Origin of the sequence: Streptomyces sp. NPDC006430, assembly GCF_040612395.1 — a bacterium.
GTDB lineage: Bacteria > Actinomycetota > Actinomycetes > Streptomycetales > Streptomycetaceae > Streptomyces.
Window position 1 is genome coordinate 1 of record NZ_JBEXQA010000026.1, and the last position, 56,346, is coordinate 56,346.

The 56,346-nt window shown below is 71.5% G+C and carries 49 protein-coding genes, 1 tRNA gene and 1 pseudogene (1 of these 51 only partly in view); 26 read left to right on the forward strand and 25 right to left on the reverse strand.

Annotation, left to right across the window (positions count from 1 at the left end; all coding sequences use genetic code 11):
• Positions 1–196: 196 nt before the first annotated feature.
• The 7 genes from ABZZ20_RS28170 to ABZZ20_RS28200 form a co-directional block, all read right to left on the reverse strand.
• The gene (locus ABZZ20_RS28170; RefSeq protein ID WP_356874266.1) at positions 197–1,012 is read right to left on the reverse strand and encodes a CoA ester lyase; all 816 of its coding nucleotides are present in this window, start codon (positions 1,010–1,012) and stop codon (positions 197–199) included.
• A complete protein-coding gene (locus ABZZ20_RS28175) occupies positions 1,009–2,229 on the reverse strand; it encodes a CoA transferase (protein WP_356874399.1) in 1,221 nt (406 codons plus the stop codon). The genes ABZZ20_RS28170 and ABZZ20_RS28175 overlap by 4 nt, the downstream gene beginning before the upstream one ends.
• Before the next feature lie 278 nt (positions 2,230–2,507).
• Entirely contained in the window at positions 2,508–3,506 is a 999-nt protein-coding gene (gene rbsK / locus ABZZ20_RS28180) for a ribokinase (protein WP_356874268.1), read from the reverse strand.
• Positions 3,503–5,113, reverse strand: a complete 1,611-nt coding sequence (locus ABZZ20_RS28185; protein ID WP_356874270.1) for an ADP-ribosylglycohydrolase family protein — start codon at positions 5,111–5,113, stop codon at positions 3,503–3,505. Before ABZZ20_RS28185 ends, rbsK begins: the two co-directional genes overlap by 4 nt.
• 152 nt (positions 5,114–5,265) lie before the next feature.
• Positions 5,266–6,411 (reverse strand): ADP-ribosylglycohydrolase family protein, encoded by a 1,146-nt coding sequence (locus ABZZ20_RS28190; RefSeq protein WP_356874272.1) that lies wholly within the window; start codon positions 6,409–6,411, stop codon positions 5,266–5,268.
• Between the two features lie 7 nt (positions 6,412–6,418).
• A complete protein-coding gene (locus ABZZ20_RS28195) occupies positions 6,419–7,792 on the reverse strand; it encodes an ADP-ribosylglycohydrolase family protein (RefSeq protein WP_356874274.1) in 1,374 nt (457 codons plus the stop codon).
• Positions 7,789–8,775, reverse strand: a complete 987-nt coding sequence (locus tag ABZZ20_RS28200; protein WP_356874276.1) for an ADP-ribosylglycohydrolase family protein — start codon at positions 8,773–8,775, stop codon at positions 7,789–7,791. Before ABZZ20_RS28200 ends, ABZZ20_RS28195 begins: the two co-directional genes overlap by 4 nt.
• A gap of 258 nt (positions 8,776–9,033) precedes the next feature.
• Here ABZZ20_RS28200 and ABZZ20_RS28205 point away from each other — a divergent pair, with 258 nt between their 5' ends.
• The 6 genes and pseudogenes from ABZZ20_RS28205 (at position 9,034) to ABZZ20_RS28230 (ending at position 18,246) form a co-directional block, all read left to right on the forward strand.
• Positions 9,034–9,765 carry a VIT1/CCC1 transporter family protein gene (locus ABZZ20_RS28205; protein ID WP_356874278.1) on the forward strand — a complete coding sequence of 244 codons (732 nt, stop codon included), beginning with the start codon at positions 9,034–9,036 and terminating at the stop codon, positions 9,763–9,765.
• 375 nt (positions 9,766–10,140) lie between these two features.
• Positions 10,141–14,679: a glutamate synthase large subunit gene (gene gltB, locus ABZZ20_RS28210; protein WP_356874401.1), complete on the forward strand. Its 4,539-nt coding sequence runs from the start codon at positions 10,141–10,143 to the stop codon at positions 14,677–14,679.
• Positions 14,672–16,132: a glutamate synthase subunit beta gene (locus tag ABZZ20_RS28215; protein WP_356874280.1), complete on the forward strand. Its 1,461-nt coding sequence runs from the start codon at positions 14,672–14,674 to the stop codon at positions 16,130–16,132. The genes gltB and ABZZ20_RS28215 overlap by 8 nt, the downstream gene beginning before the upstream one ends.
• 228 nt (positions 16,133–16,360) lie before the next feature.
• Positions 16,361–16,543 (forward strand): annotated as a pseudogene (locus ABZZ20_RS28220) (Scr1 family TA system antitoxin-like transcriptional regulator); the annotation flags it as partial.
• Positions 16,528–16,728, forward strand: coding sequence for a DUF397 domain-containing protein (locus ABZZ20_RS28225; RefSeq protein WP_356874282.1), 201 nt, complete (start codon positions 16,528–16,530; stop codon positions 16,726–16,728). The pseudogene ABZZ20_RS28220 and the gene ABZZ20_RS28225, both read left to right, overlap by 16 nt.
• A gap of 219 nt (positions 16,729–16,947) precedes the next feature.
• Positions 16,948–18,246, forward strand: coding sequence for a glycoside hydrolase domain-containing protein (locus ABZZ20_RS28230; RefSeq protein WP_356874284.1), 1,299 nt, complete (start codon positions 16,948–16,950; stop codon positions 18,244–18,246).
• 166 nt (positions 18,247–18,412) lie between these two features.
• On the opposite strand, the gene ABZZ20_RS28235 is transcribed toward ABZZ20_RS28230, so the two are convergent.
• Positions 18,413–18,982, reverse strand: a complete 570-nt coding sequence (locus ABZZ20_RS28235) for a pyridoxamine 5'-phosphate oxidase family protein (protein ID WP_356874286.1) — start codon at positions 18,980–18,982, stop codon at positions 18,413–18,415.
• 36 nt (positions 18,983–19,018) lie between these two features.
• The gene (locus ABZZ20_RS28240; protein ID WP_356874288.1) at positions 19,019–19,747 is read right to left on the reverse strand and encodes a VWA domain-containing protein; all 729 of its coding nucleotides are present in this window, start codon (positions 19,745–19,747) and stop codon (positions 19,019–19,021) included.
• 94 nt (positions 19,748–19,841) lie between these two features.
• On the opposite strand from ABZZ20_RS28240, the gene ABZZ20_RS28245 reads away from it, so the two are divergent.
• Positions 19,842–20,156, forward strand: a complete 315-nt coding sequence (locus ABZZ20_RS28245) for a hypothetical protein (protein WP_356874290.1) — start codon at positions 19,842–19,844, stop codon at positions 20,154–20,156.
• Between the two features lie 163 nt (positions 20,157–20,319).
• Here the strand turns inward: ABZZ20_RS28245 and tnpA are convergent, their stop codons facing one another.
• On the reverse strand, positions 20,320–20,736 hold the full coding sequence (tnpA, locus tag ABZZ20_RS28250) for an IS200/IS605 family transposase (protein ID WP_356874292.1): 417 nt from the start codon (positions 20,734–20,736) through the stop codon (positions 20,320–20,322).
• A 26-nt stretch (positions 20,737–20,762) separates the two neighbouring features.
• Between tnpA and ABZZ20_RS28255 the strand changes: the two genes are divergently transcribed.
• Both ABZZ20_RS28255 and ABZZ20_RS28260 read left to right on the forward strand, forming a co-directional pair.
• A complete protein-coding gene (locus ABZZ20_RS28255) occupies positions 20,763–21,938 on the forward strand; it encodes an RNA-guided endonuclease TnpB family protein (RefSeq protein ID WP_356874294.1) in 1,176 nt (391 codons plus the stop codon).
• 258 nt (positions 21,939–22,196) lie between these two features.
• The gene (locus tag ABZZ20_RS28260; protein ID WP_356874403.1) at positions 22,197–22,880 is read left to right on the forward strand and encodes a class I SAM-dependent methyltransferase; all 684 of its coding nucleotides are present in this window, start codon (positions 22,197–22,199) and stop codon (positions 22,878–22,880) included.
• A 19-nt stretch (positions 22,881–22,899) separates the two neighbouring features.
• Here the strand turns inward: ABZZ20_RS28260 and ABZZ20_RS28265 are convergent, their stop codons facing one another.
• Both ABZZ20_RS28265 and ABZZ20_RS28270 read right to left on the reverse strand, forming a co-directional pair.
• On the reverse strand, positions 22,900–23,925 hold the full coding sequence (locus ABZZ20_RS28265; RefSeq protein WP_356874296.1) for an acyl-CoA dehydrogenase: 1,026 nt from the start codon (positions 23,923–23,925) through the stop codon (positions 22,900–22,902).
• On the reverse strand, positions 23,925–25,070 hold the full coding sequence (locus ABZZ20_RS28270; RefSeq protein WP_356874298.1) for an acyl-CoA dehydrogenase family protein: 1,146 nt from the start codon (positions 25,068–25,070) through the stop codon (positions 23,925–23,927). Before ABZZ20_RS28270 ends, ABZZ20_RS28265 begins: the two co-directional genes overlap by 1 nt.
• Positions 25,071–25,149: 79 nt before the next feature.
• On the opposite strand from ABZZ20_RS28270, the gene ABZZ20_RS28275 reads away from it, so the two are divergent.
• From ABZZ20_RS28275 to ABZZ20_RS28295, 5 genes are all read left to right on the forward strand, one after another.
• Positions 25,150–25,959 (forward strand): SDR family oxidoreductase, encoded by an 810-nt coding sequence (locus ABZZ20_RS28275; protein ID WP_356874405.1) that lies wholly within the window; start codon positions 25,150–25,152, stop codon positions 25,957–25,959.
• A gap of 15 nt (positions 25,960–25,974) precedes the next feature.
• Positions 25,975–26,610 (forward strand): TetR/AcrR family transcriptional regulator, encoded by a 636-nt coding sequence (locus ABZZ20_RS28280; RefSeq protein WP_356874300.1) that lies wholly within the window; start codon positions 25,975–25,977, stop codon positions 26,608–26,610.
• Positions 26,611–26,633: 23 nt separating this feature from the next.
• A complete protein-coding gene (locus tag ABZZ20_RS28285) occupies positions 26,634–27,791 on the forward strand; it encodes an acetyl-CoA C-acetyltransferase (protein ID WP_356874301.1) in 1,158 nt (385 codons plus the stop codon).
• Between the two features lie 197 nt (positions 27,792–27,988).
• Positions 27,989–28,195 carry a cold-shock protein gene (locus ABZZ20_RS28290; RefSeq protein WP_030707191.1) on the forward strand — a complete coding sequence of 69 codons (207 nt, stop codon included), beginning with the start codon at positions 27,989–27,991 and terminating at the stop codon, positions 28,193–28,195.
• 101 nt (positions 28,196–28,296) lie between these two features.
• Positions 28,297–29,967 (forward strand): DEAD/DEAH box helicase, encoded by a 1,671-nt coding sequence (locus ABZZ20_RS28295; protein ID WP_356874303.1) that lies wholly within the window; start codon positions 28,297–28,299, stop codon positions 29,965–29,967.
• Between the two features lie 136 nt (positions 29,968–30,103).
• On the opposite strand, the gene ABZZ20_RS28300 is transcribed toward ABZZ20_RS28295, so the two are convergent.
• The 4 genes from ABZZ20_RS28300 to ABZZ20_RS28315 are packed head-to-tail and all read right to left on the reverse strand — an operon-like array spanning position 30,104 to position 33,597.
• Positions 30,104–31,174 carry a nitronate monooxygenase gene (locus ABZZ20_RS28300; protein ID WP_356874305.1) on the reverse strand — a complete coding sequence of 357 codons (1,071 nt, stop codon included), beginning with the start codon at positions 31,172–31,174 and terminating at the stop codon, positions 30,104–30,106.
• A 4-nt stretch (positions 31,175–31,178) separates the two neighbouring features.
• Positions 31,179–31,949 carry a CoA-transferase gene (locus ABZZ20_RS28305; protein WP_356874307.1) on the reverse strand — a complete coding sequence of 257 codons (771 nt, stop codon included), beginning with the start codon at positions 31,947–31,949 and terminating at the stop codon, positions 31,179–31,181.
• On the reverse strand, positions 31,946–32,797 hold the full coding sequence (locus ABZZ20_RS28310) for a CoA-transferase (RefSeq protein ID WP_356874309.1): 852 nt from the start codon (positions 32,795–32,797) through the stop codon (positions 31,946–31,948). Before ABZZ20_RS28310 ends, ABZZ20_RS28305 begins: the two co-directional genes overlap by 4 nt.
• Positions 32,794–33,597 carry an enoyl-CoA hydratase family protein gene (locus ABZZ20_RS28315; RefSeq protein ID WP_356874311.1) on the reverse strand — a complete coding sequence of 268 codons (804 nt, stop codon included), beginning with the start codon at positions 33,595–33,597 and terminating at the stop codon, positions 32,794–32,796. The genes ABZZ20_RS28310 and ABZZ20_RS28315 overlap by 4 nt, the downstream gene beginning before the upstream one ends.
• Positions 33,598–33,653: 56 nt before the next feature.
• On the opposite strand from ABZZ20_RS28315, the gene ABZZ20_RS28320 reads away from it, so the two are divergent.
• The 3 genes from ABZZ20_RS28320 (at position 33,654) to ABZZ20_RS28330 (ending at position 35,882) form a co-directional block, all read left to right on the forward strand.
• A complete protein-coding gene (locus ABZZ20_RS28320) occupies positions 33,654–34,418 on the forward strand; it encodes an SDR family oxidoreductase (protein ID WP_356874313.1) in 765 nt (254 codons plus the stop codon).
• A gap of 1 nt (position 34,419) precedes the next feature.
• On the forward strand, positions 34,420–35,328 hold the full coding sequence (locus tag ABZZ20_RS28325) for an SDR family oxidoreductase (protein ID WP_356874315.1): 909 nt from the start codon (positions 34,420–34,422) through the stop codon (positions 35,326–35,328).
• Positions 35,329–35,672: 344 nt separating this feature from the next.
• Positions 35,673–35,882: a hypothetical protein gene (locus ABZZ20_RS28330; RefSeq protein ID WP_356874316.1), complete on the forward strand. Its 210-nt coding sequence runs from the start codon at positions 35,673–35,675 to the stop codon at positions 35,880–35,882.
• Positions 35,883–35,898: 16 nt separating this feature from the next.
• Here the strand turns inward: ABZZ20_RS28330 and ABZZ20_RS28335 are convergent, their stop codons facing one another.
• On the reverse strand, positions 35,899–36,786 hold the full coding sequence (locus tag ABZZ20_RS28335) for a hypothetical protein (protein ID WP_356874318.1): 888 nt from the start codon (positions 36,784–36,786) through the stop codon (positions 35,899–35,901).
• 122 nt (positions 36,787–36,908) lie between these two features.
• Between ABZZ20_RS28335 and ABZZ20_RS28340 the strand changes: the two genes are divergently transcribed.
• From ABZZ20_RS28340 to ABZZ20_RS28360, 5 genes are all read left to right on the forward strand, one after another.
• Positions 36,909–37,691 carry a serine protease gene (locus tag ABZZ20_RS28340; protein WP_356874320.1) on the forward strand — a complete coding sequence of 261 codons (783 nt, stop codon included), beginning with the start codon at positions 36,909–36,911 and terminating at the stop codon, positions 37,689–37,691.
• A gap of 714 nt (positions 37,692–38,405) precedes the next feature.
• Positions 38,406–38,735, forward strand: a complete 330-nt coding sequence (locus ABZZ20_RS28345; RefSeq protein ID WP_356874322.1) for a chorismate mutase — start codon at positions 38,406–38,408, stop codon at positions 38,733–38,735.
• Between the two features lie 36 nt (positions 38,736–38,771).
• Positions 38,772–41,276 carry an aminopeptidase N gene (gene pepN / locus ABZZ20_RS28350; RefSeq protein ID WP_356874324.1) on the forward strand — a complete coding sequence of 835 codons (2,505 nt, stop codon included), beginning with the start codon at positions 38,772–38,774 and terminating at the stop codon, positions 41,274–41,276.
• 306 nt (positions 41,277–41,582) lie between these two features.
• Positions 41,583–42,971 (forward strand): aminotransferase class V-fold PLP-dependent enzyme, encoded by a 1,389-nt coding sequence (locus tag ABZZ20_RS28355; protein WP_356874325.1) that lies wholly within the window; start codon positions 41,583–41,585, stop codon positions 42,969–42,971.
• On the forward strand, positions 42,968–44,377 hold the full coding sequence (locus tag ABZZ20_RS28360; protein ID WP_356874327.1) for a SidA/IucD/PvdA family monooxygenase: 1,410 nt from the start codon (positions 42,968–42,970) through the stop codon (positions 44,375–44,377). The genes ABZZ20_RS28355 and ABZZ20_RS28360 overlap by 4 nt, the downstream gene beginning before the upstream one ends.
• A gap of 22 nt (positions 44,378–44,399) precedes the next feature.
• Here the strand turns inward: ABZZ20_RS28360 and ABZZ20_RS28365 are convergent, their stop codons facing one another.
• On the reverse strand, positions 44,400–46,211 hold the full coding sequence (locus ABZZ20_RS28365) for a 5'-nucleotidase C-terminal domain-containing protein (protein ID WP_356874328.1): 1,812 nt from the start codon (positions 46,209–46,211) through the stop codon (positions 44,400–44,402).
• Positions 46,212–46,357: 146 nt separating this feature from the next.
• On the opposite strand from ABZZ20_RS28365, the gene ABZZ20_RS28370 reads away from it, so the two are divergent.
• Together ABZZ20_RS28370 and pyk are read left to right on the forward strand one after the other, a co-directional pair.
• The gene (locus ABZZ20_RS28370) at positions 46,358–47,059 is read left to right on the forward strand and encodes an SIMPL domain-containing protein (RefSeq protein WP_356874330.1); all 702 of its coding nucleotides are present in this window, start codon (positions 46,358–46,360) and stop codon (positions 47,057–47,059) included.
• A gap of 134 nt (positions 47,060–47,193) precedes the next feature.
• Positions 47,194–48,621 carry a pyruvate kinase gene (pyk, locus tag ABZZ20_RS28375; protein ID WP_356874331.1) on the forward strand — a complete coding sequence of 476 codons (1,428 nt, stop codon included), beginning with the start codon at positions 47,194–47,196 and terminating at the stop codon, positions 48,619–48,621.
• Between the two features lie 133 nt (positions 48,622–48,754).
• On the opposite strand, the gene ABZZ20_RS28380 is transcribed toward pyk, so the two are convergent.
• The gene (locus ABZZ20_RS28380) at positions 48,755–50,212 is read right to left on the reverse strand and encodes an MFS transporter (protein WP_356874333.1); all 1,458 of its coding nucleotides are present in this window, start codon (positions 50,210–50,212) and stop codon (positions 48,755–48,757) included.
• 93 nt (positions 50,213–50,305) lie between these two features.
• On the opposite strand from ABZZ20_RS28380, the gene ABZZ20_RS28385 reads away from it, so the two are divergent.
• On the forward strand, positions 50,306–50,992 hold the full coding sequence (locus ABZZ20_RS28385; protein ID WP_356874335.1) for a TetR/AcrR family transcriptional regulator C-terminal domain-containing protein: 687 nt from the start codon (positions 50,306–50,308) through the stop codon (positions 50,990–50,992).
• Here the strand turns inward: ABZZ20_RS28385 and ABZZ20_RS28390 are convergent.
• Together ABZZ20_RS28390 and ABZZ20_RS28395 are read right to left on the reverse strand one after the other, a co-directional pair.
• The gene (locus ABZZ20_RS28390) at positions 50,989–51,753 is read right to left on the reverse strand and encodes a helix-turn-helix domain-containing protein (protein ID WP_356874337.1); all 765 of its coding nucleotides are present in this window, start codon (positions 51,751–51,753) and stop codon (positions 50,989–50,991) included. The genes ABZZ20_RS28385 and ABZZ20_RS28390 overlap by 4 nt on opposite strands.
• Before the next feature lie 110 nt (positions 51,754–51,863).
• Positions 51,864–51,936, reverse strand: a tRNA-Leu gene (locus ABZZ20_RS28395).
• A 99-nt stretch (positions 51,937–52,035) separates the two neighbouring features.
• Here ABZZ20_RS28395 and ABZZ20_RS28400 point away from each other — a divergent pair.
• Positions 52,036–52,686, forward strand: coding sequence for a response regulator (locus ABZZ20_RS28400; protein ID WP_356874339.1), 651 nt, complete (start codon positions 52,036–52,038; stop codon positions 52,684–52,686).
• A gap of 67 nt (positions 52,687–52,753) precedes the next feature.
• Here ABZZ20_RS28400 and ABZZ20_RS28405 read toward each other — a convergent pair whose 3' ends face one another.
• The 4 genes in view from ABZZ20_RS28405 to ABZZ20_RS28420 are tightly spaced (at most 5 nt apart) and all read right to left on the reverse strand, a layout consistent with a single transcriptional unit that may run on beyond the window.
• Positions 52,754–53,470 (reverse strand): ABC transporter ATP-binding protein, encoded by a 717-nt coding sequence (locus tag ABZZ20_RS28405; protein ID WP_356874341.1) that lies wholly within the window; start codon positions 53,468–53,470, stop codon positions 52,754–52,756.
• Entirely contained in the window at positions 53,467–54,543 is a 1,077-nt protein-coding gene (locus ABZZ20_RS28410; protein WP_356874343.1) for an ABC transporter ATP-binding protein, read from the reverse strand. Before ABZZ20_RS28410 ends, ABZZ20_RS28405 begins: the two co-directional genes overlap by 4 nt.
• 5 nt (positions 54,544–54,548) lie before the next feature.
• Positions 54,549–56,279 (reverse strand): branched-chain amino acid ABC transporter permease, encoded by a 1,731-nt coding sequence (locus ABZZ20_RS28415; protein WP_356874345.1) that lies wholly within the window; start codon positions 56,277–56,279, stop codon positions 54,549–54,551.
• Positions 56,280–56,284: 5 nt separating this feature from the next.
• Positions 56,285–56,346: the 3' end of a branched-chain amino acid ABC transporter permease gene (locus ABZZ20_RS28420; RefSeq protein WP_356874347.1), read on the reverse strand. It continues 871 nt past the right edge of the window; the window shows 62 of its 933 coding nt (coding positions 872–933); its start codon lies off the right edge, out of view; its stop codon occupies positions 56,285–56,287.

Genomic DNA, 56,346 nt, shown 5'->3' on the forward strand with positions numbered 1-56,346 from the left:
GCGTTCACCCCGCCGCCCGGGCCGCCCCGCCCCCCCACACCCCCGCCCCGGCCCCCCCCCCCCCCGGGGGGGGGGCCCCCCCCCCCGGCCGGCCCCCCCTCCCGTTTTCAGCATGACCGTTTTCGGCATGACCATCGGGCCGTTGGCGGCGCCGACACCCACCGGACCCACTTCCCGGCCGTCCGGAGTGCGGTGGTCATTCCCGGCGGGCCAGCGCGACCACCCGTTCCGCCCCCGCCACGACCGCCGGATCGACGAAGCGGCCGTCGGGCAGGGCCACTGCGCCCGGGGTGCGGCGGGCCGCCGCGACGATCTCCTCGGCGGCGGTGACCTCCTCCGGAGCGGGCAGGTAGGCCCGCTCGATCACGGGCAATTGCCGCGGGTGGATCGCAGCCCGCCCCAGGAAGCCCAGCCCTCGGCCGCGGGCACAGGAGACGGCCAGCCCCTCCAGGTCCCGGATGTCCGGGAAGACGGACTGGGCGGGTGGCGCCAGCCCGGCCGCCCGTGCCGCGAACACCACCCGGGAGCGGGGCCAGTCCAGGCCCCCCTCCGCGGTGACCGCGGTGATGCCCAGATCGGCCCGGAGGTCGGACTCTCCGAGGGAGAGCCCGCGCAGGGCGGGGTGTGCGCGGGCGATCTCGTACGCGCGCTCCACGCCCAGCGCCGACTCCAGGAGGGCGTACAGGGCCACCCCGCCGGTGCGTTCGGCGACCGCGGCGATCTGCTCGGGAGCCGAGATCTTCGGCAGTCGCAACCCCGCCAGGCCCCGCAGCCCGGTCAGGGCGGTCAGGTCGGCGCCGGCCCAGGGGGAGCCGAGGCCGTTGACGCGGACGTGGACCGGGACCGGGGGACGCTCGGCCAGCCGCTCCGCCGTGGCGGCGCGGGCGTACTCCTTGCGGGAGGCCGACACCGCGTCCTCCAGGTCGACGATGACGGCGTCCGCCCCGGAATGCAGGGCCTTGGCGACCACCTCCGGTCGGTCGCCGGGCACGTAGAGCCAGGTCAGGATCACAGGACCCCCTCCGTCCGGAGCGCGCTGATCTCGGCTTCGGACAGGCCGAGTTCGCAGAGCACGGCATCGGTGTCCGCGCCGTGCGGGCGGCCCGCCCAGCGGATCCCGCCGGGGGTCCGAGACAGCCGGAACAGGACGTTCTGCATCCGGAGCGGGCCGAGCTCCGGATCCTCGACCTCGGTGACGGTGTCCAGGGCCGCGAACTGCGGATCGGCCATGACGTCCCGTACGTCGTAGACCAGGGCCACTGCGGCCTGGGCCTCCTCGAAGGCGGCGACCACGTCCTCGGCCTTGTGGCGGGCGATCCAACCGCCGACCGCCTCGTCGAGGACGGGCGCGTGGGCGGCCCGGCCGGACCCGGTCGCGAACCACGGCTCGGCGATCAGTTCGGGCCGGCCCACCAGCCGCACCACCCGTTCCGCGATCGACTGGGCCGAAGTGGAGACCGCCAGCCAGCGGCCATCGGCACTGCGGTAGGTGTTGCGCGGGGCGTTGTTGGTGGAGCGGTTGCCGGTGCGCGGCTGGACGTAGCCGAGCTGGTCGTACCAGAGCGGGTGCGGGCCCAGCACGGTGAGGATCGGCTCGATGATGGCCAGGTCCACCACCTGCCCGTGGCCGGTGAGGTCACGGCCGGCGAGCGCGGTCATCACGGCGTAAGCGGTGGTCAGCGCGGCGATCGAGTCCGCGAGCCCGAAGGGCGGCAGGGTCGGCGCCCCGTCCGGTTCCCCGGTGATCGCGGCGAAGCCGCTCATCGCCTCCGCGAGGGTGCCGAAGCCGGGGCGGTGGGCGTACGGGCCCTGCTGGCCGAAGGCCGTGACGCGGGCCAGGATCAGCCGCGGGTTGGCGGCGGACAGCTCGGGCCAGCCCAGGCCCCACCTCTCCAGGGTGCCGGGGCGGAAGTTCTCGATCACCACGTCGGCGGTGGCTGCGAGGCGCAACAGGGTGTCGCGGCCACCGGGCGTGGACAGGTCGAGGGTCATCGTCCGCTTGTTCCGGCCGAGCAGTTTCCACCACAGGCCGATGCCGTCCTTGGCGGGGCCGTGACCGCGCGAGGGGTCGGGGCGGCCCGGATGCTCGACCTTGACGACCTCGGCCCCGAAGTCGCCGAGCAGGGTCGCGGCGAGCGGGCCGGCGAAGAGGGTGGCGAGGTCGAGGACGCGCAACCCCCGCAGGGGCCCCGCCGGCTGCTGCGCCGAAGCCCCGGCCTCCGGGCCCACCCCCGCGCCCGCCACGGACCGGCGACCGTCCCCGCCCCGGGCCCCGGCCCCGGGCGCCGCCGGGGCTCCGCCCGGGGCCACCGCCCCGGGTGTGGGGGTCGTGTGCGGCCGGGGGGTGGTGCTGGTGCGGGGTGCCGTCGGGCCTTCTGCTTTGGGTGTGGGGGTCCTGTCCGGCGGGGGCGTGCTGGTGTGGGGTGCCGTCGGGGCTCCGGCCGGGGAGTCCGTCCTGTTTGCGGAGTGGTCGTTCGGCCGGGGCTCCGGTGCGGGGGCGACGGGGGTCATGCGTCGGCCCCGTGCGCGGGCAGCGGCCGGGCCGCGGGCCCGGGCCCCGGCGGCTGCGCCGCCTGCCGCGCCGCCGGCCCCCGGTCCGGTCCGGTCCCGGTCCCGGCCAGGGCGAAGGCCTCGGTCTCGGCACGGGTCGGCATGGAGTCCTGCGCGCCGGGCCGTAGGACCGACAGGGCGGCGGCAGCGCAAGCCCACGCCAATGCCCCGCGCATCGGCCGGCCCTCGCCCAGGGCCACCGCGAGCGCGCCGACGAACGTGTCCCCGGCGGCCGTGGAGTCCACCGCCCGGACCCGCGGCGCCGGCACCGTGAACGGCTCCTTCCCGCGGGCCGCGTACAGCGCCCCGGCCGCGCCGAGCGTGACCACCACCTCCGGGACCCGCTCCAGCAGCGCCGCTGCGGCCTGACGGGGGTCCGTCAGGCCGGTCAGGGCCGCCGCCTCGTGCTCGTTGGGGACCAGCAGATCGACCGAGGCCAGCAGTTCCACCGGCAGCGGCTGCGCCGGCGCGGGCGTCAGGACCGTCCGTACGCCGTGTGCACGGGCCGCGCGGGCCGCCGCCGTGACCCCGGACAGCGGCACTTCCAACTGGAGCAGCAGTGTTTCGGCCGCGGCGATCCGCGCCGCGTCACCGGCCTCCAGGCCGGTGACCCGGGCGTTGGCACCGGGGACGACGATGATGCTGTTGGCACCCTCGTCGTCCACGGTGATGTGGGCGGTGCCGCTGGCCCCCTCGACCGTGCGCAGGCCCGCGGTCCCGACCCCGGCCGCGGCGAGCGCGGAGCGCAGCCGTGCGCCGAACTCGTCGGCCCCGACCGCGCCGATCATCAACACCTCCGCGCCGCAGCGGGCGGCGGCGACGGCCTGGTTGGCTCCCTTGCCGCCGGGGACCGTGCGGAACGCCCGGCCGGTGACGGTCTCCCCGAGGCGGGGGGCCTTGGGGACGTAGGCGACGAGGTCCATGTTCGTACTGCCGAGCACGGCGATGGCCGTCATGGGCGGGCTGCCTCCTGTGCGGTGAGCTGGGCGAGGGTGTCGAAGCCGATGCCGTCGAAACCCGGGACGGTGGTGGCGAGGCGGTTCTTGAGGGGGGCGGACCAACGGGCCGGGACGCCGTTCCCGTCGACGAGCGCGGCGAGGGAGCCGGCGGTCGCCCCGTTGGAATCGGTGTCCCAACCTCCGGACACGACACGGCAGACGGAACGGGTGAAGTCGCCGTCGCCATGGGTGAGTGCGGCAGCGATCAGGGCGGTGTTGGGGACGGCGTGCACCCAGTGGTAGTGACCGTAGCGGGCGTGCAGACGGTCCACGACGCGATCGAAGTCGGCGTGCCGCTCGGCGGTGTCGATGGCGTGGCGGACGGCCTCGGCCAGCCGCGAACGGGGCGGTACGACGGCCAGCCCGGCCCGGAGCGCGCTGTGGACGTCGGCCTGGCCGGTGGTGGCCTCGGCGATGGCGGCGGCGGTGAAGAGCGCGGCGTAGACGCCGTTGCCGGTGTGGGTGAGGGCGGCGTCCCGGTACGCCTGGGCCGCGGCGGCGGCCGGGTCACCGGGGTTGGTCCAGCCGTGGACGTCGGCGCGGATGAGGGCGCCGATCCACTCCCGGAAGGGGTTGTGGTGGGTGGCGGTGGCCGGCGGCTCCAGCCCGAGCAGCAGGTTCCGGTACGCGAGGCGCTCGGCGGTGAAGGTCCGGCCCGCGGGGAGCTCGTCGAGCCAGAGCCGGGCGACGTCGGCGGTGGTGAAGTGCCGGCCGTGCCGCTGCATCAGCAGCAGGTTCAGGAGTGGGTAGTTGAGGTCGTCGTCCTCGGGAGTGCCGTCGATGTTCTCCGCGAGGGAGGTGGCGGCGGAACGGCGGTTCCACGGGTACGCGGCCAGCAGCTCCGCGGGGACGCCCTCGGCGGTGAACCAGTCGGCCAGCGGCCAGTTCCCGGCGGCCCGGGCCAGCGCGCGGATGCCCTCCAGCGGCAGCTTCTCGACGGGCTTGCCCAGGACGCATCCCACGGCCCGCCCGAGCCAGGCGGCCTCCAGCCGGGCCTGCAGCGCGGGATCGGGCCCCGGCCGGGGGCACCCCCCGGGCCCGAACGCCTCGGCACCCTCCCGGGCCCCGCCCCGCAGGCCCCGGGTGCTCCGGCCTCCCGGGCCGCCGGGGTCCGGGGGCGCCGGGGGGCCGGCCGGGGCCGCTCCGCCCGGTCCGGGGCGGGCGAGCCCGTCGGCCGCCTTCCGGCCGGGGGGTGAGGACCCGGGGTCCGGGGGCTGGCCCCTGGTTCCGGGCAGGGGCGGGGCGGGGGAGCCCTCCCCGCCCGGAGCCGTGGCGCGGGCGCATGCGGCGGTGATGGCCGGCCAGGCGGTCGGCTCGTCCTGCGCCTGGGGAGAAGGGAGTTCGGCCAGTTCGGCCAGCAGGCGCGAGGCCAGGCAACGGAGTTCCGGTGCCGGTGGCGCCGGGGAGGCGCCCGCGCGGGCCGGGGCCAGGTGGCCGCCCGCCGCCAGCCAAGCACGGAGCAGGGGCTCGGCCCGCCGGCCGTCCTCCGCCGCTTGCCGCAGCTCGTGGCCGACCAGGTCCTCCGGATGGACCCAGGTGAGGCGGATCGCCGTGACCGGGCCCACGACCTCCTCACCGGGGGCCGGCGTAGCGACGCCCGAGGGTTTGGCGCCGCCAGTCGGTGCGGGCGCCGCCCGGCGGTCCGTGCCGTGCATCCGCGCGGGAACCGGTGCTGCGGGTGCGGGTGCGGGTGTGGGGGCGCCCGGTGCCGGGCCGGTCACCGGTCGGCCGCGAGGGACGCGAAGGCCGACTCGTGGGTACGGCGGCGAGCCAGGTCCAGGGTGAAGACCTCCCGGGCCACCGCGGCCAGCGCCGCCGCCGGAGCGTGCAGGTCGAGTCGGCTGGCCTCGGCGACCTGTTTGGCCCAGGCGGACGGGACCGCCGAGACGCCGGCGAGGGCTCCGGCGATCGCCCCCGCCATCGTGGCGATGGAGTCGCAGTCCCGGCCGTAGTTGACGGCGCCGAGTACGGAGCCCTCGTACGCCCCGTCGGCGACGATCAGCATGCCGAGCGCGACCGGGAGTTCCTCGATCGAGTGCAGCCGGGACGGCCGCCGGGCGCCCAGGGAGGGCGTGCGGTAGTCCGGGCCGACCGAGTCGTACGGGGCGACCGCCGCACGCAGGGGAGCCAAAGCCGACTCGAAGTCCCGGTGCTGCGCGGCGACTTCGCAGACCGCCCCGATCGCCTGCCGGGTGCCGTCCTTCGCCAGCGCGAGGGCCGTGTCCACCACCGACGACACCGTCGCCCCGGGCGTGCACGCCGCCGCCACCGCCGCCGCGAAGACGCCCGCGGCCTCCCGCCCGTACGAGGACTGGTGCGCCCCGGCGATGTCCAGCGCCTCCGTGTACGCACCGGCCGGATGGCCCGCGTTGACGATGCCGACCGGCGCCATGTACATCGCCGCGCCGCAGTTCACGATGTTGCCGTTGCCCGCCTCGCGCGGGTCCGCGTGCGCGTAGTGCAGCCGGGTCACGATCCACTTCTCGGCGAGGAAGATCCGCTGGAGGGGGAGGGCCTCGGCTTCCAGTTCGGGGATCCAGCGCGGCGTGGTCATCAGGTCCGGGACCAGGTGCTCGGCGATCGCGTACGCGTCCACGTGGTCGCGCACGGCCTCGTAGACCCGTACCAGTGCGTGGGTCATGAGGGTGTCGTCGGTGACGTGACCGTCGCCCTTGTGGTACGGGGCGATGGGGCGGGCGGTGCGCCAGTCCTCGTGCCACGGGCCGACGATGCCGTGCACCCGGCCGCCGTGCCGTTCCACGATCTGGTCCGGCGTCCAGCCCTCCACCGGGCCGCCGAGGGCGTCGCCGACGGCGGCGCCGACGAGGCAGCCGGCCGCCCGTTCTTCCAAAGTGAGCGTCATGTCCGAATCATCCCTTGGGAGAGGTGAGTTCCGTGCGAGCGAGGAGCGCGGCGAGTTCGACCAGATCGGTGCCGGCGAGGCGGGGGAGTGCGCAGCCGGAAAGGGTGCGGCAAGCCTCGCGCCACGCGGTGGGGATCGAGTCGCCGCCGCCGAGGGCGCCGGTGAGTGCGCCGGCGAGGGCGGGGGCGGAGTCCGCGACCCGGGAGAGGCAGGCGGCGGCCGGGACGGCTTCGCCGACCCTGCCGCGGGCGGCGGTGGCGAGGGCGAGGGCCACGGGGACGGTTTCGGCGGCGGCGATGCCGTAGCTGTAGACGTGGTCCACGATCTCGTGTTCGAGGACGGGGACGATGGCGAAGGCGCCGCCGCCGTCCGTGTGGGTACGGGCGAGCTTGACGGCGTGGCGGGCGTTGCGGCCGATCTCGGTGGCCTCGGGAAGCTGGCCGAGGGCGGCGTCGACGGCGGCGTCGGTGTCCGCGCCGGCGAGGGCGACCGCGAGGGCGGCGGCCATGGCGCGGGCGCCGTGGACCCCGTCGCCGTCCTGGGTGTAGCGGGCGTCGAACTCGGCGAGTTCGGCCGCGTCGGCCGGGGCACCGGGGTGGACGCAGGCCAGGACGCAGGCGCGGACGCATGCGGCGTCGTCGAAGTAGTGCGGGTTGTCGTGGCCGGTGGCGGGCGGACGCAGGCCGGCGGCGAGATTGCCGAGGCCTGCGCGTACGGAGATGCGGGCGCGCAGCGGCAGTACGGCCGACTCGACCTCGGGGGCGCGTTCGGCCGCCGCGGCGACCTCGCTGGCCAGGGCGTTCCAGGCGAGGTCGATGGCGGCCCGCATCCGGCGCGACCGGCTGAGGTCGCTGAGCAGCACACCGGCCGCGGTGAGCACCGACTCCGCGGCGAAGGCGGCCCACTCGGCGTCGTCGGAAGGGCCGAGGCGCAGCGGTTCCGGGGGTTGGTTCAGCGCGATGGGCACGGGCAGGGTCGTCGTCGCGTTCTGCTCGGCGAAGGTGTCGAGCTCGCGGGTGAGGCGGCGGGTCCACTCGGGCATGCGGCTGGCCCGGTGGCGGGCGGCGGGCCAGCCCGCGGCGTCCCCGGCGGCCATCCCGAGGAGCAGCCCCTCGATCCGCCGGACCCCTGCGGGAGGCCGGCCGGTGGCACGGGCCGGCGCGGCGGTACGGGGCGGCCCGGCGGTACGGGGCGCGGTGGGTGCGTCGGCCGCGGAGGGCGCCGGCTCCGGGTCCCCGGGACGTCCGCCCGAGGAGCCCGTGGCATCCGCGGAGTCCGCTGCGTCTGCGGAGCCCCTTGCGATCGGGGACGTCGGTGTGCTCGGTGGGGGCTTGTTCGGGGCCGCGTCCGTCGGGGGCCAGGGTGTGCGCGGCGGGGTCACCGGGGGATCTCGGCTTCCGGGGTGAGCAGGTCCGCGATGTCCAGGACGTGGTGGCCCCGCATCGAGGGGAGACAGCTGCCCCGGACCGGGCCGATCGCCGAAGACCAGGCGGTCGGGATCGCGGCGACGCCCGACAGGGCCCCGGAGAGGGCGCCCGCCACGGCGGCCGTGGTGTCCGCGTCGCGCCCCATGTTGACGGCGGTCAGGACGGAGGCGGCGAAGCTGCCGTGGCAGGTGGCGAACGCTCCGAAGGCCAGGCCCACCGCTTCCGGGGCCAGGTCCGTCCATGGGTAGCCCCCGATCACCACCGCGGAGCGCACCGCCCGCTCGCCGCGCGGGGCTGCCGTGACGGCCCGGCGCAGCGAGCGGGCGGTCCAGGAGTCCGAGGGGATGACGGAGAGCGCGGCGGAGACCACGGACGCCGGACTGCCGCCGGCCATCGCCGCGGCGACGCCCGCCGCCACCGCCTGGCCGCCGTAGATGCCCTCCCCGTCGTGGCTCACGCTGCCGTCGATCGCGACCAGCCGGGCCGCTTCGGCGGGGCGGCCCGCCGCGAACACCCCGAAGGGGGCCGCCCGCATGGCCAGGCCGTCCGACCAGGCGTGGCGGTGCTGCGCGGAGATGGGGGCCGCGAGACCACGGCGGAGGTTCTCCAGGGTGCCGCGCTCGCTGAACCCGGCCCCGCGGAACGGTCCTTCGTCGAGGTCGGCGATCCAGTGGTGCCACGCCCGCTCGACGTGGGAGACGGTGAGCGCCGACCCGTGGCGGGCCAGCAGGAGCCCGGAGAAGATCGCGTACTCGGTGTCGTCGGTGCCGGCCGGATCGTCCGACACGAAGCCCTCGATCCGGCCCCATTTCGCCCGGATCTCCGACGGCTTCATGTTCTCGGCGGGGGCGCCCAGCGCGTCACCCACCGCGAGGCCCAGCAGGGCGCCCCTGGCCCGTTCGAGGAGGACCTGCGGATTGCATGCAATCAGCTCCATGGCGCGCCTCTCCATTTGGTGGGGCTCGTCGTGAGCCCATGGGGGATTTGTGCCACGGCATGTGGTTTGTCGGTCGCCGCGAAACACCCCGCCCGTGCCCCCGTCACCCGGTCGCCGACCCGCGAAACCCCAGGTAAGTACGGCCTTCCTTGCTGGCGGGCGACAGAAATCGTGCGTAGTTTCGAGGTGTTCAGGGGGAGTGGATGCCTGCGCGTCGCCTTCGCGTACCCACTCGGAAGAAAAGGGGAGATACGCCGCATGTCCATCATCGACACCGAAGCACCGCTGCACACCGCACACCGCGACAACCACACCCACCGCGACGTCAACGGTGGATGGCTGCGGCCGGCCGTCTTCGGCGCCATGGACGGGCTGGTCTCCAACCTCGCGCTGATGACCGGCGTCGCCGGCGGCGCCGTCTCCCCGCAGACGGTCGTGATCGCCGGGCTCGCGGGCCTGGCGGCCGGCGCCTTCTCGATGGCGGCCGGCGAGTACACCTCCGTCGCCTCGCAGCGCGAGCTGGTCCTCGCCGAACTGGACGTGGAGCGCCAGCAGTTGTGCAAGCACCCCGTCGACGAGATGGAGGAGCTGGCCGAGCTCTACGTATCGCGCGGCGTCGAGCCCGCCCTCGCCCGTGAAGTCGCCATGCAGCTGTCCCGCGATCCCGAGCAGGCGCTGGAGATCCACGCCCGCGAGGAGCTCGGGATCGATCCCGAGGAGCTGCCGTCGCCGATGGTCGCCGCGGTCTCCTCCTTCGGCTCCTTCGCGCTGGGCGCCCTGCTGCCCGTCCTGCCGTACCTGCTCGGTGCCACGTCCCTGTGGCCGGCGGTGCTGCTCGCGCTGGCCGGGCTCTTCGCCTGCGGTGCGATCGTCTCCCGGGTCACCGCGCGGAGCTGGTGGTACAGCGGGCTGCGGCAGCTGCTGCTGGGCGCTGCCGCCGCGGGTGTGACGTACGTCCTGGGAACCTGGATCGGCGGAGCCGTAGGCTGACCGGGCATGGGGTGAGACACTATGCAGTGCGCAGCATAAGTAGTCCGTTACTCGGCGGTTTCGATTCCGTGTCCGCCGGGCATCAGACCAGGGCGCGCCGGGCAACGATGCCCACTCCGCGTCGGGACCTTCGCCCCGTGGTGTGCCCTGATGTGACCGCGAAGGTTTCCACTTTCTGCCTCGTGCCGTGTCCGCATGGTGAAACGCCATATCCGGTTCTCGGGATAGCCGTCATCATGTAACCTGCACGAAATTTCGCAGAGGGCCAACGTCGTCCCTCGGCTATGCACATATGCCACGACGACGACGGGAGAGCCGATGCGTTCCGCATCCACGCACTCCGCGACCGGCCCCAGCACCACCGCCTGGTCGCCCATGGACGGTCGCCCCGCCCAGCAGGGCATGTACGACCCGCGCAACGAGCACGACGCCTGCGGCGTCGGCTTTGTGGCCAACCTCAGCGGCGAGGCCAGCCACACGCTGGTCGAGCAGGCGCTGACCGTACTGCGGAACCTCGAGCACCGCGGCGCCACCGGATCCGAGCCGGACTCGGGCGACGGCGCCGGAATCCTCTCCCAGGTGCCGGACGCCTTCCTCCGCGAGGTGGCCGGTTTCGAGCTCCCCGAGGCCGGCGCGTACGCCGTCGGCATCGCCTTCCTCCCCGCCGACGGCACCGCACAGGCCGTCGCCGTGGAGCAGATCGAGGCCATCGCCGCCGAGGAGAACCTCACCGTTCTCGGCTGGCGCGAGGTCCCGGTCACCCCGGACCTGCTCGGCAACGGCGCCCGCGCCACCATGCCGGCCTTCTCGCAGCTGTTCGTCAGCAACGGGAGCAGCGGCATCGAGCTGGACCGCAAGGCCTTCGTGCTGCGCAAGCGCGCCGAGCGCGAGGTCGGGGTCTACTTCCCGTCGCTCTCCGCCCGCACCATCGTTTACAAGGGCATGCTGACCACCGGCCAGCTGGAGCCCTTCTTCCCGGACCTCTCCGACCGTCGCTTCGCCTCGACGCTGGCGCTGGTCCACTCGCGGTTCTCCACGAACACCTTCCCGTCCTGGCCGCTGGCCCACCCGTACCGCTTCGTCGCGCACAACGGCGAGATCAACACGGTCAAGGGCAACCGCAACTGGATGAAGGCCCGCGAGTCCCAGCTGGCCTCCGACGTCTTCGGCGACGGCGCGCTGGACCGGATCTTCCCGATCTGCACCCCGGACGCCTCCGACTCGGCCTCCTTCGACGAGGTCCTGGAGCTGCTCCACCTCGGCGGTCGCTCCCTGCCGCACAGCGTGCTGATGATGATCCCGGAGGCGTGGGAGAACCACACCTCCATGGACCCGGCCCGCCGCGCGTTCTACCAGTACCACTCCACGCTGATGGAGCCCTGGGACGGCCCGGCCTGCGTCACCTTCACCGACGGCACCCAGGTCGGCGCGGTCCTCGACCGCAACGGTCTGCGCCCCGGCCGCTACTGGGTCACCGACGACGGCCTCGTCGTCCTCGGCTCCGAAGTCGGCGTGCTCGACATCGACCCGTCCAAGGTCGTCCGCAAGGGCCGCCTCCAGCCCGGCAAGATGTTCCTCGTCGACACCGCCCAGAAGCGGATCGTCGAGGACGACGAAATCAAGGCCGAGCTGGCCGCCGCGGCACCGTACGCCGAGTGGCTGGAAACCGGCGAGATCGAGCTGACGGACCTGCCCGAGCGCGAGCACATCGTGCACACCCACGCCTCGGTCACCCGCCGCCAGCAGACCTTCGGCTACACCGAGGAAGAGCTGCGCGTCATCCTCGCCCCGATGGCCCGCACCGGCGGCGAGCCGCTCGGATCCATGGGTACGGACTCCCCGATCGCGGCCCTGTCCGAGCGCCCCCGGCTGCTCTTCGACTACTTCACGCAGCTCTTCGCCCAGGTCACCAACCCGCCGCTGGACGCCATCCGCGAGGAGCTCGTCACCTCGCTGCTGTCCTCGCTGGGCCCGCAGGGCAACCTGCTGGAGCCGACCGCCGCGTCCTGCCGCAGCGTCACCCTGCCCTTCCCGGTGATCGACAACGACGAGCTGGCCAAGCTCATCCACGTCAACGCCGACGGCGACATGCCGGGCATGAAGGCCGCCACCCTCTCGGGCCTCTACCGGGTCTCCGGCGGAGGCGAGTCGCTGGCCGGCCGCCTGGAGGAGATCCGCAGCGAGGTCGACGCGGCCATCGCCAACGGCGCCCACCTGATCGTCCTCTCGGACCGTCACTCGGACGCCGAGCACGCGCCGATCCCGTCGCTGCTCCTGACCGCGGCCGTGCACCACCACCTCATCGCCACCAAGCAGCGCACCCAGGTGGGCCTGCTGGTCGAGGCCGGCGACGTCCGCGAGGTCCACCACGTGGCCCTGCTCATCGGCTACGGCGCCGCCGCGGTGAACCCGTACCTCGCCATGGAGTCCGTCGAGGACCTGCTGCGCGCCGGTACCTTCCTGTCCGGCCTGGAGCCGGAGCAGGCCATCAGGAACCTGATCTACGCGCTCGGCAAGGGCGTCCTGAAGGTCATGTCCAAGATGGGCATCTCCACCGTCGCCTCCTACCGCGGCGCCCAGGTCTTCGAGGCCGTCGGCCTGAACGAGGAGTTCGTCGAGACCTACTTCAACGGCACCGCCACCAAGATCGGCGGCGCCGGCCTGGACGTCATCGCCAAGGAGGTGGCCGCGCGCCACGCCAAGGCGTACCCGGTCTCCGGCATCGCGGCCACGCACCGCGCGCTGGAGATCGGCGGCGAGTACCAGTGGCGCCGCGAGGGCGAGCCGCACCTGTTCGACCCGGAGACGGTCTTCCGCCTCCAGCACGCCACCCGCAACCGCCGGTACGACATCTTCAAGAAGTACACGGACCGGGTGAACGAGCAGTCCGAGCGGCTGATGACGCTCCGCGGCCTCTTCGGCTTCGCCCCGGACCGCCCGTCTATCCCCGTCGACGAGGTCGAGCCGGTCTCCGAGATCGTCAAGCGCTTCTCCACCGGCGCCATGTCGTACGGCTCCATCTCGCGCGAGGCCCACGAGACCCTCGCCATCGCCATGAACCAGCTGGGCGCCAAGTCCAACACCGGTGAGGGCGGCGAGGACCCGGAGCGCCTGTACGACCCGGCCCGCCGGTCCTCGATCAAGCAGGTCGCCTCCGGCCGCTTCGGCGTCACGTCCGAGTACCTGGTCAACGCGGACGACATCCAGATCAAGATGGCGCAGGGTGCCAAGCCCGGCGAGGGCGGCCAGCTGCCCGGCCACAAGGTCTACCCGTGGGTCGCCAAGACCCGGCACTCCACCCCGGGCGTCGGCCTGATCTCCCCGCCGCCGCACCACGACATCTACTCCATCGAGGACCTGGCTCAGCTGATCCACGACCTCAAGAACGCCAACCCGGCCGCACGCATCCACGTGAAGCTGGTCTCCGAGGTCGGCGTCGGCACCGTCGCCGCGGGCGTCTCCAAGGCCCACGCGGACGTCGTCCTCATCTCCGGCCACGACGGCGGTACGGGCGCCTCCCCGCTCACCTCGCTCAAGCACGCGGGCGGCCCCTGGGAGCTCGGCCTCGCCGAGACCCAGCAGACCCTGCTGCTCAACGGTCTGCGCGACCGCATCGTGGTCCAGACGGACGGCCAGCTCAAGACCGGCCGCGACGTGGTCATCGCCGCGCTGCTCGGCGCCGAGGAGTTCGGTTTCGCGACCGCGCCGCTCGTCGTCTCCGGCTGCGTCATGATGCGCGTCTGCCACCTGGACACCTGCCCGGTCGGCATCGCCACCCAGAACCCGGTCCTGCGCGAGCGCTTCTCCGGCAAGCCCGAGTTCGTCGTGAACTTCTTCGAGTTCATCGCGCAGGAGGTCCGCGAGCTCCTCGCCGAGCTGGGCTTCCGGACGATCGAGGAGGCCGTCGGCCACGCCGAACTCCTCGACACCAGCAAGGCCGTCACGCACTGGAAGGCACAGGGCCTCGACCTGGAGCCCCTCTTCTACGTGCCGGAGCTGCCCGAGGGCGCGGTCCGCCACGCCCTGATCGAGCAGGACCACGGCCTGGAGAAGGCCCTCGACAACGAACTGATCGAACTCGCCGCCGAGGCCCTGGGCGCGGCGAGCGCCGAGGAGGCCCGGCCGGTCCGTGCCCAGGTCGCCATCCGGAACATCAACCGGACCGTCGGCACCATGCTCGGCCACGAGGTCACCAAGAAGTTCGGTGGTGCGGGCCTGCCCGACAACACCATCGACCTGACCTTCACGGGTTCGGCCGGCCAGTCGTTCGGCGCCTTCCTGCCGAAGGGCATCACCCTCCGCCTGGAGGGCGACGCCAACGACTACGTCGGCAAGGGCCTGTCCGGCGGCCGGATCGTGGTCCGCCCGGACCGCGGCGCCGACCACCTCGCCGAGTTCTCGACCATCGCCGGCAACACCATCGGCTACGGCGCCACCGGCGGCGAGATGTTCCTGCGAGGCCGCACCGGCGAACGCTTCTGCGTCCGCAACTCCGGTGCCCTGGTCGTCTCGGAGGGCGTGGGCGACCACGGCTGCGAGTACATGACCGGCGGCACGGCGGTCGTCCTCGGCGAGACGGGCCGCAACTTCGCGGCCGGCATGTCGGGCGGCGTCGCGTACGTCGTCGACCTCGCCGAGCAGAACGTCAACGTCGGCAACGTGGCCGCCATCGAGGCCCTCTCCGACACCGACGCGCAGTGGCTGCACGATGTGGTGCGCCGCCACCAGGAGGAGACCGGCTCGACCGTGGCCGCGAAGCTCCTGGCTGACTGGTCCGCCTCGGTGGACCGCTTCAGCAAGATCATCCCGACCACGTACAAGGCAGTGCTCGCCGCCAAGGATGCCGCTGAGCTGGCCGGACTCTCGGAGTCCGAGACCACGGAGAAGATGATGGAGGCGGCGACCCATGGCTGACCCGAAGGGCTTCCTCACCACCGAGCGCGAAACCGCCTGTTCCCGTCCGGTCGCCGAGCGACTGCGGGACTGGAACGAGGTCTACGTCCCGGGCTCGCTGCTCCCGATCATCAGCAAGCAGGCCGGCCGCTGCATGGACTGCGGCATCCCGTTCTGCCACAACGGCTGCCCGCTCGGGAACCTGATCCCGGAGTGGAACGACTTCGCGTACCGCGAGGACTGGTCGGCCGCTTCCGAGCGCCTCCACGCCACGAACAACTTCCCGGAGTTCACGGGCCGCCTGTGCCCGGCCCCGTGCGAGTCCGCGTGCGTCCTCGGCATCAACCAGCCGGCCGTCACGATCAAGAACGTCGAAGTCTCGATCATCGACAAGGCCTGGGACAACGGCGACGTCACCCCGCAGGCGCCGGAGCGCCTCTCCGGCAAGACGGCCGCCGTCATCGGCTCCGGCCCGGCCGGCCTGGCCGCCGCCCAGCAGCTGACCCGGGCCGGCCACACCGTGGTGGTGTACGAGCGCGCGGACCGCATCGGCGGTCTGCTGCGCTACGGCATCCCCGCGTTCAAGATGGAGAAGGTGCACATCAACCGCCGCATCGAGCAGATGCGCGCGGAGGGCACCAAGTTCCGCACCGGCATCGAGATCGGCCGCGACCTGAGCGCGACCGACCTGCGCAAGCGGTTCGACGCGGTGGTCATCGCGGCAGGCGCGACGGTCTCCCGCGACCTGCCGGTACCGGGCCGTGAGCTGGGCGGCATCCACTTCGCGATGGAGTACCTCCCCCTCGCGAACAAGGTCCAGGAGGGCGACTTCATGGCGCCCCCCATCACGGCCGAGGGCAAGCACGTGGTCGTCATCGGCGGCGGCGACACCGGGGCGGACTGCGTGGGCACGGCCCACCGCCAGGGCGCCCTGTCGGTCACCCAGCTGGAGATCATGCCGAAGCCCGGCGAGGAGCGGAACGCCAACCAGCCCTGGCCGACCTTCCCGATGCTGTACAAGGTCACCTCGGCGCACGAGGAGGGCGGCGAGCGGGTCTACTCCGTCTCCACCACCCACTTCGAGGGCGACGAGAACGGCAACGTCCAGGCCCTCCACCTGGTCGAGGTCGAGTTCGTCGACGGCAAGCTGGTCCAGCGCGAGGGCACCGAGCGGGTCATCCCGGCCCAGCTGGTCACCCTGGCGATGGGCTTCACCGGCACCGACCAGGCCAACGGCCTGGTCCAGCAGTTCGGCCTGGAGCTCGACGCGCGCGGCAACATCGAGCGCGACGCCTCCTACGCGACCAACGTGGACGGCGTCTTCGTCGCCGGCGACGCGGGCCGCGGCCAGTCGCTGATCGTCTGGGCCATCGCGGAGGGCCGCTCGGCCGCCCGCGGCGTGGACCGCTACCTCACCGGCAGCAGCACCCTCCCGTACCCGGTCAAGCCGACCGACCGCTCGCTGGTGGTGTAAGCCGGCAGCACCCCTCCCTTCGGGGAGACCCCTCATACGGTCCGTACAACGGAGTGCGGAACTCTGACACGGCGCCCGTCATGTCCCCGACCAGGGATGACGGGCGCTGTGGCGTTCCGTAGTCGTATCAATGCGTTCCGTTGTCCGGTCGGCGCGGCGGGGACTACGCTCTTCGCGGAGCAGGGGCACTGCGGAAGCGGGGAGTTGGCTCATGGCCAAGCCGTCGCCGATGCCCCAGATGTGGCATACACGGAGGGCCCTTTCACCGGTCAGTTGCTCGACGATCCCGCCCTGGTTCGGCGCTACTGGAGGTCATACGATCTGGCCAGGGCCGTCGCATTGCCGCCGGAGGCGTCCCTCACCCTGATCGAATCGGTGGCGGAGGAATACGCGACATGCGTGCAGACGTGAACAGCCTGTCCTGGCGGAAGTCCTCGTACAGCAACGGGGAGGGCGGCAGCTGCGTCGAGGTGTCCGACGACCTCCCCGGTACCTTCCCCGTACGCGACAGCAAGCTCACCGGCACCGGCCCGGTCCTGGTCTTTCCGGCCACCGTGTGGGCGCCGTTCATCCAGGCCTTGAAGGGCCGAGCCTGACCTCGTGCCGCAACCGTGGGCCCTCCCCGCAGGACGGCGGGGGAGCCGGCGCCACGCCCGGGATGCGCGTGTCGCCAGAGCCACCCTTCGGCACCGCGCCGGGGGCCGGAACGCGGCCCGGCCGAGCGGCACCGCCCCGCGCGGCATAGGCCGAACGGGCCATCTGCGCGGCGGATCGACGCAGTTGGGGGAGGTCGGCGTCTGGTAGCTGTGGGCCCCATGCCCACTCGAACCCTGCTGAGCGGCCTCCTCGGCGCCGCCCTGCTGATCCCCGTCCCGACGGCAGCCGGCGGCGGCGCCGGCGCCAACGGCGGACGGACCGTCGACTACCACGGGCTGCACCTCACCGTCCCCGACCACTGGCGGGTCATCGACCTCGACCGGGACCCCCACGCCTGCGTTCGCCTGGACCTGCCCACCCTGTACCTCGGGCACGCCGGCACGCAGGCCCGATGCGCCGGCCGGGCCGTCCGCACCCGCGCCGACACCGTGCACCTGGAGCCACTGGAGGGAGCTCCGTCGCGCGCCGACGTCCCGACCTTCCCGTTCGACGGGCCGGGCGGGATCCCCGAACTCCGGAGCGACAGCCACGAGGTCCGCTACGTCCTGCGCCGGTCCGGGGTGCTGGCCACCGTCTCGTACGGGACCGTGCCCGACTTCGTACGCGACCTGCTGGCTCGGGCCCGTACCGTGGGCGGCGCCGCCCCGGCCGCCCACGGCGGCGCTGTAGACCCGGCGTCGGCCGTGGTCGAACCGAAGCCGGTCACCGCCCAGGAGCCCTTCACCGGCGTCGGCTTCGACGCCTGCACCGCCCCGACGCAGGAGGTCATGGACAGCTGGCGGGCCGAATCCCCGTACGGGGCCGTCGGCATCTACATCGGCGGCCCCGCCCGGGCCTGCGCCCAGCCGCAGCTCACCGCCAGCTGGATCCGCCGGCAGGCCGAGGCGGGCTGGCACCTGATGCCGCTCTGGGTCGGCCCGCAGCCCTGGCACAGCTCCAGCACCGGCCTGTCCACCGACCCCTCCGAGGCCAACGAGCAGGGTTCGGCAGCCGCCGACGGCGCTGCCGCGGCAGCCCGGGCCCTGGGCCTGGGCGAGGGCACCGTGCTCTACAACGACCTCGAAAACTACACGGACCGGACCACCTGGGACCCTCCGGTCGTCGCCTACCTCACCGCCTGGACGGTCCGCCTGCACGCGTTGGGCTTCCGCGCCGCCGCCTACGTCTCGGCGAGCTCCGGCGCCAAGGCGCTGAGCGCCCACCACGACCAGGCCCCCGAGACCATGCCCGACGTGCTGTGGGTCGCCGCCTGGAACGGCAGCGCCTCGGTTTCCGACGCCGACATGGGGCTGCCCGCCGGCACGCACCAGTGGGCCGGGCGGCGCCGCGCCCACCAGTACCGTGGCGATCACGACGACACGTACGGCGGGGTCACGATCAACATCGACCGGAACTGGATCGACCTCGACCCCGCGGCCTTCGGGGGGCCGGCGCGGGGCGAGCCGCACTCCAGGTAGGGCCCGACCTGCCCGCGCACGAGCGGCTCGGTTTCACCGTCACCGAGTCGTGGGACGAGCGGGACGAGTTGGTCTGCATGCAGCGCGCCGTGTGAGCGGTCGCAGCCACGCTTCGCCGTCGGCTACGACCGCACGGCCGCCCGTGGCGGACGGGGGCCGTCGGGCCCTACTGGGCTCCGGCGGGCCCCGGCGGTTCCTCGTGTTCCGCTGTCCCGCCCGGCGTTTCCCCGCCCGGCGTTTCCTCGCGCGGCGGTTCGTCGTCGTTGCCCCGACGGAAGGTGCGCAGACCACCCGCCGGGGTCCACGAGCGCACCACCAGGTCCTCGCCCTCGACGTTGACGCGGACCACCTCCGTCAGATCCGCGTGGAAGAGGTGGAAGGGGTGCGGAGTCTCCGTCTCCTCCGCGTACCGGTGGAGCTCGGGCGGGTCCAGGAGTTCGATCGCGCGCCCGGAGATCCGTACGTCGCCGTCCGGCATCGACTCGCCCTCGCCCGGGTTGGTGTGCAGCGCGAAGCGCGGGTCCCGTTGGAGGTCCTTGGCCTTCAGCGAGCCCGGCATCATGCCGAGCCACAGCTCACCGCCGCGGATGTCGACGTTCAGCCCGGTCAGCCGGGGGGAGCCGTCCTTGCGCAGGGTGCCCAGGACGTGGTGCGGGTACTGCGCGAAGCGGGCCCGGACGGCTGCCGCGAATTCCGGTTCCTGTTTCTCGAACGCTGCCCAGTTGTTCGTCGTCATACGCCCATCAAAGCGCCTGGCACAGGTGGTTTGCGCTCAGACGCGCACGATGCCCGCCGCACGGGCCGCTTCCAGCCAGGACGGGTATTCCATCACCAGGCGGTCGAACAGCACCGGGTCCGGCACCGCGCGCGGGTCCTGCCCGGCGTGGAAGAACCCCGCGTTGTCCACGGCCCGCCGACCCGGTACGGGCAGTTCGTCCAGCCGGCGCAGGAAGTCGAACTGCGTGCTGCGCGTATTGCCGAAGCCGACGAACTGCCAGAACAGCGGGAGCCGGGCGGCCTTGCACAGGTACTTCTCCGCCGCGAGCTTGTTGATCGGCCCGCCGTCCGTCTGGAAGACGACGAGAGCGGGTTTCGTCGATCCCGCGTCCAGATAGTGGTCGATGACCGCGTCCATCGCCGCGTGGTAGGCCGTCTTGCCCATGTGGCCCAGCCGGGAGGCGATCTCGGCGATCTTCCCCTGGTGTCCGGCGAGGGGGATCTCCTCCACCGCGTCGACGTCGGTGGAGAAGAACACCACCGGTACGCGGCCGTCGTCGTCCAGGTGCGCGGACAGGCCCAGCACCCGGTCGGCGAACGCCTGCACGGTGCCGTCCTGGTAGTACGGGCGCATCGACCCCGAGTAGTCCAGGACCAGGTACACCGACGCCCGGCCGCCCTCCAGGCCGTGCTTGCGGAGCGAGACCCCGGCGCTCTTGTAGAGGCTCACGAGCGCCGGAGCGGTCGCTTCCATCGTGCGGAGGTCGATCGCGCTGGCCGTCATGGCCCCGAGGGTACGTCAGCCCGCTGCGCCGTAGCGGTCACGCGGGCGGGAGCCGGCCGGGGGCGCCCGCACCCGTCCCCGGCATGATGTGCTCATGTCGATGTTGCTCCGCAACTTCCTTGTCCTGGCGGTCGAGTTCGGCGCCGCACTGCTGCTGCGCGCACCAGAAGCGCCCTGGATCCCGGTCCTGCTGGCCGTCTTCGTCATCGGATCCGGCGTACTCCACGGCACCGAGGCCGAGTTTGTGCCCCGCTTCGTGGTGGCGCTGGCAGCGGTGGGGGTCGCGGAACTGGGCAGCCGGGCCTGGGCGGCGCCGGACGCCGTCGCGACGGCGGGGACCGGGGCGGCGGTGCTGCTGGTCGTCCAGACGGCGACCCTGGTCCGCTACGCGCTGCGAAGGACCGGTTGAGCCGATGGGCCTGGTCGCAGGTCCGCAGATCGCCAAGAATGGCCACATGACGTCCACGCCACCTGATTTCTCGCAGGGAGTACCGCCCTTCAGGGCGGTAGGGAATGCGTCGTTGGGGCGGAGGTGCGGAGCGCCGGAGTTCTCTGCGTCTCTGTCTTGACGGTCAGACGGGATGGTTTTGCTGTTCGATGTAGCGGCGGACGAGTGCGAGGGGGGCGCCGCCGACGGAGCCGGCGAAGTACGACCCGGCCCACAGCCGTTGTGCTCGCCAGTAGTGCCGGACCAGTTCGGGGTACTCCTGGCGGAGCCTTCGGGAGCTGACGCCCTTGAGGGAGTTGACCAGCTTGGAGACGGCGACCTTGGGTGGGAAGTTCACGAGCAGGTGGACGTGGTTCGCCTCGCCGTTGAACTCGACCAGCTCGCATTCGAAGTCCTTGCAGACCGCCCGCATGATCTCTTCCATGCGGGTCAGGTGCGTGTTGGTGAAGACGTTGTGCCGGTACTTGGTCACGAAAACCAAGTGGGTATGCATGAGGAAGGTGCAGTGCCTACCAGTACGAATGTTCTCATACTCAGCCATAACCCAACTCTAGTAGTGTCGCGAACATGCAGCTTCGTTACCAGTACCGCGTCTACCCGACCCCCGGTCAGCGCTCCAGCGCCGCCCGGGTGTTCGGGTGCCGACGCGTGGTCTGGAACGACGCGCTCGCACAGATCAAGCCGGTGAAAGCGGCGAACAAGCTCCTCGGGAACCCGAAGGAGCGCATCGCGCAGGGCCCGTACCAGCGGGTGCCGAAGAACGCCGACCTGGCCAAAACGCTGGTCACCGCCGCAAAGAAGACCGAGCAGCGGGCGTTCCTGTCCGATGCGCCGGTCGGTGTCCTCCAGCAGACCCTTCGGGACCTGGATGCCGCGTGGAAGGCGCATGAGGACTCCAAGACCGGGCTGCGCAGGGGGCCGAAGGTCCAGTCGCCGCGTTTCAAATCCCGCAAGGACAACCGGCAGTCCGCGCGCTTCACGAAGTCGGACCGCTGGTCGATCACCGAGGACGGCCGGCTGCGCCTGCCGAAGATCGGGGACGTGCGGGTGAAGTGGACCCGCGACCTGCCCTCTGCTCCCACGTCGGTGACGCTGATCAAGGACCGGTCCGGCCGGTACTTCGCAAGCTTCGTCGTGGACACGGACCCGGCCGCCGACATCTGGCCCCCTACCGACGGGGAGCAGGGCATCGACCTCGGGCTGACCCGCTTCGCGGTCCTGGCCGACGGCACGCACATCGCCTCACCGAAGTACCTGCGGCGGGCGGAGAAGAAGCTGAAGAAGCGACAGCAGGAGCTGTCAAGGAAGAAGAAGGGCAGCAACAGCCGGGACAAGGCCCGCACCCGGGTCGCTCGCGCTCACGCCTGCGTGGCGGACGCGCGCCGCAACTTCCACCACCAGTGGTCTCACAAGCTGACGAGCGAAAACCAAGCCGTCTTCACAGAGACCCTGAACGTGAAAGGACTGGCACGCACCCGCCTGGCCAAGAGCATCCACGACGCCGGATGGTCCCAGTTCGTCACCATGCTGGAGTACAAAACCCAACGCCGTGGCCGGTCCTTCGCCAAGGTCGACCGGGCATTCCCCTCGTCCCAGACATGTTCCACCTGCGGCTTCCGCGACGGACCCAAGCCCCTCGACGTGCGGGCCTGGACCTGCCCGAACTGCGACACCCGGCACGACCGGGACTGGAACGCCGGCCGGAACATCCTCTACGAAGGCCGCCGCACCCTCGCGGCCTGAACCACATAACCACCCACCCCCGGACCGGGGGCCCGGCACCGGTAACGGTGACGGTAAACGCCTGCGGAGCGCACGTAAGACCGGGCAGTAGCCCGGCAGCGCGCACAACCCCCACCCCGGTGGGGAAGAACCAGGAACCCACCCGAAGCGGGCAGCCCCAACACAACAGGGCCACCCACAGGCGGAGAATCCCCGTGCTTCAGCGCGGGGAGGCGGAGGTCAAGCACCCGTGCCCGGTCCTTCGACGCCGCCGCCGCGCTGTACGCGGCGAACCGGCCCGGGTATCCCGCGGAGCTGTTCGACGCCGTCGAGGCGCTGGCCGGGCGGGGGCTGCGCGGGGCCCGGGTGGCCGACGTGGGGGCCGGAACCGGGATCGCCACCGGACTGCTGCACGCCCGCGGGGCCGACGTCCTCGCCGTCGAGCCCGGCGACGGGATGGCGGCCGAGTTCCGCCGGGCGCACCCCCGTATCCCGATCGTCCGCGGCGACGGCGACCGGCTCCCGCTCGTCAGCGGGGGCTTCGACTTCCTCACGTACGCCCAGGCCTGGCACTGGACGGACCCCTCCCGCTCCGTTCCCGAGGCCCGTCGCGTACTGCGCCCCGGTGGCGCGCTCGCGCTCTGGTGGAACGACGCGGACCCTGCCGTCCCCTGGATCGCCGAGCAGGACGAGCGGATCCGCGCCTTCTTCCACGCCTCCGGGGACACCTTCCGCAGCCTGCCCGCCGAGCTGACGTTCACCACCCGACAAGTGCGCTGGTCGCGCCGGATCCCGCTCGACGCGCACCTCGCCAACCACGCCAGCCACTCCGCCTTCCTCCTCCTCGGCGCCGACGGCACACGGGAGTTCCTCGAAGCGGAGCGGGCGCGACTGAACCCGCTGTTTCCGGACGGGATCGTCGAGGAGCATTACGTGGTCTCCCTCAGCGTGGCCCTCGTCTGAGCCGGCGGGGCCGCCGCTCCTACCGTTCCCGTTCCCGTTCCCGTTCCCGCAGCACCGCCGCCCGGCACGCGGACGGCGCCCCCCACGCATCGCGCAGCGGGCGGGCCTTGCGCAGCCACAGGGAGAGGTCCAGTTCCTCCGTGTAGCCGACCGCGCCGTGGAGCTGGAGCGCCGTCATGGCCGCCCCGTACGCCGCCTCGCCCGCGGCCAGCTTGGCCGCGGCGATCTCCCACGACGCGAGGGACAACGCCGCCGCCCAGACCAGCGGGCGGGCGAATTCGAGGGCCAGGAGGGTGTCCGCGAGGCGGTGCTTCACCGCCTGGAAGCCGCCGATCGGGCCGCCGAACTGCGTGCGCTGCTTCGCGTACTCCACCGTGCGCGCGAGCAGCGCCTCGCCCACGCCCAGGCACTGGGCCGCCGTGAGCAGGCGCGCCCAGTGGCCCGCCGCCCCGGCCGCCGCCGCGACCGCCGGGCCGGCGGCCAGCAGCTCCCCGTCCGGCCGGGGCCTCGTCAGCCGGCGCACCGGGTCGGTCGACCGCAGTGGCGCGCCCTCGTCACCGTCCCCGCCGCCCCAGCCGGCTCCGCTCTCCGCGAGGCGCAGTTCGCCCGCCGCCGACACCGTGAAGCAGTACGTCGCCGCGTCCGCGTCCAGGGCGTACGGACTTCCGCCCGGCAGCGTCAGCGTGGCCGTCGCCTCGCCCGCCACCAGCCCCGGAAGGAAGCGTTTCGCCAACGTCCGGTCCCAGAGCGTCGACAGGAGGACGGCCGCCGAGGCCGTCTCCACGACCGGTCCCGGCATCCCCGCCCGGCCGCACTCCACCAGGGCCGCCGACAGCTCCACCGGCAGCAGCCCCACTCCGTCGTACGCCTCGTCCGCGGCCAGCGCGAACAGGCCCGCCCCCGCGAGCCGGGACCACAGCGCGCGACCGGGTGCGAGGTCCCCGGCCGCCCAGGCCCGCGCCGCGGCGGGAACGTTCGAGGCGCCCAGCAGGTCGTGCAGGGCACGGGTGAAGTCCGCCTGTTCCCCGGTCGGTAGGAAGCGCATCAGCGGCGGCCCTTCGGGAGGCCGAGCAGGCGCTCGGCGATGATGTCGCGCTGGATCTCGTTCGTGCCGGCGTAGATCGGACCGGCCAGCGAGAAGATCCAGGGCTCCGCCCACGCGCCCTCCGCCAGTTCGGCGTCCGCGCCCAACAGGTCCAGCGCCGTCTCGTGCAGGGCCATGTCGTACTGGGACCAGAACACCTTGTTGAGGCTCGACTCGGCGCCGATGCGCCCGCCCGCCGCGAACCGGGAGGCGCCCGCCCAGGTGAACAGCTCGTACGCGCGCGCCCCGACCACCGCGTCCGCCACCCGGTCCCGCAGCGCGGTGTCCGAGGGATCTCCGGCCGCCCGCCAGAGCGCGACCAGCCGGTTTGCCGCCGCCAGGAACCGGCCCGGCGAGCGCAGCGTCAGCCCGCGCTCGTTGCCCGTCGTCGACATCGCGATCCGCCAGCCCTGCCCGGGCTCCCCGATCACGTCGGCGTCCGGTACGAAGACCTCGTCGAGGAAGAGCTCAGCGAAGGCGGGCTTGCCGTCCAGCCGGCCGATGGGTCGCACCGTCACGCCCGGCGCCCGCAGGTCGAACATCAGGTACGTCAGGCCCCGGTGCGGTCGCGAGGCCTCCGGGTCCGTCCGGAAGATGCCGAACGCCCGGTCCGCGAACGCCGCCCGCGAGGACCAGGTCTTCTGCCCGGACAGCAGCCAGCCGCCCTCCGTGCGGACGGCCCGCGACGTCAGCGAGGCCAGGTCGGAACCCGACTCCGGCTCCGACCAGGCCTGCGCCCAGACCACCTCGCCGCTCGCCATCGGCGGCAGCACCCGCGCCCGCTGCTCGGGCGTTCCGTGGTCGAAGAGGGTCGGCGCGAGGAGGCTGATGCCGTTCTGAGAGACGCGGCCGGGAGCGCCCGCCGCCCAGTACTCCTCCTCGAAGACCAGCCAGTGCTCGATGTCCACGCCCCGGCCCCCGTACTCCTGCGGCCAGGACACCACCGACCAGCGGTCCGCGTGCAGCCGTGCCTCCCACTCCCGGTGCGCCGCGAAGCCTTCCGCCGTCTCCAGGGAGGGGAGGGGAGGGGTCGGGACGCGGTCGGCGAGCCAGGCGCGCGCCTCGGCGCGGAAGGCCTCCACCTCCGGCGCGTGGGTCAGATCCATCAGCTGTTCGCCTCCGTCACCGCAGGACTCCGCAAGCTTCCCTAACAAGTGTTTGGTAGGTTAACGTACGGCCATGAGCATGAACACCCCCGACTACGTGCCGGGCCACGGACTGCTCCAGGGCCGCTCCGCCGTCATCACCGCAGCCGCCGGGGCCGGAATCGGCGGGGCCACCGCCCGCCGCTTCCTGGAGGAGGGCGCCCGCATCGTCATCGGTGATGCGCACGCCCGCCGCCTGAAGGAGACCGAGGGCGCGCTCGCTGCCGAGTTCGGGCCCGACCGCGTCACCTCCCTGCCCTGCGACGTCACCGACGAGGGCCAGGTCCGGGCCCTGCTCGCGCTTGCCGAGCAGATCCACGGCGGCCTGGACGTCGTCGTCAACAACGCCGGCCTCGGTGGCACCGCCGCCCTCGTCGACATGACCGACGAACAATGGGACAAGGTCCTCGACGTCACCCTGAACGGCACCTTCCGCTGCACCCGCGCCGCGCTGCGCTCGTTCCGGTCGGCCGCGGCCGGAACCGCGGCCGGACGTGGGGCCGGACGTGGGGTCATCGTCAACAACGCCTCCGTCGTCGGCTGGCGCGCCCAGACCGGCCAAGCCCACTACGCCGCCGCCAAGGCCGGGGTGATGGCGCTGACCCGGTGCGCGGCACTGGAGGCGGCCGAGTTCGGCGTACGGGTCAACGCGGTCGCCCCGAGCCTGGCCATGCACCCCCACCTGGTGAAGGTGACCAGCGAGGAACTGCTGCGCGAGCTGACGGCCCGCGAGGCCTTCGGCCGGTACGCCGAGCCGTGGGAGGTCGCCAACGTCATCGTGTTCCTGGCCAGCGGCTACTCGTCGTACATGACGGGCGAGACCGTCTCGGTCAGCAGCCAGCACGCGTAGGCCGAGAATGGGCGCGTGCCAACGAACAAGCCGACACAACCGGCAGTCAAGAAGAAGCCCCAGGTGACGGCCTCGCCCGAGCGCCGTCGCGAACTCCTCGACACCGCCGCCGAGGTCTTCGCCGCGCAGGGCTACAACGCCACCACCGTCCGCAAGATCGCCGACGCCGCCGGCATGCTCGCCGGCAGCCTCTACTACCACTTCGATTCCAAGGAATCGATGCTCGACGAGATCCTCTCGGCCTTCCTGAACGAACTGTGGGAGGGCTACGACACCGTCCTCGCCGCCGACCTCGGCCCCAGGGAAACCATCGAGGCCCTCGTCACCGAATCCTTCCGGGAGATCGACCGCCACCGCGCCGCCGTCGCGATCTATCAGAAGGAAGCGCGGCACCTGTCCGTGCAGCCCCGCTTCCGCTACCTGTCCGACTCGCAGCAGAAGTTCGAGAAGGCCTGGCTCGGGACGCTGGAACGCGGGGTCGCCGCCAAGGTCTTCCGGGCCGACCTCGACATCCGCCTCACCTACCGCTTCGTCCGCGACACGGTGTGGGTGGCGGCGTCCTGGTACCGGCCGGGAGGACAGCACAGCCCCGAGGAGATCGCCCGCCAGTACCTGTCGATGGTGCTCGACGGGATCGCCGTACGCAGCTGACCCGACCGATCAGAGGAGTCCCGATGCCCGAGGCCTACATCGTCGACGCGGTGCGCACCCCCGTGGGGCGGCGCGGCGGCGGCCTGTCCGCGGTCCACCCGGCCGATCTGGGCGCGCACGTCCTCAAGGCGCTGGTCGAGCGGTCCGGGGTGGACCCGGCCGCCGTGGAGGACGTGGTGTTCGGCTGCCTGGACACGGTGGGCCCGCAGGCCGGGGACATCGCGCGCACCGCCTGGCTGGCCGCCGGGCTGCCGCAGGAGGTGCCGGGGGTGACGGTGGACCGCCAGTGCGGCTCTTCGCAGCAGGCCGTCCACTTCGCGGCGCAGGGGGTCCTCTCGGGCACCCAGGACCTCGTCGTGGCCGGCGGCACCCAGAACATGTCGATGATCCCGATCGCCTTCGCGTCCCGGCAGGCGGCGGAGCCGCTGGGCTTCACCGAGGGCCCGTACGCGGGCAGCGAGGGCTGGCGGGCGCGGTACGGGGACGCGCCGGTGAACCAGTTCCACGGCGCGCAGCTGATCGCGCAGAAGTGGGGGATCTCGCGGCGGGACATGGAGGAGTTCGCACTGAGCTCCCACCGGCGGGCGATCCGGGCGATCGACGAGGGCCGGTTCGACCGGGAGACCGTGGCGTACGGGGACGTCCGGGTCGACGAGGGCCCCCGCCGGGACACCACCCTGGAGAAGATGGCGGGCCTGCGGCCCGTGGTGGAGGGCGGCACCATCACCGCGGCCGTCTCCTCACAGGTCTCGGACGGGGCGGCCGCGATGCTGATCGCCTCCGAGCGGGCCGTGGCCGAGCACGGCCTGCGACCGCGGGCCCGCATCCATCACCTGTCCGTTCGGGGCGAGGACCCGATCCGGATGCTGTCCGCGCCCATCCCGGCAACGGCGTACGCTCTGAAGAAGTCGGGCATGTCGCTGGACGACATCGACCTGGTGGAGATCAACGAGGCCTTCGCCCCGGTCGTCCTGGCCTGGCTGAAGGAGACCGGCGCGGACCCCGAACGGGTGAACGTCAACGGCGGCGCCATCGCGCTGGGGCATCCGTTGGGAGCGACGGGAGTGAAGCTGATGACCACCCTGCTCCACGAGTTGGAGCGGACGGGTGGCCGCTACGGCCTGCAGACCATGTGCGAAGGGGGAGGCCAGGCCAACGTGACGATCATCGAGCGGTTGTAGCCGTCCGCGGTCGTGTCCGCCCGCTGCGGGCCGGGGTCCTGCTCCCGGCCCGCGCCGAGGTGTGCTAGCTTTAGAGCGTTGCAGTTGTGGTACCCATGAACTTTATGTGCGCCTGACGGGAATGTTCCTCAGGCGCTTTTATTGTTTTGCCGGAATCTCCGGATGGGGCCCTTTGCCGCCTATTCAGGAGATTCAAAATGGCACTTGGCACCGTGAAGTGGTTCAACTCGGAAAAGGGCTTCGGCTTCATCGAGCAGGACGGTGGCGGTCCGGACGTGTTCGCCCACTACTCGAACATCGCCACCCAGGGCTTCCGTGAGCTCCAGGAGGGCCAGCGCGTGTCCTTCGACGTCACCCAGGGCCAGAAGGGCCCCCAGGCGGAGAACATCCTCCCCGCCAACTAAGTATTTCAGCTTGCCGGGGTCCGCACCGTGAGGTGCGGGCCCCGGCTTGTCTGCTGTTTCAACCTTTGTTTTACCTGCCGGTTTCAGGAGGGCTTTCTCGCATGACCAGCTCCAGCTCCGCACGACCCAGCCGCCGCCCCACTCGGGGCCGAGGTGCGGCCCAGGGACGTCCGAAGACTGGCGCGGGACGGCAGAAGTCCGCGCCCGTCGCCAGGCCCCAAGAATTCACCATGCCCGAACCGCTGACCCCGGCGCTGCCGCCGGTGGCCGCGTTCGAGGACATGGACATGCCCGAGGCGCTGCTGAAGACCCTCGCCGCCCAGGGCGTCACCGAGCCGTTCCCCATCCAGGCCGCGACGCTGCCGAACTCGCTCGCCGGCCGTGACCTGCTCGGCCGCGGTCGCACCGGCTCCGGCAAGACGCTGGCCTTCGGCCTGGCACTGCTGTCCCGCACGGCCGGCCGCCGCGCGCAGCCGAAGGCTCCGCTCGCGCTGGTCCTCGTACCGACCCGTGAGCTCGCGCAGCAGGTGACCGACGCCCTGGCCCCGTACGCCACGGCCGTCAACCTGCGCATCGCGACCGTCGTGGGCGGCATGTCGATCAACCGGCAGTCGGGCGCCCTGCGCCGCGGAGCCGAGGTGCTCGTCGCCACCCCCGGCCGTCTCAAGGACCTCATCGACCGCGGTGACGCCGACCTCTCGCAGGTTGCCATCACCGTCCTAGACGAGGCCGACCAGATGACCGACATGGGCTTCATGCCGCAGGTCACCGCGCTGCTCAAGCAGGTCGAGCCCGAGGGCCAGACCATGCTGTTCTCTGCGACCCTCGACAAGAACATCGACAAGCTCGTCAAGATGTTCCTGAACGACCCGGTCGGCCACTCCGTCGACCCGTCGGCCGGCGCGGTCACCACCATGGAGCACCACGTCCTGTACGTCATGGACGAGACCGACAAGAAGGCCGTGGCCACGCGCATAGCCGCCCGCGACGGCCGGGTGATCATGTTCGTGGACACCAAGCGCGGTGTCGACCGCATGGTCAAGAAGCTCCTGGCGGACGGCGTGCGCGCCTCCGGCCTGCACGGCGGGCGCTCCCAGCCCCAGCGCAACCGGACCCTGGACTGGTTCAAGACGGGCGAGGTCACCGCACTGGTCGCCACCAACGTGGCGGCCCGCGGCATCCACATCGACGACCTGGACCTGGTCGTCAACGTGGACCCGCCCACCGACCACAAGGACTACCTGCACCGCGGCGGTCGTACCGCCCGCGCCGGCGAGTCCGGCAGCGTGGTCACCCTGGTGCTGCCCGACCAGAAGCGGGACATGTCCCGCCTGATGCTGGACGCCGGGATCTCCCCGCGCACCGCGCAGATCAAGTCCTCCGACGAGGAGCTGTCCCGGCTCACCGGCGCCAAGGAGCCCTCGGGCATCCCGGTCGTGCTGGAGGTGCCGCAGCCGACGCCCGCGCGTCAGCGCTCCGGCGGCCAGGGCGGTGGCAGCGGCCGTTCCTCGAACCCGCGCCGCCGTACCGGCGGACCCTCCGCCGCACAGGGCGGTACGCCGACCGGCGGTGTCGGCGAGGGCCGTCCGCGTCGGGCCCGCTCCGGCGCGGGCCAGGGCGGCGGTCAGAGCGGCACCCGCGGCCAGGGCGGCCAGCCGGGCACCCGCGGGCAGGGCGGCGGCCAGGGCGGTTCCCGCTCCGGCGGTGCTCCGGCCGGCGCGCGCCGTCGCTCCGGCGGCGGGCGCCCCGCAGCGGGGCGTACGAGCTCCTGAGGCCTTGACGGACGTTCCGGTACGCCGGGCGGCGCGCAGTGCGCCGCCCGGCGCACTGCTGTCCGGACCGTGGCCGCACCGGCGGGAGGGGCCGCACGGGCGGCCCGGGCAGGTGCGGGCGATCCAGTCGGTCCATTCAGTCCGGTCGGTCCAGTCGGTCCAGTCGGTCCAGCACGGTGCGTGCCTCGGCCATCACCCGGGCGACGAGCTCCGCGCAGGAGGGTAGATCCTCGATCACGCCCGCGACCTGGCCCGACGCCATGACGCCGAGGTCCGTACGGCCCTCGACCATGGACGCCTTGAGGAGCATGGGGGTGTTGGCGGCGAGCAGGACCTGGCTCCAGGACAGGTCCTTGCCGTGCTTCATCGCGAGGCCGTCGCGCACCATCTGCGGCCACGACAGACCGGAGACCTTGCGGAAGGCCGCGGCGTGCCGCACCGCCCGGGCCAGCGCCCGGGTGCGGCCCGCCCGCTCCAGGGACGCGACCAACTCGGTACGGAGCATCCGGTGCGGCAGCCCGTCCACGGCCGTCGTGACGGTGACGTCCTTGACGCCGGCCGCCAGGTACCGGGCCTTGACCGCGTCGGGGACCGTGGAGTCGGAGGTCAGCAGGAAGCGGGTGCCCATCGCGATGCCCGCCGCCCCGTAGGACAGGGCCGCGACCAGGCCGCGGCCGTCGTGGAAGCCGCCCGCCGCGACCACCGGGATGTCCACCGCATCGACCACCTGGGGCAGCAGCACCGTCGTGGCCACGTCCCCGGTGTGCCCGCCGCCCTCACCACCCTGCACGATCACCGCGTCTGCCCCCCATGCCGCCACCTTCTCGGCGTGCCGCCGGGCCCCGACCGACGGGATCACCACCACCCCCGCGTCCTTCAACCGGGCGATGAGCTCCCGGGAGGGCGCGAGCGCGAACGAGGCGACCCGGACGCCCTCGTCCACGATCAGCCGGGCGCGCTCGGCCGCGTCCCCCGCGTCCGCGCGGAGATTGACCCCGAACGGGGCGTCCGTACGGGACCTGACCTCGCGGACCGCCGTGCGCAGCTGCTCCAGGGTCATCGTCGCCGAGGCCAAGACGCCCAGGGCGCCCGCGTTGGCGGCGGCCGAGACCAGCCGGGGCCCGGCCACCCAGCCCATGCCCGTCTGCACGATGGGGTACTCGACACCGACCAGCTCGGTGAACGCCGTCGTGAATGCCCTCTCCACCGCCTCAGCCCCGCACTTCCCGGTCGCGCGCGCCCTGCGGGTCGATCACTTCACGGATCAGTCGCAGCTCCTCGGCAGTCGGCTCCCGCGTGTACGGCACGGCCTCGCCGTCTCCGGGGCCGGAACCGATCGCCAGGTCGAACCCGGTGGCCGCCCGCACCTGAGCGACGGTGACGCCCGGATGGACGGAGACGAGCCGCATCGAGTGGTCCGGGCCGGTGAAGTCGAGGACGCCGAGATCGCTGACCACCCGGGGGAGCCGGTGGAACCGGGTCACCCCGGCCGCCTCGGCCCGGTCGTAGCCGACCCCGCTGACCATGTCGACCCGCTCGACGAACACCCGCGGCGAGTGCCTCGGAACCCAGTAACTCACCGGGTTGTTCAAGGTGTTGACGGGCGCGCCGCGCACTCCGAGGAGCTGGCGGGCCGGCCGGCTCCAGTCCCCGATGCAGGAGATGTTCTGGTTGCCGAACCGGTCGATCTGGCTCGCGCCCATCATCACGTGCCGGCGACCCCCGGTGACCATCGTGAGGTGGCGGCGGTACGGGAGCCAGCCCTCGACCTCGCCGTCGAGGCCGACGAGCATGGCCTCGCCGTCGGTCAGCAGCAGATCGGGGGAGAAGGTCCGTTTCGCCAGCCGGGCCCCGATGGAGGGGACGAGGCCCATCGGGCTGGCGAGCACCTCGCCGTTGTCGCGCCAGGCCTCGGCGCAAGCGATCACGCAGTACTCGGCGCGGCTGACGCAGTGCGCGGTAGGGGTCGTGGGCGTGCTCACTGCTGCTCCTCGTGCCAGGCCCGGACGGCCGACTGGTAGGCGTGCTCGCTCGGCCCGGCCAGGAAACGCGCGGCGAACTCGGGCCACGGGGTGGACGCGTAGAGCCTCTGGAAGGCCTCGTCGCGCCCGTAGTCGGGTGCGCAGGAAGTGAAGTGCGCGCCGTTCGGGGTCTCGACGACCCCGGTGACGGAATGCCGGCTGACCAGGAGGGACTGCGGCGGCCCGGCCTTGGCGAGCTCGGCGCTCTCCACCAGCTGCTCGCAGGAGATGTACGCGGCGTCGGCGGCCTCGCAGAACAGGTCGTCGAAGTAAGGGTCCGGGCCCAGGTACTGGCCGTTGCCGAGCCGGTCGGCGCGGTTCACGTGGACCAGTGCGGCGTCCATGCGCAGGGCGGGGACCGCGACGAGCTCCTCGCCGTCGGCGTAGGGGGAAGTGACGGTCCGCAGCTCCGGGTTGACCCGCATGACGTCGGAGCCGAGGCCGGCCCGGACAGGAAGGAAGGGGAGCCGGTTCGCGGCGGCCTGGAGACCCCACATGAACATGGCCTCGTCGAGCTCGGTGAGCGTGAAGGCGCCGCCCTCGCGGGCCGCCCGGAAGTGCGGCTCCAGCGGGATGGAATCGAGGGTGGCGAAGGGGGCCACCAGCCTGCGGATCCGGCCGGCTGCCGCGAGCAGGCCGACATCGGGGCCGCCGTAAGAGATCACGGTGAGGTCGGTGAGCCCGGAGCGGAGCAGCGCCCGCACTAGGGCCATGGGTTTGCGCCGCGATCCCCAACCGCCGATGCCGAGGGTCATCCCGCTGCGCAGCTGCCCGACCACCTCGTCCGGAGTCATGGTCTTGTCGGTCATGCCGGTTCCGCCTTCCCGTCGTTGCGCTCGCTGCGCAGGCCGCCCCCGCCGCGTCCGTCGCCCCCGCCGCCGAAGGCGTCGCGCACCCGGTCGGCGACCCCGCTGAGGTTGGCCTCGAAGGTGAAGCCCTGCTCGAAGCGGTAGCTGCGCCGTACGTCGACGGGGTCGATGCCGTTGATGGCGGCCTTGGCCAGCCGGATCAGATAGCCGTCCTTCTGCGCGATCTCGGCGGCCAGTTCGAGGGCAGCCGCCCGCAGCCGCGCGCGCGGGACCACCTTCCAGACCGAGCCGTGCGCGTGCAGTTCGGCGGCGGTGGCGGTGCGCGAGGTGTAGTACAGGGCGCGCATCAGGTGCTGCGGGACCAGGCGGGCCAGGTGGGTGGCGGCGCCGAGCGCACCCCGGTCGAGTTCGGGCAGTCCGAAGACGGCGTCGTCGGAGGCGACGATCGCGTCGGCGTTGCCGACGAGGCCGATGCCGCCGCCCAGGCAGAACCCGTGCACGGCGGCGACGACCGGCACCTCGCACTCGTACACGGCGGCGAAGGCCTCGTAGCAGCCCCGGTTGGCGCCGATGAGGGCGGCGTGGCCGGCGTCGCGCTGCATCTCCTTGATGTCGACGCCGGCGTTGAAGCCGCGGCCCTCGGCAGCCAGGACGACGCACCGGGTCTCGGGGTCACGGCCGGCGGTGCGCAGTGCGTCGGCGAGGTCGTACCAGCCCTGCACCGGAAGCGCGTTGACGGGCGGGAAGTCGACGGCCACCAGCGCGATGCCCTTGTCGGGGCTTGAGGTGGAGACACCCATGAGAGGATCAGCTACCTTTCCACCAAACATTTGTTAGGTGGGGAAGGTAGCAGCCTATGGAGCTCGATGGGAGGGTTGCCGTCGTCACCGGCGGAACCCGCGGTGTCGGCGCCGGCATCGCCCGGTCGTTCCTGGAGGCGGGTGCGGAAGTCGTCGTCTGCGCGCGTCGCCCGCCGCGGGCACCGGTGTCCGCTGCCGCGCGCACGGCCTCGTACGTCGCCTTGGACCTGCGCGATCCGGCCGCCGTACGGGACTTCTTCGGGGAGGTCGAGCGCCGGTACGGGCGGCTCGACTGCCTGGTCAACAACGCGGGTGGGACCCCCTACCGGTTGCTGGAGGAGGGCGAGGCGCACCGGCACGCCCGGGTCGTCGAGCTGAACCTGCTGGCACCGATGACCGCCTCGCTGGCTGCGTATCCGTACCTGCGCGAGGCGCGCGGCTCGGTGCTGATGATCGGCAGCGTCAGCGGGACCCGGCCCTCGCCCGGGACGGCGGCCTACGGGGCGGCGAAGGCGGGGCTGGAGCACCTGGCCCGGTCCATGGCCGTGGAGTGGGCGCCCGAGGTGCGGGTGAACTCGTTGGTCCTGGGCATGGTGCGGACGGAGCTGGCGCACCTCCACTACGGGGACGAGGCGGGAATCGCGGCCGTGGCCGCGACGGTCCCGCTGGGGAGGCTGGCGGAGCCCGCCGACGTCGGGGCGGCGGCGGTGTTCCTGGCCTCCGGCCGGGCGGGGTACGTCAGCGGGGCGCGCCTGCTCGTGCACGGGGGCGGGGAACGCCCGGCATTTCTGGATGCGGCAACGGTCAACAAGGAGAACTGAGATGGGACTTGCCGAGGGTCGTGTGGTCATCGTGACGGGCGCCGGTCGGGGGCTGGGCCGGGCCCACGCACTGGCCTTCGCGGCGGAGGGGGCGAAGGTCGTGGTCAACGACCTGGGGGTGGGCCTGGACGGGCAGCCGGGGGAGGACAGCCCGGCCGGGCAGGTCGTCGCGGAAATCCGGGCGCTGGGCGGCGAGGCCGTCGCGCACGGCAAGGACATTGCGTCGCCGGAAGGCGCGTCCTCGCTGGTCGGGGCGGCCCTGTCGGCGTTCGGCAGGCTGGACACGCTGGTCAACAACGCCGGGTTCCTGCGGGACCGGATGCTCGTGAACCTGGAGGAGGCGGACTGGGACGCGGTGATGCGCGTCCATCTGAAGGGGCACTTCCTGCCGCTGAAGTATGCGGCGACGTACTGGCGGGCTGAGGCGAAGGCGGGCCGGACGGTCGCGGCCAGGGTGGTCAACACCTCATCGGGCGCAGGCCTGTTGGGCTCGGTCGGGCAGGGCAACTACAGCGCGGCCAAGGCGGGCATCCTGGGCATGACGCTCGTCGCGGCGGCGGAGATGGCCCGGTACGGGGTGCAGGTCAACGCGATCGCCCCGGCGGCGCGGACGCGCATGACGGAGCAGACCTTCGCGGAGGCGATGGCGACCCCCGGTACGGGCGGCTTCGACGCGATGGCCCCGGAGAACGTGTCGCCGCTGGTGGTGTGGCTGGGCTCGGACGCCTCGGCGGGGGTCACGGGCCGGGTCTTCGAGGCGGAGGGAGGCCGGATCACGGTGATGGAGGGCTGGCGCCCGGGCCCGACGGCGGACCGCGGAGCGCGCTGGACCCCGGCCGAAGCGGGCGAGACGGCGACGAAGCTCCTCGCGAAATCCGAGCTCCCGCAACCGGTGTACGGGGCCCAGTAGCCCCGGGGCGGGGCGGGGCGGTATGCCGGACGGGCGGGCAAGCCGCGGGCGGCATCCGCTCCAGCTTTGCCCGGATCCCGTGCGGACGGGGGACCCGTACGGGACGGGACGGCACAGGGAACGGCCCCGGCCCCCTGGCGAGGGGTCGGGACCGGATCCTTCACTCGTGCGATGGAGTATGACTACCCACTCCATCGCTCCGCTGAACCGCTGCCGCCCCCTGATGTTCTCCGTTTCTGAGCCGGAGCCGGTGTGGCCGCCCCGCCGTTGACGGAGGGCCGTCCTCCGGAGGGGCGTTGGCGGACGGGCGTGTTCCGGCCCGCGGGGCCGGGCACACCGTCCGCATGAGTTCAGGCGCGATCGCGGCGTTGGTCGTCTTCGGGATCCCCGGCCTCTGCCTCCTGATCGGCTTCCTCTTCAGCCGGGGCGGTGGCGGCGACCGCAGCGGCAGCGGGGGTTCCGCCGGCTGCGGGGGAGGGGACGGCGGAGGAGGATGCGGCGGTGACGGCGGCTGCGGGGGCGGTTGTGGCGGCTGCGGCGGCTGCGGCGGATGAGCGAGCGGGCTCCCGGTCAGGTGTCGCAGTCCAACACCGTGTGGCACAACCCGCAGCGGGCCCGTACCGGCCCGCGGACCGGCAACCGCAGCCGTTGCCCGCACACCGGGCACGGGAAGCTCACCCGCAGTCCGGCCGGGTGCTGTTCGAAGCGGTACGAGGCCTCCGGCGCGGCGGTGCCCGCCCGCCGGCCCCGGGCGTAACGGCGCCGCTGCGTCCGGTCCGCGGACGCGAGGGGGGCCCGGCGCAGCTCCCGGTGGGCGAGCGCGCGTCCGCGCACGTACGCCTCGTACGCCTGCGGGCTGGTGAACCAGGCGGAGAGGTCCTCGCCGAGCAGGAGGGCGCGCCGGGCGAGGACGTAGCCGAACTCCTCGGGGGTGAGGTAGCCGAGCTTCTGATGGGTGAGCTCGTCCTCGCGGTAGGCGTCGAGCAGCAGCCAGCCGGCCCCGAGGTAGGCGGCGGCGGTGTCGGTGAGGATCTCGTTCTCGGCGGTCGTGGGGAAGCTCAGCTCCAGCCGGTGCAGCAGGACGTGCGTGACCTCGTGGGCGAGGGCGGCCGCCAGATCGCGGCGGTGCGTGCGGAAGCGGTCGTTCACCTCGACGAAGTACTCGGGTCCCGAGGCCAGTTCGACGGTGGCCGCCTCCTCCATCGACCGGAAGGAGATCACCATCCGCGCATCGGGCAGCCGCAGCGCACGCACGATCGCGGAGGCCACGCACTGGGCGCCGAGGTAGAGGTCGTCGGCGGCGGTGAAGGCGGCATCGGCGGGGGCGAAGCTCGTTCCGTACGCCTCGACACCGTCGCGCGAGAGGCGCTGGAACAGCGCGGTGATCGCGGCCCGGACGGTGTCGAGATGGGGAAAACCGTGCTCGACCGGGCTGCTGCGCCGACCGCTCTGCGTCATGCCGCCTCCCGAGCCGTCCGTTGTCCGAAAACGCGTCCTTGAAGCCCGAAGGAGCGCGGGTGTGACATGTACGTGTCATTCACCCGATGACGCGCACGGCCCAACCCCCCACGAAAGGCAGTGTGTTGACTGTGTCCACCCTTGCCGCAATCCTCAAGCGCACCCTCGCCGTCGGTGCGGTCGCCCTCGCAGCCGTCAGCCTCCAGCCCGGCGCCGCCAACGCCGCCCAGGCCCCCGTCGTCGGCGGCACCCGCGCGGCCCAGGGCGAGTTCCCCTTCATGGTCCGCCTCTCCATGGGCTGCGGCGGCGCCCTCTACACCCAGCAGATCGTCCTCACCGCGGCCCACTGCGTGAGCGGCTCCGGCAACAACACCTCCATCACCGCCACCGCCGGAGTCGTCGACCTCAACAGCTCCAGCGCCATCAAGGTCAAATCCACCAAGGTCCTCCAAGCCCCCGGCTACAACGGCTCCGGCAAGGACTGGGCCCTCATCAAACTCGCCAAGCCCATCAACCTGCCCACCCTCAAGATCGCCGAGACCAAGGAATTCGACAACGGCACCTTCACCGTCGCCGGCTGGGGCGCCACCCGCGAGGGCGGCGGCCAGCAGCGCTACCTGCGCAAGGCCACCGTCCCCTTCGTCTCCGACGCCGACTGCCAGAGCGCGTACGGCAGCTCCCTCGTCCCCGGCGAAGAGATCTGCGCCGGCTTCGACGAAGGTGGCGTCGACACCTGCCAGGGCGACTCCGGCGGCCCGATGTTCCGCCGCGACGACGCAGGCGCCTGGATCCAGGTCGGCATAGTCAGCTGGGGCGAGGGCTGCGCCCGCGCCGGCTACCCCGGCGTCTACACCGAGGTCTCCGCCTTCGCCTCCGCGATCAAGTCGGCCGCGGCCGGCCTCTGACCCCGACCCGCCCGACCCCGGCTCGTCCTTCCGGCCCCGGCACGAGGGGCCGGAAGGACGAGCCCCCGCAAGGCCGGCCGCAGTACCGCGCGTCCCCCGCACCGCTGCCCCGACCCACGCAGGCAGCGGGTGCCGGCGCACGGCGATCACAGCGGCCACCGCCGACGACCAGCACAGACCCGTGACCGCCGCGACCGAAGCCGCCGCGTACACGACGGCCTCGCAATCGCCCGGCGACCCCCCGGCTCGGACAGCCCGCGCATCGTGATCGTCACCACCTTCGACCTCGACGAGTACGTCCACACGGCGCTCCGTGCGGGAGCACCCGGCTTCCTCCTCAAGGGACGCGGGCCCGGCCGTACTGGTTGAGACGGTCCGCGTCGCCACGGACGCACGCGTCCCGCTCCCACGCGGCCGACGACACGGCCCGACCGGGCTGCCCCGCCGCCCGGCCGCCCCGCCGAACCATGCACGGACCGCGAACGCGACACCGCCCGCACCGGCCCGTACCCAGTCCTCGCCGGACCGGAGATCCGCAGCCGACGACGGAGGCCACCCCATGCGCCGGGCCGAGAACGCCCGCGCGGGCTCGCGCACCACAGGACCCGCTCCGAAGGAAACCGGACACCGCGACGACCGGGCCCGGCAGGGTGTCCGTCTCACGGACCGGCTGGCCGAGGAACCATCCGCGACCGCCACGTATTCTCGGGAACCATGAACAACAGCGAAACCGACGAGACCGGCGCGATCGACGAGACCGTCACCGCCGAGCTGGCCCGACTGCGCGACAGCATCGACAACATCGACGCGGCCGTCGTCCACATGCTCGCCGAGCGCTTCAAATGCACGCAGCAGGTCGGCCACCTCAAGGCCAAGCACCAGCTGCCCCCGGCCGACCCGACCCGCGAGGCCAGCCAGATCGCCCGGCTCCGCCAGCTCGCCGAGAACGCCAAACTCGACCCCGCCTTCGCCGAGAAGCTCCTCAACTTCATCATCGCCGAGGTCATCCGCCACCACGAGACGATCGCCGCGGGCGAAGACTAGCCGGCCAGGGCCCACCCTTCGGGCAGCATGGGCCCCATGTCCGCACTGACGCGCAACGAAGCGCAGCTCCGAGCCCAACTCCTCGACGTCCACCACTACGCCGTCACCCTCGACCTCACCGGCGGCGACGACACCTTCGAATCCACGACCGTCATCCAGTTCTCCGCCCGTACCACCGCGGACACGTTCGTGGAGCTGAAGCCGGACGCACTGCACTCCGCAGAACTCGACGGCCACCCCCTCGACCCGGCCGACCTCGCCGACAACCGCCTCCCGCTCAACGACCTCGGCGAAGGCCCCCACGAACTGCGCATCGCCACCCGCATGCGCTACTCCCGTACCGGCGAGGGCCTGCACCGCTTCACCGACCCCGCGGACGGCGAAACGTACGTCTACACCCAGATGTTCATGGACGACATCCAGCGGGTGTTCCCGGCCTTCGACCAGCCCGACCTCAAGGCCGTCTTCGAATTCACCGTCACCGCCCCCGCACACTGGACCGTCCTCGCCAACGGCATCACCGAACGCGTCCGCGACCGCGAGGGCGACGGCGCCGGCGTCTGGAAGTCCGCCCCCACCCCCGTCATCTCCACCTACCTCGCCGCCGTCGCCGCAGGCCCCTGGCACAGCGTGCGCACCGAGCACGCCGGACTCCCCTTCGGCATCCACTGCCGGCGCTCCCTCGCGCCCCACCTGGACGCCGACGCCGAGGAAATCCTCTCCCTCACCACCGACTGCTACGACCGCTACCACGAGAAGTTCACCGAGCCCTACCCCTTCGACTCCTACGACCAGGCCTTCGTCCCCGAGTTCAACGCCGGCGCCATGGAGAACCCGGGCCTGGTCACCTTCCGCGACGAATACGTCTTCCGCTCCGCCGTCACCGATTCCGAACGCCAACGCCGCGCCATGACCATCGCGCACGAGATGGCCCACATGTGGTTCGGCGACCTCGTCACCCTGCGCTGGTGGGACGACATCTGGCTGAACGAGTCCTTCGCCGAGTACATGGGCTACCAGACCCTCACCGAAGCCACCCGCTTCACCGGGACCTGGACCGAATTCGGCATGGAACGCAAACCCTGGGGCTACGACGCGGACGAGCGCCCCTCGACCCACCCCGTCGCCCCCGACGCCGTCCCCGACACCGCGAGCGCCCTACTCAACTTCGACGGCATCTCGTACGCCAAGGGCGCCTCCGCCCTGCGCCAACTCGTCGCCTGGATGGGGGAGAAGGCCTTCCTCGCCGGCATCAACACCCACTTCGCCCGCCACAAGTTCGCCAACGCCTCACTCGCCGACTTCGTCGAATCCCTCGCCGCCCACACCGACCGCGACGTCCACGCCTGGGCCGACATCTGGCTGCGCACCACCGGCATCGACACCCTCACCCCCCGGATCGAGGAGATCGCGGACGGCGCCGCAGGCTGGACCCTCACCGTCGACCACCAGGGCAGCCGCCCCCACCACATCGCCGTCGGGCTCTACGACCGCACCCGCGACAACACCCTGGAACCGCGCGAACCGATCACCCTCGACGTCCCGTCCAACGAGGTCGTCGCCGCCAGCGGACTCCGCCCCGACCTCCTCCTCCTCAACGACGGCGACTTCAGCTACGCCAAGATCCGACTCGACGACACCTCCGTCGAGACCGCCCTACGCTGCCTCAGCACCATCCCCGGCGCCCTCACCCGCGCCGTCGTCTGGAACTCCCTGCGCGACATGGTCCGCGACGGCGAACTGGAACCCGCCACCTACCTCGCCACGGCCGACGCCCACCTGCCCGAAGAAGCAGACCTGGCCATCGTCCAAGGCGTCCTCACCTTCGCCCGCCGCCACATCGCCGACCACTACCTCACCCCCGAACACCGCACCGAAGCCCTCGCCACCCTCAGCTCCACCGCCCGAGCCCTGCTGCGCCGCACCGAGGACGGCTCCGAGCCCGGAATGCGGCTCGCCGCCGTACGCGCCCTCATCGACGCCGCCACCCAGCCCGACACCCTCGCCGCCTGGCTGGAGGACGACAGCGTGCCCGGCGGCCCCGAACTCGACCCCGAACTGCGCTGGCGCATCCTCGCCCGGCTCTGCGTGCTCGGCGCCGCCACGGAGAACGACATCGCCGAAGCCCTCGCCGCCGACCCCAGCGCCACCGGCGAGGAAGGCGCCGCCCGCTGCCGCGCCGCGCTCCCGACCGCCGAGGCCAAGGCCGCCGCCTGGAAGCGCCTCTTCCACGAGGACTCCCTCTCCAACTACCTCTTCCGCGCGACCGCCCAGGGCTTCTGGCAGCCCGAACAGGCCGACCTCGTGAAGGACTACGTGCCCCGCTACTACGCCGACGTCGTCTCCCTCGGCGCCCGGCGCGGCCCCGCCATCGCCGAAGCCGCAGGCCAGTGGGCTTTCCCCAGCCACGCCGTGGACGAGGACAACCTCCAGGCCGGCCACGCTTGCCTCGCCGACCCCGGCATCGTCCCGGGCCTGCGCCGCAAGCTCGTCGACCAACTCGACGACCTCGCCCGCGCCCTGCGCATCCGCACCCCCTGATCCCGCGGCCCCCCGGCCCGCTGACCCCGCCCCTTCCCGTGCCGCCACCCCCGGCCGCCGCCCCCGCCCCCACCGGCCGGGGACGGCGGCCGGCCCCGTCCCCAGGCACGTCCCCGGACACGCTGCGGACCCCCAGCCACCCCGGCAAGAAACAACAAGCGGACAAACCCCGACGGTTACCCCATTCGGGTCTGATCGTTGTACCCGTCGGGCATCCACGCCGCCACCGCGGCAGCGCCCACCGCCAGGCACCCCACGACAGGGCCGGCCCCCCGAGCCGCAGAACCGTTCCCGTGAGGACCCCGCATGACAGCGCCGCCCGGAACACCGCCCCCGCTCGCCGGCGGCTGCACGGGCGCCGACGCCCTGCGCCCCCTGCTCGACACCGTCCTCGACGCCCTCCGCACCGGAGCCCGCGAGCGCGGTGGACCCGTCCCCGCAGGCGGCCCCGACACCGTCACCGCACGCGTCACCGCCGCACTGGGCGACGTACTCCCCGACCACGGAACCGGCGACCACGAAGCGCTCCGGACCCTCGTCCACGCCCTCGCCGCAGGTGCCGCCGACCCCGCCGACCCGCTGTGCACGGCCCACCTGCACGGCCCACCCCTCGCCGTCGCCGTCGCCGCCGACCTCGCCGCGGCGGCCCTCAACCCCTCCCTCGACTCCTGGGACCAGGCCCCCGCCGCCTCCACGATCGAAACCCTCCTCGCCCACACCCTCGCCGCCGAGTTCTACGACACCCCAACCCCCGACGCCCTCGTCACCACCGGCGGCACCGAAGCCAACCAACTCGCCCTGCTCCTGGCCCGCGAACGCCACGGGAACAACCTGACCGTCCTACACGGAGCCAACGCCCACCACTCCGTCCCCCGAGCCGCCTGGCTCCTCGGCCTGCCCCCCTCCACCCCCCTCCCCACCCCCACCGGCACCCTCGACCCCGCACGCCTCGCCGAAGCCCTCGCCTCCACCACCGGCCCCACCCTCGTCACCGCCACCGCGGGCACCACCGACGCCGGCCTCATCGACCCCCTCCACCCCATCGCCGACCTATGCCACCAATACGGCGCCGACCTCCACATCGACGCCGCCTACGGAGGCCTGCTCGCCCTCAGCCCCCGCCACCGCCCCCGCCTCACCGGCCTCGAACGCGCCCAGTCCCTCACCATCGACCTACACAAACTCGGCTGGCAACCCGTCGCCGCAGGCCTCCTCGCCGTCCCCGACAGCAGGCTCCTGGCCCCCCTCACGCACCAAGCCGACTACCTCAACGCCCCCGACGACACCGAAGCCGGACTCCCCGACCTCCTCGGCCGCTCCCTGCGCACCACCCGACGCCCCGACGCCCTCAAGATCGCCACCACCCTGCGCTCACTCGGCCGCGACGGCCTCGCCCACCTCATCGACCGCACCTGCGAACTCGCCCACCACCTGGCCCACCTCCTCGAAGCACACCCCGCCTTCGAACTCCACGCGGCACCCACCCTCACCACCGTCCTCTTCCGGCCCATCCAGGCCGACGACACCCATGTCGCCGCCCTGCGCCGCACCCTCCTCTACGACGGTCACGCCGTACTCGGCCGCGCCACCGCCGACGGACGCCTCTGGCTCAAAGCCACCCTGCTCAACCCCCACACCACAGCCCGGGACCTGGACACCCTCATCACCCTCCTGGAAGGCAGCGCCCACCGATGACCGCCCAGCTCGATGCACCCCACGACCTCGTCGGAATTGGTATCGGCCCGTTCAACCTGTCCCTCGCCGCCCTCGCCCACGGCCTGCCCCGCCAAGGGACCGGCGAACTCGCCACCGCCTTCTACGACCAGCGCCACGACTTCCGCTGGCACCCCGGACTCCTCATCGACGGCACCACCCTCCAAGTCCCCTTCCTCGCCGACCTCGTCACCCTCGCCGACCCGGCCAGCCCCTGGACCTTCCTCAACTACCTCAAGCACAAGGAACGGCTCTTCCCCTTCTACTTCGCCGAGCAGTTCCACATCCAACGCGCCGAGTACGACGCCTACTGCCGCTGGGTCGCCGGCCGCCTCCCCGGACTCCACTTCGGCCACCAAGTCGACGCCGTCCGCTGGAACCCCGAACACGACCTCTTCGAAGTCGACTTCACCCAACTCGACACTGCAGGCGAAGCCGTGGCCCTCGGCCGCACCCACACCCGCAACCTCGCCCTCGGCATCGGCACCGCCCCCTACGTCCCCGAACCCCTGCGCCCCCTCGCCGAAGCCCCCACCGTCCCCGTCATCCACTCCGCCGACTACCTCGACAACCGCCAACGCATCCTCGGCGCCGACCACGTCACCGTCATCGGATCAGGCCAGTCCGGCGCCGAAGTCTTCCTCGACCTGCTCCGCGCACGCCCCACCGGCCGCGAACGCCTCACCTGGCTCGCCCGCACCCCCTCCTTCGCCCCGATGGAGTACTCCAAGCTCGGCCTCGAACACTTCACCCCCGACTACACCCGCTACTTCCACGCCCTGCCCGAACCCGTCCGCGACCAACTCGTCCCCGCCCAGTGGCAACTCCACAAAGGCATCGACGCCACCACCATCGCCGCCATCCACGACGAGCTCTACCGCCGCACCCTCCACGGAGACTGGCCCGACGCCGTCCTCACCCCCGGCGTCACCGTCCGTACCGCCGGCCGCGTCGCCACCACCAAGGTCGAACTCCACCTCGAACACACCCAGCAGGGCACCCGCTCCCGCCTCACCACCGACGCCGTCGTCCTCGCCACCGGCTACCGCGACCGCCCCCTCGGTCAACTCCTCGTCGGCCTCGACCCCTACCTGCGCAAGGACTCCTCGGGCCGCCCCCGCATCGACGAGAACCACCGCATGGTCCTCGACCCCAGCGTCACCGGCAGCATCTTCGTCCAGAACGGCGAACGCCACACCCACGGCGTCGGAGCCCCCGACCTCGGCCTCGCCGCCTGGCGCAGCGCCACCATCCTCAACACCCTCACCGGCAATGAGCCCTACCCCCAGCCCACCCGCACCGCCTTCACCACCTTCGGCCTCGAACAGCGGGAACACCCCCGCCCCCAACCCACGGTCGCACTGCTCCCGCTGTTCGAACGCCCCTAGCCCCAGCCCCTAGCCCAGGCCGCTAGAAGACCGGCACACCGGCCCGGACCAGCCGCCAGTCCACGGACGCGAACTGCGCCGGGTCGACGGTCCCCGTCGCCTTCACCCACTGGATGATCGTGTTACGGATTTCGTCCGAATTCGCCCACAACTGCTTCGCCTGCGGCACATGCGGGAAGTTCCCTCCGCCCGACGCCCGGTAGTTGTTCACCGCCAGCACGAACCGCGCCTGCGGATCCACCGCCTTCCCCTGGAAGGACAGCCCCGTGATCCGCGACCCCACCGGCTGCGCGATATCGATGTCGTACGTCAGCCCGTACACCGCGTCATAGTTGTAGTCCGGAACGCCCTCAGAGTTCGTCAGCTTCGCCGGATCCACCACGTCCCCCGGAGCCGTCCGCACGAAGTACCGCGCCGAATACTCCAGGTAATCCTTCACCTGCGCACCCGTCAACAACCGCGCCTCCATCGTGTTCTCGAACGGGTACAGGCCCGCCGCGTCCTTGATGGTCACCTGCCCCGCCGGAATCGACGCCGTCCGAGAAAAGCACGACGCCTGCGACAGTACCGGCAGCGACGCCCACTCCGTACCGGCCAGCGCCCCCCTCACCGTCTCCGCCTGCACGTGGTTGATCAGATCGATGATCGGCACGTCCTTGACCGGACCCTCCGCAGACGACATCGCCTGCGTCGACGTACCGATCACCTGATTGACGTACGCAACCACCTTGCGGTGCTCGTCCGACAGCAACCGCACGATCTTCGGGTCCTCGACCGCCGTATTCGAGTTCAGCACCCTCGCCGACACCTTCGCCACCGACCAGCAGCCCTTCGACCACATCAGCTCGAAATCAAACAAAGTCAGCCGCTGGCCCCACTTCAGCGGCTCCGACAACACCACCTCCTTGCCGGTCGCCCTGTTCTTCACCCGGTACTCCGGGATCTCCGTGTGCGCGTGCCCCACCAGGATCGCGTCGATCCCCGGCACCTGCTCCGCCACCAGACCCGCCGCGTTCTCGATGTACGGCAACTGGTCCCCGTACGAAGACGTACCGCTCGAACCGGAATGCGCAGACACGATCACCACATCGGCGCCCATCGACCGCAGCTTCGGCACGTACTTCGCCGCCTGCTCCTCAAGACCCGGGAACGTCATCTTCCCCTGCACGTTCGCCTTGTCCCAGATCGCGATCCCCGGATTCGTCAGCCCCAGCACCGCCACCTTCACATCCCGCCCGTGCGGCGTCCGCAACCGGTGCATGCTGTACGGCTGGAACGCCGGCCGCAACGACTTCGCATCCAGCGCGTTCGCCCCCAGCAGCGGAAAGTGACACTGCTCCTCGAACTTGCGCAGCACCGGAATGCCGTAATTGAACTCGTGGTTCCCCAACGCCGCCGCGTCATAACCGATCGCATTCATCGCCTGCGCCATCGGGTGCACCGGACCCCGCCGCGCGGTAATCGGATCCACCTTCGCGTAGTAGTACGACAACTGCGTGCCCTGGATGGTGTCACCCGCATCGATCAGCAGCGTATTGCAGCGCCCCTTCTCCGACCGCACCTGCTGCACCAACGTCGAGATCTTCGCCAGACCGACGTCGTTGTGCGCCTTGTCGTCGAACTCCTTGTCCGTGAAGTAGTCCCAGTTGAAGACGTTCCCGTGCAGATCGGTCGTCCCCATCACCGTGAACGAGTACGTCCGAGGTGCCCGGGCCGCGCCGGCCCCAGCAGCTTCCTCGGCCGCCACTGCCGGGGAGCTCGTGGCCCCCGCCAACGCCACGGCCGCACCCGTCGCAGCCGACGTACCCAAAAACGTCCTACGGTCGAACGCCATGCCATCTCCCCTTGTGAGGCCTGAACAACTCCTGAGGCGTGAACAACGCGCGTAGATTCTGACCGATCAGTAACAACCGGCAACACCCCCACCAGGTTTCGATCCGATGACCAGAGCCCCCCGCGCGACGGTGCGACAGTGAAACCATGACCCAGGACGCATCGCACCAGCCCTACGGAACACCCGAAGTACCCCGCGTCGCCGTCCGAGGCGAAGCCCACCTCGAAGTCGACCCCGAAATCGCCCGCATCGGCATCACCGTCAGCGCCCGCGGCACCGACCGCCGCACCGCCCTCCAAGACCTCACCCGCCGCAACACCGCCGCCCTCGACCTCGTCAAGAGCTACGGCAACGCCGTCGAAAAGGTCGAGACCGGAACCTTCTCCATCAACCCCGAACTCACCCGCCACGGCCGCGCCGAACGCGTCCGCGCCTACCACGGCCGCGTCCACATCACCGCCGAACTCAGCGACTTCACCGCCCTCGGCGAACTCACCACCCGCCTCGCCGACCTCGAACTCACCAGCATCGACGGCCCCTGGTGGGCCCTGCGCCCCACCTCACCCGCCCACGGCGAAGCCCGCCGCCAAGCCGTACTCGAAGCCGTCCAACGCGCCCGCGAATACGCCTCGGCCCTCGGCGCCAACCTCGCCGCCCTCGTCGAACTCGCCGACCTCGGAGCCGAAGACGCCGGACCCCTCAGCCGCTCCGCCGGCGGCGCCATGCGCACCATGGCCTTCTCCGCCACCGAAGAATCCGCAGCCCCACCCCTCGACCTCGAACCCCAACGACAGACCGTCCACGCCCAGGTGAACGCCCGCTTCACGATGACCCCGCCACAGCTCTAAAAACACGTCCGGGGGTGCTCATCAGAGCACCCCCACGCACATTCAAAAATTGTCAACAACCTTTTGCCCAAAGGTTGTTGAGTGGACATCCGGAACCAATTTCCTACTGCCTGGTAGGGGCATACGCTCGCCTCATGCGCCGAGCAAAAATCGTATGCACCCTGGGCCCCGCCACCGACTCATACGACCAGATCAAAGCCCTGGTCGAAGCCGGAATGGACGTCGCCCGCTTCAACCTCAGCCACGGCACCTACGCCGAACACGAGGAGCGCTACCGACACGTGCGCAAGGCCTCCGACGAAACGGGCCGCAGCGTCGGCATCCTCGCAGACCTTCAAGGCCCGAAGATCCGCCTCGCCCGCTTCGCCGAAGGCCCCGTACTCCTTGAACGCGGCGACGAGTTCACCATCACCGTCGACAACGTCCAAGGCGACCGCAACACCTGCGGCACCACCTACAAGGGCCTCGCCACCGACGTCACCACCGGCGAACGCATCCTCGTCGACGACGGCCGCGTCACCCTCCAGGTCACCGCAGTACACGGACCCCACGTCCGCACCACCGTCATCGAAGGCGGCCTGATCTCCGACCACAAGGGACTCAACCTCCCCGGCGTCGCCGTCTCCGTCCCCGCCCTCTCCGACAAGGACATCGAAGACCTCCGCTGGGCCCTGCGCACCGGCGCCGACGTGATCGCCCTCTCCTTCGTCCGCAGCGGCCGCGACATCGAAGACGTCCACCGCATCATGGACGAGGAAGGCCGACGCCTCCCCGTCATCGCAAAGATCGAAAAGCCCCAGGCCGTCGACAACATCGCCGACATCGTCGCCGCCTTCGACGGCATCATGGTCGCCCGCGGCGACCTCGGCGTCGAAATGCCCCTGGAACAAGTCCCCATCGTCCAAAAGCGCGCCGTGAAACTCGCCCAGCGCAACGCCAAGCCCGTCATCGTCGCCACGCAAATGCTCGACTCGATGATCGACAACACCCGGCCCACGCGCGCCGAAGCCTCCGACGTCGCCAACGCCATCATCGACGGCACCGACGCCGTCATGCTCTCCGGCGAAACCAGCGTCGGCAAATACCCCGTGGAAACGGTCAAAACGATGTCCCGCATCGTCGAAGCCGCCGAAGAAGACATCCTGGCCAAGGGACTCCGCCCGCTCACCGAGCTCAGCAAGCCCCGCACCCAGGGCGGGGCCGTCGCCCGCGCCGCCGCCGAGATGGGCGACTTCCTCGGCGCGAAGTTCCTCGTCGCCTTCACCCAGAGCGGAGACACCGTCCGCCGACTCTCCCGCTACCGCTCACCCATCCCCCTCCTCGCCTTCACCCCCGACCCCGCAACCCGCTCCCAACTCAACCTCACCTGGGGCGTCGAAACCTTCCTCGGCCCGCACGTCGACTCCACCGACGCCATGGTCGCCCAGGTCGAGGAGGAACTCCTCCGCATCGGCCGCTGCGTACCCGGAGACGTCGTCGTCATCACCGCGGGCTCGCCCCCCGGCGTCACCGGCTCCACCAACCTGGTCCGCGTCCACCGCATCGGTGACGCCGTCCGCTGACCCCGCCACCCACCGCGTCGGGCGCCGTCCGCCCGACGCGGACCGCAACCGCACCCCGCCACCCTCCACGCCCTCCTCGATACTGCTCGCCCCCACTCGACACCGGCGCGCAGGACATCCCGGGCTGACCCCTCTACGACACCGTGATCTCCGGCTGACGACCCGCCCCAGAGGCCCGCACGCCGGCCGGCCCGTCCACCGGCCCGCCCCGCCCCGGACGCAACAGCACCGCCACCACCACCGCCGTGACAGCCAGAGCGCCGCCACCACAGCGGACCGCCAGGTGCAGCCCCTCCACGAACGCGGCCTCCGTCGCCTCGTGCAACGGCGCGGACATCCGACCCGTGAACACGGCCCCCAGCACCGCAACACCGACGACGCCGCCGACCTCGCGCAGCGTATTGACCGTCGCCGAGGCCATGCCCGCCTGCTCTGGAGCCACGCGCGACATCACCGTGATGGATACCGGCGTGAACGTCATCCCCATGCCGAACCCCATAGTGAGCAACACCCACACGTATTCCGGATAGCGCGCGTCCGCCCCGTACAACGACAGCCCGCCCAGCCCCACCGCACACAGCGCCAGACCGGCCACCAAAGGAACCCGCGGGCCACCGCGCGAGGTCAGCGCGCCTGACAGCGGCGCCGCCACGACGATCACGGCCGTCATCGGCAGCCCCGCCAGCCCCGCGTCCGACGGTGACCACCCCATCAGGCCCTGCATCATCAACGGTAGGAAGAACGTCGCACCGAACATCCCGAAGCTGACCACGAAACCGGTCAGCGCCGCCCCACCAAGCACCCGGTCCCCGAAGAAACGCAGATCGAGCATCGGATCAAGGGCGCGCAACTCGACCATCACGAACGCCCCCAGCGCCAGGACCGCCACCGCCGCGAACACCAACACCCAGCCGTCACCCCACCCGCGCGTCGGCCCCTCGATCAGCGCGTAGACCAGCGAACCGAACCCCAGAGCGGAGAACAACTGCCCCGGCGCGTCGATCCGCCGCGCCCGCGTCGCGAACTCCGGAAGCACCGACACCGCCAGCACCCACCCCGCCACGCCGATCGGCACGTTGATCCAGAACACGCTCGCCCACCCGAACGTATCCACGAGCGGGCCACCCACGACCGGCCCCAACGCCAAACCCAGCGCAGACACACCCGACCACAGCCCGACGGCCCGCGCACGCTCCCTCTCCTCCGTGAACACGTGCCGCAGGATCGCCAGACTGCCCGGCGTCAGCAGCGCAGCGCCCAGCCCCTGCAGCAGACGCGCGGTGACCAGCATCCCGATCGACCCAGACAGCGCGGCAGCCGCCGACCCGGCCGTGAACAGCGCCAGCCCGGTAAGAAAGATCCGCCGGCGCCCGTACAGGTCACCGAGCGTGCCGCCGGTGAGCAGGAGAGCCGCGTACACCAGGCTGTAGCCCTCGACCACCCACTGCAATCCGCTGATCCCCGCATGGAGATCCTCTCCGATGCGGGGCAAGGCGTTGTTGACGATGACGTTGTCGAGCATCGCCATGAACATCGTGGCGCACAGGGCGGCCAGCACGAGCCCCTTGCGTCGGGGGGACGACTCCTCCATCACGCTCCCTAACAGTGTTAGACGTTGACCGATGGGGCAAGAGTGCCTCTAACAGTGTTAGCTTGCAAGTCGGTTCTCACGAAGGAGGCGACCATGGTCGACGAGCCGGTACAAAACACCCCGCCGCCAGCCCTGACCCGCGACGCACTCGTACAAGCAGCCCTTCGCGTACTCGAACGCGAAGGCATCAACGGACTCTCCATGCGCAAGGTCGCCACCGAACTCGGCGTCAAAGCAGCCTCGCTCTACTGGCACGTCCGCAACAAGGAACAACTCCTCGACCTGCTCACCGACGCACTCATGGCCGACGCCGAACCACCACCCCGCGAAGGGGACTGGCGCACGCAGTTCCGCGCGTACTGCATCCGCTACCGCAGCCACCTGCTCGGAAAGCGCGACGCAGCCAGAGTCGTCGCGGGCCGCCTCGCCCCCGGCCCACACCTACTGCGCCTCATGGAAGACCAACTCGACCGGCTCCGGACCGCCGGATTCAACGACGCCGACGCAGCCCTCATCACCTACCTGCTCGGCGCCTACGTCCAGGGCTTCGTCCTCCAAGAACAGGCCCCCATCGCCGCCTCCGAAACCACCGGCACCAGCCGCCGCGACGTCGCCGTCTCCGTGGGAGACCGCTTCCGCGCCCTGCCTCCGGAAACCTTCCCGAACCTGGTCGCCCTCGCCGGCGACCTCACTGACCCCTCCATGGAAGCCCGCTTCACCTTCGGCCTCGAACGCCTCCTCGACGGTATGGCCGCCCTGCTGGACCCGCCCCGCTCCTAGTGCTTCGGCCCGATGTGGGCGTCCATCAACGCGACGGACGCCTTGCGGGCGATGGACACGTTGAACGGGTCGCTGCCCCGCGCCAGGACCGTCCACTGGACCCCCACCTTGGCCAGCGTGTCCGTACAGAGCTTCCGGATGTCGTCGGACTTGTTGGTGAAGAAGTACCGCGGGTACTCGTAGCGCTTGCCGTTCCTGACGGTCCAGTTGATGATCCGACACCCGTCGGAGTGGATCAGCCCCCGGAGGAACTCCCACGGGTGGACATCGACGATCTCCTGCTGCCAGCCCTCCAGGACGATCCGCCGCTCGTGTTTCTTGCCGGGCCCGTGCTGCGGAAACATGCACGTCCAGTGATGCGTGTAGGACTTCACCTCCACGCACCCGGCCTTGTGTCGGCGACCTACCTTGGGCATGGGCATCACGAGGCGCATCGCTTCTTCGGCGGCGTCGATGAGTCCGGTCCAAAGCGCGTCGCAAAAGATGGACAGGTGGTGCTGTTTGGGCTTCGAGATGATGTGGCCGTCGCCGAGGTAGAGCCCTAAGAGGTAGGCGTACGCCACGTGGTCGAACGGGCGGTCTAGGCATCTCGGGCAGTCGGTCGGCTGCGTGTAGGTTTCGCCGCGGCGCTTCCGGTCCTCATGCCGCCACCAGCCCACGGTGCCGCGAGGAATGCCGAAGTGTTCGGCGACGGCGCGATTGGTTTCGCCTCGGCGGAGGAGGATCAGTGCCTGTTCGCGGGTCGAAGGGTTGTGCTCCACGCGTGAAAGCTTCGACGACATTCGCCCGATTGGCTGCAATTCGAAGGTATGTTCACCAGTGCGAGTGAAGATCGCGGAATCGTCTCGCGACCTTTAAATCGAAGGAGAAGTGCCCCGGGTCGGATTCGAACCGACGCTGAATGGGTTTTGAATCCATCGCCTCTACCGCTGGGCTACCGGGGCCCCTTGGAAACAAAGGATACCTGAGACCCTCCGTGCAACAAACATACAGGAGCTAGGTAGGCTCGTGGGAGCTGTTATGCCCCGTAACGAGGAGCCCCCGTGACCGCCGAGCACGAGTCGACGCCCACGCCCGACGCCGACCAGTCGCACGTTCCGCCGCTGACGACCCGTGTCGTCATCGCCGAGGACGAGGCGCTCATCCGTCTCGACCTGAAAGAGATGCTCGAAGAGGAGGGCTACGCCGTCGTCGGTGAGGCCGGTGATGGCCAGACCGCCGTCGAGCTGGCCCGGGAGCACCGGCCCGACCTGGTGATCCTGGATGTGAAGATGCCCGTCCTGGACGGGATCTCCGCGGCCGAGAAGATCGCGGAGGAGTCCATCGCTCCCGTGCTCATGCTGACCGCGTTCTCGCAGCGCGACCTGGTCGAGCGGGCCCGGGATGCGGGGGCCATGGCGTACCTCGTGAAGCCGTTCAGCAAGAGCGATGTCGTGCCGGCGATCGAGATGGCCGTGTCGCGCTTCGCGGAGCTGCGCGCGCTGGAGCAGGAGGTCGCGGACCTCTCGCAGCGTTTGGAGACCCGCAAGCTCGTGGACCGCGCCAAGAGCATCCTGCAGACGCAGTACGGCCTGAGCGAGCCCGCCGCGTTCCGGTGGATCCAGAAGACCTCCATGGACCGTCGTATGTCCATGCAGCAGGTCGCGGAGGCGGTCATCGAGGACGCCGAGGAGAAGAAGAACGCCGCGAAGTAGCGGGAGGACATGCGTGAGGCCCGCCACCGGGGACGGTGGCGGGCCTCACGCATGTGCGGTGGGGAGATCAGTCCTCGCCGAGGTACGCCTTGCGGACGTCCTCGTTGTGGAGGAGCTCCTGGCCGGAGCCGGAGAGCACGATCTTGCCGATCTCCATCACGTGGGCCTGGTCGGCCAGCGAGAGGGCGGCCTGGGCGTTCTGCTCGACGAGCAGGATGGTGGTGCCCGTGGCCTTGAGCTCGGCGATGGTCGCCATGATCTTCTGCATCATCAGCGGGGAGAGGCCCATGGAGGGCTCGTCCAGCATGAGCAGCTTGGGCTGGGACATGAGGGCCCGGCCCATGGCGAGCATCTGCTGTTCGCCGCCCGAGAGGGTGCCGGCGGCCTGCTTGCGGCGTTCACCCAGGATGGGGAACATCTCGTAGGCGCGCTGGATGTCCTTCTCGATGCCCTCCTTGTCGGTGCGCAGGAAGGCGCCGAGCTGGAGGTTTTCGGCGATCGTCAGCCGGGGGAAGATGTGGCGCCCCTCGGGGGAGTGGGCGAGTCCCAGGGAGACGATCTTGTGGGCGGGGACGCTGGTGAGGGGCTGGCCGTCGAAGGTGATGGTGCCGCCGGCGGGCTTGAGGAGCCCGGAGAGCGTGCGCAGGGTGGTCGTCTTGCCGGCGCCGTTGGTGCCGACGAGGCAGACGATCTCTCCTTCGTTGACCGTGAAGGAGATGCCCTTGACGGCTTCGATCTTGCCGTAGGCGACCTTGAGGTCGTTGACCTCGAGTAGTGCGGTCACTTGGCGTCTCCGTCCGTGCTGGTGGTGCTGGTGGTGCTGTCCGCGTCGGGTGCGGCCTCGGCGTCTGCGTCGGCGGCAACCTCAGCGTCCGCGTCGGCCTCGGTCGCAGCCTCGGCCGGCGTCTCAGCTTCGGCCTCAGCCTCGGCCTCAGCCGGCGCCTCGGCCTCAGCCGGCGCCTCGGCCTCAGCCGGCGCCTCGGCCTCAGCCGGCGCCTCGGCCTCGGCCGCCGCGTGTGCTTCGGCGGCTTCCACCTCGGCGACCTCCGCCGCGCCCGGGTCGCCTTCGAAGGGCTCGCCGAGGTAGGCGGCGACGACGCGCTCGTCGCCCTGGACCTCGGCCGCGGTGCCTTCGATGAGCTTTTCGCCCTGGACGAGGCAGGCGACGCGGTCGCAGAGGTTGAAGATGAAGCGCATGTCGTGCTCGATGACGAGTACGGCGATGCCCATGTCGCGGATGGCGAAGATGAGCTCTTCGGCCGCGCGGGTCTCCTGCGGGTTCATGCCGGCGGTCGGCTCGTCCAGGAGGATGAGGCCGGGGTCGCTGGCGAGGGCGCGGGCGATTTCGAGCTTGCGCTGCTCGCCGTAGGGGAGGTTCTTGGCGAGGTGCTGGGCCTTGTTCTGGAGGCCGATGAACTCCAGGAGCTCCATCGCCCGTGCCTCGCTGGCGGCTTCGGCCTTCTTGAAGCCGGGGCCGCGCAGGAGCGCCGACCAGAGGCCTTCCTTGGTGCGGGTGTGGCGTCCGACGAGGACGTTCTCCAGCACCGTCATGTTGTGGAAGAGCCGGATGTTCTGGAAGGTGCGGGCGATGCCGGCGCTGGTGACCAGGTGCGGCTTGGGCGGCAGGACCGTGCCCTTGTAGCTGACGGTTCCCTCGGTGGGGACGTACAGCCCGGTGAGGCAGTTGAAGAAGGTCGTCTTGCCGGCGCCGTTGGGGCCGATGAGGCCGACGATCTCGCCCGCGTTGACCTTGAGGTCCACGCCCTTGACGGCGGTGAGGCCGCCGAAGCGCATGGTGACGCCGCTGGCTTCGAGGACGGTGGTCGCCGTGGTGGTGGTGGTGTCTGTGGTGGTCATGGTGTTCACGCACCCGCCTTGGCGGTGGCCAGGTCCGTGGGGGCCTGGTCAGCGGTGTCGTCGTGGAACTCGAGCTGCGCACGCTTGTTGGCGATGAGGCCTTCAGGGCGGAAGCGCATGAGCAGGATGAGGGCGATGCCGAACGCGAGGAGCTGGTAGTCCTGGAGGAAGGCCAGCTTCGCCGGGATCAGGAAGAGCAGTGCGGCGCCGAGGATGGGGCCGCGGATGGTGCCCATGCCGCCGAGGATGACGGCGGCGAGGAGGAACGCGGAGTTCGGCGGGACGGGCCCGGCGAAGACGTAGTTCTCGGGGACGACCGTGCTGTTCACGTGTGCCTGGACGGTGCCGGCGAGGCCCGCGAGGGTGGCGCCGAGGGCGAAGGCGATGAGCTTGACCTTGAAGCCGTTGATGCCCATGGCCTCGGCGGCGGTCTCGTCCTCGCGGATGGCGACCCAGGCGCGGCCGATGCGGCTGTTGCCGGCTCGGGCGAAGACCAGGACGACCAGGGCCATCACGAGCAGCATCAGGAAGTAGTAGTTGGCGTAGGCGCCGAGGGTGATGCCGCCGACGTCGTGGGACTCCCCGAAGTTCCACCCGAAGAGTTCGAGGTGGGGGATGTTGGGGATGCCGTTGGGGCCGTTGGTGATGTCGGGGCCGGAGGTGCCGTCGAGGTTGCCCATGGCGATGCGGAAGATTTCTCCGAAGCCGAGGGTGACGATGGCGAGGTAGTCGCCGCGCAGGCGGAGCGTGGGTGCTCCGATGACCACGCCGAAGATGAGCGAGGCGAGGGCGCCGACGATGACCGCTGCCCAGAAGGGGAGCTGGAAGCCGAAGGCGGAGGCGGTGCTGCCGGAGACCAGGGCGGCGGCGTAGGCGCCGACGCCGAGGAAGGCGACGTAACCGAGGTCGAGCAGGCCCGCGAGGCCGACGACGACGTTGAGGCCGAGGGCGACGGTCGCGAAGATCAGGATGTTCACCGCGATGAGCGTGTACGTGTCGCCGCTCTGCTGGATGAACGGGAAGGCGATCGCGGCGGCCGCGGTGCCCATCAGGGTGACCTGGCGGTTGTTCGCGGTGATGGCGCTGAACCGGTCGAGGAGGCCGGACTTGAGCAGGGCGAGGGCCGCGAAGCCGACCGTGATCAAGTAGGCGACGAAGAGCTGGGGCTCCTTGTCGTCGGTGTCGATGCCGTAGGTGATGACGTAGAGGCCGAGGGCGAAGACGCCGACGATGATGAGGATTTCGGCCCAGGAGGACAGCTTCTTGGCGGGGGCCGCCTTGTGGCTGTCATCGGGGAGCTTGAGTGAGGCGAGGGCCGGGATGAGCGAGCCGGCGAAGGCGACGTAGGCGCCGGGTTCGAGGTGGACGATGCCGCCGAGGACGACGGTGATGGAGACGACCGTGAAACCTGTGGCCAGGAAGTTGCCGATGGCCAGGAACCCGATGGCCTTGCGGGAGCCGGTGGGGGCGAGCCAGCCGAGGCCCTTCACGTCGAGCGCGGCGAGCGCGTAGACGAGAGTGAGGACTGCGCCGGCGAGGGTGACGAACTGGATCGGGGCCGGGCTGCCGTAGTAGGTGAGGTCACCGGGGAACTTGGCGGTCCAGGTCCAGGCGAGGAAGGCGCTGACGACGGTCAGCAGGCTTCCGCCGATGACCGTGTAGAGCAGGGCGGTCCGGGAGACGGCACCGGTGGTTGCCGCCTCGGCCTCGATCGGGAGGGTTGCTTCGTTGGTCATGGTTCTCACGCCCGATCCGCGACGCGCTCGCCGAGCAGGCCTTGTGGCCGCACGAGGAGGACGACGA

Excerpts from the sequence above, each read along its gene's own strand:
- rbsK (WP_356874268.1), bottom strand. The coding sequence starts at position 3,506 with ATGACGGCCATCGCCGTGCTCGGCAGTACGAACATGGACCTCGTCGCC.
- ABZZ20_RS28190 (WP_356874272.1), bottom strand. The coding sequence starts at position 6,411 with ATGACGCTCACTTTGGAAGAACGGGCGGCCGGCTGCCTCGTCGGCGCC.
- ABZZ20_RS28200 (WP_356874276.1), bottom strand. The coding sequence starts at position 8,775 with ATGGAGCTGATTGCATGCAATCCGCAGGTCCTCCTCGAACGGGCCAGG.
- ABZZ20_RS28205 (WP_356874278.1), top strand. The coding sequence starts at position 9,034 with ATGTCCATCATCGACACCGAAGCACCGCTGCACACCGCACACCGCGAC.
- gltB (WP_356874401.1), top strand. The coding sequence starts at position 10,141 with ATGGACGGTCGCCCCGCCCAGCAGGGCATGTACGACCCGCGCAACGAG.
- ABZZ20_RS28215 (WP_356874280.1), top strand. The coding sequence starts at position 14,672 with ATGGCTGACCCGAAGGGCTTCCTCACCACCGAGCGCGAAACCGCCTGT.
- ABZZ20_RS28225 (WP_356874282.1), top strand. The coding sequence starts at position 16,528 with ATGCGTGCAGACGTGAACAGCCTGTCCTGGCGGAAGTCCTCGTACAGC.
- ABZZ20_RS28230 (WP_356874284.1), top strand. The coding sequence starts at position 16,948 with ATGCCCACTCGAACCCTGCTGAGCGGCCTCCTCGGCGCCGCCCTGCTG.
- ABZZ20_RS28235 (WP_356874286.1), bottom strand. The coding sequence starts at position 18,982 with ATGACGACGAACAACTGGGCAGCGTTCGAGAAACAGGAACCGGAATTC.
- ABZZ20_RS28240 (WP_356874288.1), bottom strand. The coding sequence starts at position 19,747 with ATGACGGCCAGCGCGATCGACCTCCGCACGATGGAAGCGACCGCTCCG.
- ABZZ20_RS28245 (WP_356874290.1), top strand. The coding sequence starts at position 19,842 with ATGTCGATGTTGCTCCGCAACTTCCTTGTCCTGGCGGTCGAGTTCGGC.
- tnpA (WP_356874292.1), bottom strand. The coding sequence starts at position 20,736 with ATGGCTGAGTATGAGAACATTCGTACTGGTAGGCACTGCACCTTCCTC.
- ABZZ20_RS28255 (WP_356874294.1), top strand. The coding sequence starts at position 20,763 with ATGCAGCTTCGTTACCAGTACCGCGTCTACCCGACCCCCGGTCAGCGC.
- ABZZ20_RS28265 (WP_356874296.1), bottom strand. The coding sequence starts at position 23,925 with ATGCGCTTCCTACCGACCGGGGAACAGGCGGACTTCACCCGTGCCCTG.
- ABZZ20_RS28270 (WP_356874298.1), bottom strand. The coding sequence starts at position 25,070 with ATGGATCTGACCCACGCGCCGGAGGTGGAGGCCTTCCGCGCCGAGGCG.
- ABZZ20_RS28275 (WP_356874405.1), top strand. The coding sequence starts at position 25,150 with ATGAACACCCCCGACTACGTGCCGGGCCACGGACTGCTCCAGGGCCGC.
- ABZZ20_RS28285 (WP_356874301.1), top strand. The coding sequence starts at position 26,634 with ATGCCCGAGGCCTACATCGTCGACGCGGTGCGCACCCCCGTGGGGCGG.
- ABZZ20_RS28290 (WP_030707191.1), top strand. The coding sequence starts at position 27,989 with ATGGCACTTGGCACCGTGAAGTGGTTCAACTCGGAAAAGGGCTTCGGC.
- ABZZ20_RS28295 (WP_356874303.1), top strand. The coding sequence starts at position 28,297 with ATGACCAGCTCCAGCTCCGCACGACCCAGCCGCCGCCCCACTCGGGGC.
- ABZZ20_RS28310 (WP_356874309.1), bottom strand. The coding sequence starts at position 32,797 with ATGACCGACAAGACCATGACTCCGGACGAGGTGGTCGGGCAGCTGCGC.
- ABZZ20_RS28315 (WP_356874311.1), bottom strand. The coding sequence starts at position 33,597 with ATGGGTGTCTCCACCTCAAGCCCCGACAAGGGCATCGCGCTGGTGGCC.
- ABZZ20_RS28320 (WP_356874313.1), top strand. The coding sequence starts at position 33,654 with ATGGAGCTCGATGGGAGGGTTGCCGTCGTCACCGGCGGAACCCGCGGT.
- ABZZ20_RS28325 (WP_356874315.1), top strand. The coding sequence starts at position 34,420 with ATGGGACTTGCCGAGGGTCGTGTGGTCATCGTGACGGGCGCCGGTCGG.
- ABZZ20_RS28330 (WP_356874316.1), top strand. The coding sequence starts at position 35,673 with ATGAGTTCAGGCGCGATCGCGGCGTTGGTCGTCTTCGGGATCCCCGGC.
- ABZZ20_RS28335 (WP_356874318.1), bottom strand. The coding sequence starts at position 36,786 with ATGACGCAGAGCGGTCGGCGCAGCAGCCCGGTCGAGCACGGTTTTCCC.
- ABZZ20_RS28345 (WP_356874322.1), top strand. The coding sequence starts at position 38,406 with ATGAACAACAGCGAAACCGACGAGACCGGCGCGATCGACGAGACCGTC.
- pepN (WP_356874324.1), top strand. The coding sequence starts at position 38,772 with ATGTCCGCACTGACGCGCAACGAAGCGCAGCTCCGAGCCCAACTCCTC.
- ABZZ20_RS28355 (WP_356874325.1), top strand. The coding sequence starts at position 41,583 with ATGACAGCGCCGCCCGGAACACCGCCCCCGCTCGCCGGCGGCTGCACG.
- ABZZ20_RS28360 (WP_356874327.1), top strand. The coding sequence starts at position 42,968 with ATGACCGCCCAGCTCGATGCACCCCACGACCTCGTCGGAATTGGTATC.
- ABZZ20_RS28365 (WP_356874328.1), bottom strand. The coding sequence starts at position 46,211 with ATGGCGTTCGACCGTAGGACGTTTTTGGGTACGTCGGCTGCGACGGGT.
- ABZZ20_RS28370 (WP_356874330.1), top strand. The coding sequence starts at position 46,358 with ATGACCCAGGACGCATCGCACCAGCCCTACGGAACACCCGAAGTACCC.
- pyk (WP_356874331.1), top strand. The coding sequence starts at position 47,194 with ATGCGCCGAGCAAAAATCGTATGCACCCTGGGCCCCGCCACCGACTCA.
- ABZZ20_RS28380 (WP_356874333.1), bottom strand. The coding sequence starts at position 50,212 with ATGGAGGAGTCGTCCCCCCGACGCAAGGGGCTCGTGCTGGCCGCCCTG.
- ABZZ20_RS28385 (WP_356874335.1), top strand. The coding sequence starts at position 50,306 with ATGGTCGACGAGCCGGTACAAAACACCCCGCCGCCAGCCCTGACCCGC.
- ABZZ20_RS28410 (WP_356874343.1), bottom strand. The coding sequence starts at position 54,543 with ATGACCACCACAGACACCACCACCACCACGGCGACCACCGTCCTCGAA.
- ABZZ20_RS28415 (WP_356874345.1), bottom strand. The coding sequence starts at position 56,279 with ATGACCAACGAAGCAACCCTCCCGATCGAGGCCGAGGCGGCAACCACC.